Source organism: Devosia enhydra (assembly GCF_900119845.1).
GTDB lineage: Bacteria > Pseudomonadota > Alphaproteobacteria > Rhizobiales > Devosiaceae > FPKU01.
This window is the reverse complement of record NZ_FPKU01000002.1, coordinates 846,626-904,296: the sequence shown is the minus strand read 5'-3', so window position 1 is coordinate 904,296 and position 57,671 is coordinate 846,626. Positions and strand designations below refer to the sequence as shown.

General features: G+C 67.3%; 51 protein-coding genes (2 of these 51 running past the window's edge). 18 read left to right on the top strand and 33 right to left on the bottom strand.

Annotated elements, in window-relative coordinates; genetic code table 11:
- Positions 1-822 carry the 3' portion of a M28 family peptidase gene (locus BT183_RS13450; RefSeq protein WP_072343931.1) on the top strand. The gene continues 903 nt to the left of window position 1, outside the view, so only the last 822 of its 1,725 coding nucleotides appear in the window; the start codon falls outside the window, past its left edge; it ends in the stop codon at positions 820-822.
- A 57-nt stretch (positions 823-879) separates the two neighbouring features.
- On the opposite strand, the gene BT183_RS13445 is transcribed toward BT183_RS13450, so the two are convergent.
- The 5 genes from BT183_RS13445 to BT183_RS13425 are packed head-to-tail and all read right to left on the bottom strand — an operon-like array spanning position 880 to position 5,003.
- Positions 880-2,019 (bottom strand): mandelate racemase/muconate lactonizing enzyme family protein, encoded by a 1,140-nt coding sequence (locus BT183_RS13445; protein WP_072343928.1) that lies wholly within the window; start codon positions 2,017-2,019, stop codon positions 880-882.
- A 4-nt stretch (positions 2,020-2,023) separates the two neighbouring features.
- Complete coding sequence (locus tag BT183_RS13440; protein WP_244545331.1) at positions 2,024-2,356, bottom strand: hypothetical protein; 333 nt, start codon at positions 2,354-2,356, stop codon at positions 2,024-2,026.
- A complete protein-coding gene (locus tag BT183_RS13435) occupies positions 2,356-3,234 on the bottom strand; it encodes a DUF6772 family protein (protein ID WP_072343925.1) in 879 nt (292 codons plus the stop codon). The genes BT183_RS13440 and BT183_RS13435 overlap by 1 nt, the downstream gene beginning before the upstream one ends.
- A 46-nt stretch (positions 3,235-3,280) precedes the next feature.
- Positions 3,281-4,108 carry a carbohydrate ABC transporter permease gene (locus BT183_RS13430; protein ID WP_072343923.1) on the bottom strand — a complete coding sequence of 276 codons (828 nt, stop codon included), beginning with the start codon at positions 4,106-4,108 and terminating at the stop codon, positions 3,281-3,283.
- A complete protein-coding gene (locus BT183_RS13425; RefSeq protein WP_072344776.1) occupies positions 4,101-5,003 on the bottom strand; it encodes a carbohydrate ABC transporter permease in 903 nt (300 codons plus the stop codon). The genes BT183_RS13430 and BT183_RS13425 overlap by 8 nt, the downstream gene beginning before the upstream one ends.
- A gap of 231 nt (positions 5,004-5,234) precedes the next feature.
- On the opposite strand from BT183_RS13425, the gene BT183_RS13420 reads away from it, so the two are divergent.
- Positions 5,235-6,521 (top strand): ABC transporter substrate-binding protein, encoded by a 1,287-nt coding sequence (locus tag BT183_RS13420; protein ID WP_072343920.1) that lies wholly within the window; start codon positions 5,235-5,237, stop codon positions 6,519-6,521.
- Positions 6,522-6,587: 66 nt separating this feature from the next.
- On the opposite strand, the gene BT183_RS13415 is transcribed toward BT183_RS13420, so the two are convergent.
- Complete coding sequence (locus BT183_RS13415) at positions 6,588-7,604, bottom strand: succinylglutamate desuccinylase/aspartoacylase family protein (protein ID WP_072343917.1); 1,017 nt, start codon at positions 7,602-7,604, stop codon at positions 6,588-6,590.
- Positions 7,605-7,619: 15 nt separating this feature from the next.
- Positions 7,620-8,675, bottom strand: coding sequence for a pyridoxal-phosphate dependent enzyme (locus tag BT183_RS13410; protein WP_143145797.1), 1,056 nt, complete (start codon positions 8,673-8,675; stop codon positions 7,620-7,622).
- 217 nt (positions 8,676-8,892) lie between these two features.
- On the opposite strand from BT183_RS13410, the gene BT183_RS13405 reads away from it, so the two are divergent.
- Genes BT183_RS13405 through BT183_RS13395 form a run of 3 tightly spaced genes read left to right on the top strand, consistent with a single transcriptional unit; the run spans position 8,893 to position 11,764 of the window.
- Positions 8,893-9,378 (top strand): RidA family protein, encoded by a 486-nt coding sequence (locus tag BT183_RS13405; protein ID WP_072343911.1) that lies wholly within the window; start codon positions 8,893-8,895, stop codon positions 9,376-9,378.
- Entirely contained in the window at positions 9,375-10,301 is a 927-nt protein-coding gene (locus tag BT183_RS13400) for an SIS domain-containing protein (protein ID WP_084603520.1), read from the top strand. Before BT183_RS13405 ends, BT183_RS13400 begins: the two co-directional genes overlap by 4 nt.
- Complete coding sequence (locus BT183_RS13395; protein ID WP_072343909.1) at positions 10,298-11,764, top strand: M81 family metallopeptidase; 1,467 nt, start codon at positions 10,298-10,300, stop codon at positions 11,762-11,764. The genes BT183_RS13400 and BT183_RS13395 overlap by 4 nt, the downstream gene beginning before the upstream one ends.
- A gap of 9 nt (positions 11,765-11,773) precedes the next feature.
- Here BT183_RS13395 and trxC read toward each other — a convergent pair whose 3' ends face one another.
- The 19 genes from trxC to BT183_RS13300 form a co-directional block, all read right to left on the bottom strand.
- Complete coding sequence (gene trxC, locus BT183_RS13390) at positions 11,774-12,214, bottom strand: thioredoxin TrxC (RefSeq protein WP_072343906.1); 441 nt, start codon at positions 12,212-12,214, stop codon at positions 11,774-11,776.
- Between the two features lie 9 nt (positions 12,215-12,223).
- Entirely contained in the window at positions 12,224-13,966 is a 1,743-nt protein-coding gene (locus tag BT183_RS13385) for a SulP family inorganic anion transporter (RefSeq protein ID WP_072343905.1), read from the bottom strand.
- 66 nt (positions 13,967-14,032) lie between these two features.
- Entirely contained in the window at positions 14,033-14,356 is a 324-nt protein-coding gene (locus BT183_RS13380) for a protein tyrosine phosphatase family protein (RefSeq protein ID WP_072343902.1), read from the bottom strand.
- A gap of 112 nt (positions 14,357-14,468) precedes the next feature.
- Positions 14,469-15,362 carry an MBL fold metallo-hydrolase gene (locus BT183_RS13375; protein WP_072343900.1) on the bottom strand — a complete coding sequence of 298 codons (894 nt, stop codon included), beginning with the start codon at positions 15,360-15,362 and terminating at the stop codon, positions 14,469-14,471.
- A 19-nt stretch (positions 15,363-15,381) separates the two neighbouring features.
- Positions 15,382-15,819, bottom strand: a complete 438-nt coding sequence (locus BT183_RS13370; protein ID WP_072343897.1) for a DUF6691 family protein — start codon at positions 15,817-15,819, stop codon at positions 15,382-15,384.
- A complete protein-coding gene (locus BT183_RS13365; RefSeq protein WP_072343895.1) occupies positions 15,819-16,247 on the bottom strand; it encodes a YeeE/YedE family protein in 429 nt (142 codons plus the stop codon). The genes BT183_RS13370 and BT183_RS13365 overlap by 1 nt, the downstream gene beginning before the upstream one ends.
- A complete protein-coding gene (locus BT183_RS13360) occupies positions 16,244-16,462 on the bottom strand; it encodes a YgaP family membrane protein (protein ID WP_072343892.1) in 219 nt (72 codons plus the stop codon). The genes BT183_RS13365 and BT183_RS13360 overlap by 4 nt, the downstream gene beginning before the upstream one ends.
- Positions 16,463-16,624: 162 nt before the next feature.
- On the bottom strand, positions 16,625-20,113 hold the full coding sequence (locus tag BT183_RS13355; RefSeq protein ID WP_072343890.1) for an ATP-binding protein: 3,489 nt from the start codon (positions 20,111-20,113) through the stop codon (positions 16,625-16,627).
- The gene (locus BT183_RS13350; protein WP_072343887.1) at positions 20,113-21,393 is read right to left on the bottom strand and encodes a metallophosphoesterase family protein; all 1,281 of its coding nucleotides are present in this window, start codon (positions 21,391-21,393) and stop codon (positions 20,113-20,115) included. The genes BT183_RS13355 and BT183_RS13350 overlap by 1 nt, the downstream gene beginning before the upstream one ends.
- 63 nt (positions 21,394-21,456) lie before the next feature.
- Positions 21,457-22,494 (bottom strand): NAD/NADP octopine/nopaline dehydrogenase family protein, encoded by a 1,038-nt coding sequence (locus BT183_RS13345; protein WP_072343885.1) that lies wholly within the window; start codon positions 22,492-22,494, stop codon positions 21,457-21,459.
- Positions 22,491-23,624: an NAD(P)/FAD-dependent oxidoreductase gene (locus BT183_RS13340; protein WP_072343883.1), complete on the bottom strand. Its 1,134-nt coding sequence runs from the start codon at positions 23,622-23,624 to the stop codon at positions 22,491-22,493. Before BT183_RS13340 ends, BT183_RS13345 begins: the two co-directional genes overlap by 4 nt.
- 14 nt (positions 23,625-23,638) lie before the next feature.
- On the bottom strand, positions 23,639-25,024 hold the full coding sequence (locus BT183_RS13335; RefSeq protein WP_072343881.1) for a M20/M25/M40 family metallo-hydrolase: 1,386 nt from the start codon (positions 25,022-25,024) through the stop codon (positions 23,639-23,641).
- Positions 25,025-25,049: 25 nt separating this feature from the next.
- On the bottom strand, positions 25,050-25,940 hold the full coding sequence (locus BT183_RS13330) for an ABC transporter permease (protein ID WP_143145796.1): 891 nt from the start codon (positions 25,938-25,940) through the stop codon (positions 25,050-25,052).
- Positions 25,937-26,884 carry an ABC transporter permease gene (locus BT183_RS13325; protein WP_072343879.1) on the bottom strand — a complete coding sequence of 316 codons (948 nt, stop codon included), beginning with the start codon at positions 26,882-26,884 and terminating at the stop codon, positions 25,937-25,939. Before BT183_RS13325 ends, BT183_RS13330 begins: the two co-directional genes overlap by 4 nt.
- A gap of 68 nt (positions 26,885-26,952) precedes the next feature.
- Entirely contained in the window at positions 26,953-28,452 is a 1,500-nt protein-coding gene (locus BT183_RS13320; RefSeq protein ID WP_244545330.1) for an ABC transporter substrate-binding protein, read from the bottom strand.
- Complete coding sequence (locus BT183_RS13315) at positions 28,452-29,558, bottom strand: ABC transporter ATP-binding protein (RefSeq protein WP_143145828.1); 1,107 nt, start codon at positions 29,556-29,558, stop codon at positions 28,452-28,454. Before BT183_RS13315 ends, BT183_RS13320 begins: the two co-directional genes overlap by 1 nt.
- Positions 29,559-29,623: 65 nt before the next feature.
- Entirely contained in the window at positions 29,624-30,625 is a 1,002-nt protein-coding gene (locus tag BT183_RS13310; protein ID WP_072343872.1) for an ABC transporter ATP-binding protein, read from the bottom strand.
- Positions 30,622-31,761, bottom strand: a complete 1,140-nt coding sequence (locus tag BT183_RS13305) for an NAD(P)/FAD-dependent oxidoreductase (protein WP_072343869.1) — start codon at positions 31,759-31,761, stop codon at positions 30,622-30,624. The genes BT183_RS13310 and BT183_RS13305 overlap by 4 nt, the downstream gene beginning before the upstream one ends.
- Positions 31,762-31,913: 152 nt before the next feature.
- On the bottom strand, positions 31,914-32,648 hold the full coding sequence (locus BT183_RS13300; RefSeq protein ID WP_143145795.1) for a GntR family transcriptional regulator: 735 nt from the start codon (positions 32,646-32,648) through the stop codon (positions 31,914-31,916).
- Between the two features lie 140 nt (positions 32,649-32,788).
- Here BT183_RS13300 and BT183_RS13295 point away from each other — a divergent pair, with 140 nt between their 5' ends.
- Positions 32,789-33,958: a pyridoxal-phosphate-dependent aminotransferase family protein gene (locus BT183_RS13295; protein ID WP_072344764.1), complete on the top strand. Its 1,170-nt coding sequence runs from the start codon at positions 32,789-32,791 to the stop codon at positions 33,956-33,958.
- A 12-nt stretch (positions 33,959-33,970) separates the two neighbouring features.
- Here the strand turns inward: BT183_RS13295 and BT183_RS13290 are convergent, their stop codons facing one another.
- From BT183_RS13290 to BT183_RS13270, 5 genes are all read right to left on the bottom strand, one after another.
- A complete protein-coding gene (locus BT183_RS13290) occupies positions 33,971-35,668 on the bottom strand; it encodes an alpha/beta hydrolase (RefSeq protein WP_084603519.1) in 1,698 nt (565 codons plus the stop codon).
- 2 nt (positions 35,669-35,670) lie between these two features.
- A complete protein-coding gene (locus tag BT183_RS13285; RefSeq protein WP_072343868.1) occupies positions 35,671-36,297 on the bottom strand; it encodes an exopolysaccharide biosynthesis protein in 627 nt (208 codons plus the stop codon).
- A gap of 136 nt (positions 36,298-36,433) precedes the next feature.
- On the bottom strand, positions 36,434-37,789 hold the full coding sequence (locus BT183_RS13280; protein ID WP_177282531.1) for an MmgE/PrpD family protein: 1,356 nt from the start codon (positions 37,787-37,789) through the stop codon (positions 36,434-36,436).
- A 16-nt stretch (positions 37,790-37,805) separates the two neighbouring features.
- The gene (locus tag BT183_RS13275) at positions 37,806-38,804 is read right to left on the bottom strand and encodes an ABC transporter ATP-binding protein (protein WP_072343862.1); all 999 of its coding nucleotides are present in this window, start codon (positions 38,802-38,804) and stop codon (positions 37,806-37,808) included.
- On the bottom strand, positions 38,801-39,802 hold the full coding sequence (locus BT183_RS13270; RefSeq protein WP_072343860.1) for an ABC transporter ATP-binding protein: 1,002 nt from the start codon (positions 39,800-39,802) through the stop codon (positions 38,801-38,803). The genes BT183_RS13275 and BT183_RS13270 overlap by 4 nt, the downstream gene beginning before the upstream one ends.
- Before the next feature lie 223 nt (positions 39,803-40,025).
- Here BT183_RS13270 and BT183_RS13265 point away from each other — a divergent pair, with 223 nt between their 5' ends.
- From BT183_RS13265 to BT183_RS13225, 9 genes are all read left to right on the top strand, one after another.
- Positions 40,026-40,964 (top strand): ABC transporter permease, encoded by a 939-nt coding sequence (locus BT183_RS13265; RefSeq protein ID WP_244545329.1) that lies wholly within the window; start codon positions 40,026-40,028, stop codon positions 40,962-40,964.
- Positions 40,964-41,794, top strand: a complete 831-nt coding sequence (locus BT183_RS13260) for an ABC transporter permease (protein WP_072343857.1) — start codon at positions 40,964-40,966, stop codon at positions 41,792-41,794. The genes BT183_RS13265 and BT183_RS13260 overlap by 1 nt, the downstream gene beginning before the upstream one ends.
- Positions 41,795-42,134: 340 nt before the next feature.
- Positions 42,135-43,706, top strand: coding sequence for an ABC transporter substrate-binding protein (locus tag BT183_RS13255; protein WP_072343855.1), 1,572 nt, complete (start codon positions 42,135-42,137; stop codon positions 43,704-43,706).
- Between the two features lie 134 nt (positions 43,707-43,840).
- Positions 43,841-45,661, top strand: a complete 1,821-nt coding sequence (locus BT183_RS13250; protein WP_177282529.1) for a sensor histidine kinase — start codon at positions 43,841-43,843, stop codon at positions 45,659-45,661.
- Complete coding sequence (locus tag BT183_RS13245) at positions 45,658-46,992, top strand: sigma-54-dependent transcriptional regulator (protein ID WP_072343852.1); 1,335 nt, start codon at positions 45,658-45,660, stop codon at positions 46,990-46,992. Before BT183_RS13250 ends, BT183_RS13245 begins: the two co-directional genes overlap by 4 nt.
- A 200-nt stretch (positions 46,993-47,192) precedes the next feature.
- Entirely contained in the window at positions 47,193-48,155 is a 963-nt protein-coding gene (locus BT183_RS13240) for a TAXI family TRAP transporter solute-binding subunit (protein ID WP_072343849.1), read from the top strand.
- Between the two features lie 79 nt (positions 48,156-48,234).
- Complete coding sequence (locus BT183_RS13235) at positions 48,235-50,337, top strand: TRAP transporter permease (RefSeq protein WP_072343847.1); 2,103 nt, start codon at positions 48,235-48,237, stop codon at positions 50,335-50,337.
- A gap of 7 nt (positions 50,338-50,344) precedes the next feature.
- Positions 50,345-50,722: a DUF1850 domain-containing protein gene (locus BT183_RS13230; RefSeq protein WP_072343845.1), complete on the top strand. Its 378-nt coding sequence runs from the start codon at positions 50,345-50,347 to the stop codon at positions 50,720-50,722.
- A gap of 68 nt (positions 50,723-50,790) precedes the next feature.
- A complete protein-coding gene (locus BT183_RS13225) occupies positions 50,791-52,044 on the top strand; it encodes a hypothetical protein (RefSeq protein WP_072343843.1) in 1,254 nt (417 codons plus the stop codon).
- Here BT183_RS13225 and BT183_RS13220 read toward each other — a convergent pair.
- On the bottom strand, positions 52,021-53,334 hold the full coding sequence (locus BT183_RS13220; protein ID WP_072344752.1) for an ROK family protein: 1,314 nt from the start codon (positions 53,332-53,334) through the stop codon (positions 52,021-52,023). The two genes, BT183_RS13225 and BT183_RS13220, sit on opposite strands and share 24 nt — an antisense overlap.
- A gap of 114 nt (positions 53,335-53,448) precedes the next feature.
- On the opposite strand from BT183_RS13220, the gene BT183_RS13215 reads away from it, so the two are divergent.
- From BT183_RS13215 to BT183_RS13205, 3 genes are read left to right on the top strand one after another with little or no spacing between them, the layout of a single operon-like run.
- Positions 53,449-54,795: an ABC transporter substrate-binding protein gene (locus BT183_RS13215; RefSeq protein ID WP_143145793.1), complete on the top strand. Its 1,347-nt coding sequence runs from the start codon at positions 53,449-53,451 to the stop codon at positions 54,793-54,795.
- Entirely contained in the window at positions 54,792-55,748 is a 957-nt protein-coding gene (locus BT183_RS13210; RefSeq protein WP_072343838.1) for a carbohydrate ABC transporter permease, read from the top strand. Before BT183_RS13215 ends, BT183_RS13210 begins: the two co-directional genes overlap by 4 nt.
- Positions 55,745-56,602: a carbohydrate ABC transporter permease gene (locus BT183_RS13205; RefSeq protein WP_084603516.1), complete on the top strand. Its 858-nt coding sequence runs from the start codon at positions 55,745-55,747 to the stop codon at positions 56,600-56,602. The genes BT183_RS13210 and BT183_RS13205 overlap by 4 nt, the downstream gene beginning before the upstream one ends.
- Before the next feature lie 14 nt (positions 56,603-56,616).
- Here the strand turns inward: BT183_RS13205 and BT183_RS13200 are convergent, their stop codons facing one another.
- On the bottom strand, positions 56,617-57,671 hold the 3' portion of the coding sequence (locus BT183_RS13200) for an ABC transporter ATP-binding protein (RefSeq protein WP_072343836.1). It continues 34 nt past the right edge of the window; the window shows 1,055 of its 1,089 coding nt (coding positions 35-1,089); its start codon lies off the right edge, out of view; its stop codon occupies positions 56,617-56,619.

The following is a 57,671-nucleotide window of genomic DNA, read 5'->3' as shown; positions in this document are numbered from 1 at the left end:
TTCGCCATCGATCTCGACGAGAACTGCATCGCCCAGGTCAATTGCGACAGCCCCGGCTGCCGCTGGGCCGATGTCTACGAGAACGTCGCCTGGATGAGCGAGACCGAGGCTTTCTGCCAGACCGTGATTCGCGATGTCACCGGCATGGGCTCGCATGGCGAGCGTCCCCTGCGCGCCGGGGATTACTCGTTCAACAATATCGGGCTCTCGAGCTTTTTCATGCTCTCCTCCACCATGACGGTCGAGAAGCGCAAGGAGATGAACTACTATACCGTCGGCGGCTGCGGCGGAAACATCGCCTGGCACACTGAGAACGACCTGATGGAGATCGCCGACCGCGATATCCTCATCCGCGACATCAAGGTCTACCTCGCCGCCGTCATGGCGGTGGCCAACGCCCCCGTTCTCCCCTTCGACTGGCGGGCGACCTCTGCTGAATTCGAGGCGACGCTGGCCAAATATGTCAAGGCGGCGGGTGCCGATGCCGCGCTTCTCGAGCCGGTCTCGGCCGCTCTGGCCGAGCTCAAGGCGGCACTGTCGCGCTTTTATGCCGGCATCGAAGCGGGCAGCGTCACGGAAGCCAAGGCCAATGCGGCGATCCAGAAGCTCGCCCGCATCCTCGTGCCACTCAACTATACGCGCGGGCCGCGCTTCACCCATGATCCGGCCCTGCCCATCCCGGGCCTGCCGCAGCTGTCGGTGGCCACCGAGCTCAGCGCCCATGGCGACGCGACGAAGGGCTTTGCCCGCACCCAGCTGATGCGCGGCGCAAACCGCGTCGTCGCCGCCCTGCGGGAAGCGACCCGCACGGTCTCGGCGTAAGACCAAAACTGCGCCGCGCTGGTCAAAAGCTCGCGCGGCGCAGAAGCCTCTTGATGATCAGCCGATGCGGTGGTTATCCACCACGTCCCGGTCGAGGGTGACGCCGAGGCCCGGCCCCTGCGGCACCTCCAGCAGGCCATCGACGAGCTGTGTCCGGTCGCCCACCAGCGGCGTGCAGAGATCGGTGCGCAGCGGATTGTCGAACACCATGCATTCATAGGTGCGGAAGCTCTCGGCCGCCGCCGCCAGATGCAAGCTCGCCGCCGCGCAGATACCGCCCGACCAGCCCACATGCGGGGCATAGGCGACATTGTGGGCCGCCGCCAGTTCGGCGATGCGCCAGGTTTCGGTGATGCCGCCCGAGCGCGTCACGTCGGGCTGGATCATGCCCAGCACCCGGTCCTCGAGCGACATCAGCGCCTCGGCCGCGACATAGTCGCTCTCCCCCGCCGCCAGCCGGATCGGCAGATGATGGGCGAGCCGGCGATAACCGGCCCGGTCGTGCGGCACGATCGGCTCCTCGAAGAAGTCATAGCCGAGATCCCCGAGCGCCCGCCCGAGCTGGATGGCCTCGTCGACATCGAAGGCCCAGTTGCAGTCGACCCCGAGCAGCGCCTCGGGAGCAAGCTCGCGCACGAGCCGCGCCCGCGCGATCGCCTGCTGCACGCTCTGGCCGAGCTTCACCTTGATCTCGCGGAACCCCAGATCGAGGCACATCCGCACCTCGGCCTCGGCGGTCGCGTCATCGAGCCAGTTGATCGAGGACGCGTAGGCCCTGACCCGCTTGCGCCCCATGCCGCCCAGAAGCTGGTGGATCGGCACGCCCAGATGCTGGCCCACAAGGTCCCAGAGCGCGATGTCGATGGCCGAGATCGCCTCGACCAGCTGGCCGCCGGGCCGCCCCGTCAGCACCGAGCGCATCGCCTTCCACAGCCTGCGGCGGTCGAACGCGTCCTGCCCGATGAGCCGCGGCACGAGCGCATCCTCCATCAGCCGCGCATAGCCGGCCGATCCCACCCGCGCCAGCGCCTCGCCGATGCCGACAAGCCCGTTCTCGGCCTTGACCTCGACCACCACGATCTCGAGCGCTTCGAACACTGCCTGGCCGGTCTTTTGCGCCTTGGGCAGTTTGACCCTCAAAGGATGGAGGGTGATGGCCCTGATGGCGAGCGGGGAACCCGATGCGGCACTGGTCATGGCGTCAGCTCTTGAAATGGAGGGTAACGAGCACAGTAAGGCTCGCGCCCTCGGGGAATTCGGCGGCGATGCGCAGCCAGTTGCCAAAATGGCTGACCCTGCCGAAGGTCACTTCATTTTCGCTCGTGGGCAGGGGAAAGCTCGTGCCCTCGCGGGCCCAGTTCATGCCATCGGCCGACATTTCGACATGGGCGATGCCGGCCCCGCCGATGCCCGGCTTCAAGGCCCGCACGAAGATCACTGCCTCGCCGGCCCAGCCGGCCTCATAGGGCTCGGAATGGGCCAGCCCCGACCAGGTGATGTTGCGGGTAACGACCGCCGAATTGCTCATCCGCATCAGAAGTCTCCCGAAAGGCAGACGCTGTCGATATAGACGAAGGCGCGCTTGCCGCTGTCGGTCTCGGCAAAGAACGCCAGGTTCAGCATGCACCAGAGGTTCTTCATTGCCGGAAGGCGCAGGCTGTCAAAGCCCGACATGTCGAACACCCGGTCGTTGCAGCGAAAGCCGGTGCACTGCATGCTCGAAAGGTCGAAATCAAAGCAGATATAGTGCCAGTTCACCTTGGTCGGGATCTCGTTGTAGCAGAGCCGCTGCGCGCCCCCCGGCAGGTCCTCCCAGCCATCGGGCGAAAGATGGTAGTGCGAGATCGTCTTGTTCTCGGTGCCGATGGGCACGATGGGCACGGACTGGCGCTTGAACTGCCATTTCTGCACATGCTCGCCACTGCTGGCATTGAGAAAGCGCAGATGCGGCATCACCCGCTCGCCCGGCGTCGTGTCGCCCACCTGCAGGTCGAAGAGGAAGCCGAAGGAGCGCACGTCGGTTTCCGAGAGCTTGAGCGCATTGGCCTCGGGCTTGAAGGTCACATAGGCCTCGAGCCGGATCGGCCCGGCGCGCCGATAGGTCAGCCGCTTGATGGTGACGTTCTGCGCCCCGGGCCGCGGCCCCGTGGCGATCTTGAGCGCATAATCGCCATCCACCCCGCCATGCGAGCCGATATCCCAGTGGCTGAGGGTCGAGAGCATGGGCGATGAATGCTGGGCATAGCCGGGCAGCATGGCATCGAGGCTGTCCTCGTAATTGCCCACCAGCTGGGTCCAGCCGCAGAAGCCGCGATCGAAATCATCGAGGCAGATGATGCGCGGCAGGGGGTCGAACCGGCTCAGCGCCGCGTCGCTCGGCTGCCGGGCCTGGGCGTGGGAAAGGGAGGGCATTGCAATCTCCTGAATCAATGATTGGGCCAACTGCATGACGACGGCGTCAGCCCTTGGTGCCGCCGGCGGTGAGGCCCGCGACGAGGTGTTTTTGCGCCAGCATGACGAAGATCAGCACCGGCAGGAGCTGGGTGGTCGAGGCGGCAAACAGCACGCCCCATTCGACGCCTTCGACGGCGCCGAACATTTCGGAGATCACCAGCGGCGCGGTCTTGGCGCGGGTGGTGGTGAAGATGAAGGCGAAGAGGAACTCGTTCCAGGCATAGACCACCACGAACACCGCCACCGCCACCATGCCCTGGGCCGAGAGCGGGAAGATGATCTTCCACAGGATCTGCAGCCGCGAGGCCCCGTCGATATGGGCTGCCTCGTCGATCTCGCGCGGGATCTGGTCGATGAAGGTGCGCATCACCAGCGTGCCCAGCGACACAAAGAAGGTGGCATAGAGCACGATCATCAGGATGTGCGTGTCGCTCAGCCGCAGCGCGTTGACCACCGGAAAGAGCGGCAGGGTGATGACGATGGGCGGAATGAGCCGGATGAAGATGAGGAAGAAGGCGCTGAAGGCCAGCCCCGGATGGCGGAAGCGCGAATAGGCATAGCCCGCCATGGCACTGGTGATCACGGCAAGGATCGTTGCCCCCGCCGTGATGATGAAGCTGTTGCCCAGCCCCTGGAAGAAATCGCCCCAGCGCGTCCAGAGCCCGACATAATTGTTGAGCGTGGGTTCGAACAGCCAGCGCGGCGGGGCCGCGAAGATGTCGCGATCCGGCTTCAGCGATGATACCGCGATCAGGAGGATCGGCAGCAGCGACCAGACCAGCACGGCGGTGAGTGCGAGCGCCTTGAGCGCCCTGACAAGGAGCTTAGGCATAATCTGCAAACATCTCCTTGTAGAGCCGGCGCAGGTACCAGAAGGCACACACCAGCGAGGCGATCAGCAGCAGCCAGCCCGTGGCCGCTGCTTCCCCGAAGGCGTTGTAGCGGAAGGCCTCGAGATAGAGGTAGACGGCCAGAACCTCGGTCTGCCGGGCCGGCCCGCCGCCCGTCATCAGCCACACTTCCGAAAACAGCCGGAAGGCGAAGATGTACCGGAACAGCATGGCGATCAGCATGGCCGGCGCCAGAAGCGGCAGGGTGATGCGCAGGAAGCGCTGCCAGGGCGTCGCCCCATCCACCTGCGCGGCCTCGTAGAGATCCTGCGGAATGGCGAGCCGGGCGGCATAGAGAATGACGAAGGTGAAGGGCAGGTGCAGCCAGATGCTCAACAGCGCGATCAGCACCAGCCCATGGGTCGGGTTGATCGACCATTCGAGCGCCGGCAGCCCGATCAGTTGCAGGAACTGCGTCATGATGCCGATATCGAGATCGAACATGTAGCGCCACATGACGACGGCGCTGATCTCGCTCACTGCATAGGGCGCGAGCACCGCCGCGAGCATGAGGGGCCGCAGCGGCACGCCGCTGGCAAACAGCAGCCCCACGGCCAGCCCCAGCAGCAGTTCCACATGGACCACGATCAATACGACGATGACGGTGTTGAGCAGCGAGCGCCAGAAATAGGGGTCGCTCAGAACCTTCACGTAATTGGCCAGACCCACGAATTCGGGGTTCTGCCCGAAGGAGGACTGGTTGACGCTGAGCCAGGCGACATAGAGCACCGGCAGGAAGATCGTCACCAGCACCATCAGCTGTACGGGCGCGATCAGAAGGAAGGGCGGCACGAGCTGGCGCCAGCCGGCGCGGCCGGCAGTGGGGGAGGCGGACATGGCCATTCCTCTTGAGGTCCTCAGGAACCACCGGCTCGCACGGCATGCGCGGATCGCGACGGTGGCTATGTAGTAAAATTTCAAAATACGGCCTGTCAATGCCATTTCGGCTTGCGTTATGGCGCGATTTCGTAGTTATCCTACATTCCAGTGAACCCCCGGGGGAGAGGGCCGCGGCCGGCTGGTCGGCCATGCGGAGCCTCCGGGTCCGGACATTCAATGGAGGATAGGATGGGCCTGACGAGACGACATTTCATCGCCACCGCCACGGCGAGCGCGGCATTGCCCTGGTTCGGCGGGGTAAGCTTCGCCCAGTCCAAGGAACTCAACATCTTCGCGCATCGCGTGATGGAGAACGTATCGAACGGCACGGCCGGCGGCGACGTGACCGCGCCCTTCAAGCAGGCGACCGGCGCCACCCTCAACTGGGCCACCTTCGAGACCGGCCCGCTGCATGACCGCGTCTTCCGCGAGGCCTCGTTGGGCGAGACCACGGTCGACATCGCCTTCATCCTCAACACCTACGCCACCCCGCGCGTGGCGACGCTCTTCGAGCCGCTCGGCCCCCACCAGGCCGCCGACCCGATCGAGAACATGGACGACATCTTCCCCGGCCTGCGCGAGGCCATGACCTTCGGGGGCGAGATGTATGGGGTGCCCTTCCGGCATGCTTCCACCGGCCTGCACTACAATGAGGAAATCCTCGCCGAGCGCGGCTTTACCGCCCCGCCCCAGACGATCGAGGAATTCATCGAGATCGCCAAGGCCTGCACCTATACCCGCGCCGATGGCACCCCGGTGGTCGGCTATATCCTGCCGGGCGTTTCCTACCCCGAAGTCATCGCCTTCGCCCGCGCCTGGGATGCCGATTTCATCACGCCCGACTTCAAGGTCGTGGCCGATTCCGAGGCGATGATCACCGCGCTCAAGGCCATCCGCGAGCTCTATGAGGCCGGCGCCGTGCCGCGCAATCTCGTGGGCATGAAGGCCGAGGACGCCAATACCTGGATGCAGACCGGCCGCGCCGCCATGACCATGAGTTCGATGAGCCGCAATGGTCTTTATAACGACCCGGAAAAGTCCCAGGTCGCCGGCAAGATCAAGACCACGACCTTCCCCGTCGCGGCCGCCCTCAAGAGCAAATACGAAGTGGCGCCGGCCAAGGTCGAGTTCTGGAGCATGGCGATCCCGAAGAACTCCAAGAACAAGGACCTCGCCTGGCAGTTCATCAAGGCGATGTCGGCGCCCGAGGCGACGCTGGCCGCCGCGCTCAACGGCAACGGCCCGATCCGCAACTCGACCTATGATGATCCGCGCATCATCGAGCGCCTGTCCTATGCGCAGGATGAGCGGCGCGTGCTGCAGGTGGCCCGCGTGCCGCTGCCGGCCTTCGACGAATCGGCGCGTGCCGCCGACTTCTTCCGCGAGGAAGCCGAGGCCTCGCTTCTGGGCATGAAGACGCCCGAACAGGCCATGGCCGATCTCGTCGCCCGCGTCGAGCCGCTGATGCCGTCCTGATCGCCCAATAAGCAAGCCCCGGCCGGAGTGATCCGGCCGGGGCTGTCCTGCAATCTTGATGCGGCGTCAGCCGGGCAGCATGTCGGCTTCGCTGGCGTCCCGTGCGAGGTGAAGGAGCACATCCCCCGCCACGGCGATGGCCGGCACCCGGCGGCAGACGACGAGCCCCATTGCGGGCATGGCAAGCTCGACCGGCGGCAGGTCGGGCCGGTTGAAATCCCAGAGCCGCCCCGCCACATCGCCTTCCGCGACCGTCTCCCCGAGCGCCACGATCGGCTCGAACACCCCGGCATGAGGCGCCCGCAGATAGCCCTCGGGCGGCACCAGCATCAGCCTTGGCCGAGCATCGCTCAGCCTCGCCGCCGCGATGCCCAGATGCGCCATCATCCGGGCAATGCCGTCGCGCGCGATGGCCATCGTGGTCGGGCTCAGCCCGCCCGCGCCACCCAGTTCGGTGGCAAAGGCGGGAATGCCGCGCGCGAGCGCCGCCGCCACCAGCGTGCCGCGCGATTCCGATTTCAGCGCAGCCAGCGCCAGAGGCGCGCCGAAGGCCTGCATGGCGGCGATGACCTTGCCCGCAAGGACGTGATCCTCGGGAATGCGGGCGAGGGTCGCCGGCATGTAATCCAGCGTCTTGCCGCCTGCATGCAGGTCCACCACGCAATCGGCGAGCGGCAGCAGCAGCCGGTCGATGCCCTCGGCGATGAGCGCGGTGATCCCGCCCGCCGGATCGCCCGGAAAGAGCCGCGCCAGATTGCCGCCATCCTCGGGCGAAGTCCGCGCCCCCGCCGCAAAGGCCAGCGGATTGGCGACCGGCACGATGATCACCCGGCCGGTGAGCCCCTCCGGCCTCAGGTTTCGCGCAAGCTCGAGCAGCGCCACCGGCCCCTCATACTCGTCCCCATGCACGCCGCCCGTCAGCAGCAGCGTGGGGCCCGGCCGGCCATTGACCACGATGACCGGCACCTCGATCCGCCCATAGGCCGATCCGTCATGGGAATGGGGCACCACCAGCGCCCCGCGCGAAACGCCCTGCGCCTCGGGGTCGATCGTCAGCCGCGCCGGCCCGATGGCCTTGTCCATGAAGGACACTCCGGTTCAGGTCGTCGCAAAGCGCGCGGCGTGGGTGAAGAGGCCCGGCGTTCCGCCCGAATGCACGAACACCACCGATGCCCCGGGCGCGATGCGCCCGTCGCCCGCAGCAGCAACCAGCGCCGCCATGCCCTTGCCGGTATAGACCGGGTCGAGCACCAGCCCTTCGGTCTCGCCCGCGAGCCGCACCGCCGCGACGCTGGCTTCAGACGGAATGCCATAGCCGGGCCCGATCTCGGTATCGATGATGTCGAAATCCTCCGCCGCAAGCCGCGTCGCGTAGCCCAGCCGCTCGGCCGCGACATTGGCGGCTTCGGTGATCCACGCCTTGAGCCGCGCCTCGGGCTGCTGCGCGCTCACCCCCACCACCCGCACCGGCGAGCCCAGATGCTTGAACCCCAGCGCCAGCCCGGCCAGCGACAGGCCCGAGCCACACACCGCCATCACCAGATCGGGCGTATGGCCCGCCGTCTTGAAATCGGCCACGAGTTCGGCCGCCCCCGCCACCCAGCCGGCAACGCCGGTTGCGGCGCTGGTGCCGGTCAGTTGCACCACATGCGGAGTGCGCCCTCTGGCGCGATAGTCATCCGCAATGGCATCGAGTTCGGCCCGGATCGCCGGGTCCCACGGATCGCTCTGCTGGGTAAAGGTGACCCGCGCACCGAAGATATGGTCGAGCATGAGGTTGCCGACCACCTCCGTGCCCATCTTGGCCCGCAGATGCAGATGGCATCCGAGCCCGACCTTGGCCGCCGCGCCCGCCAACGAGCGGCAGAAATTGGATTGGCTGCCGGCCGTGGTGATCAGCATGTCGGCGCCCGCCGCCAGGGCCTCGGCAATGAGAAAATCGAGTTGCCGCAGCTTGTTGCCGCCCAGCGCATAGCCCGCCATGTCCTCGCGCTTGATAGCGAGCCGCGCCACCCCGATGGCTTCGGCCAGCCGGGGCGCCCGTTCATAAGGGGTCGGCAGCCGCGCCAGCCTCACCCGTTCGAGCCCGGTGACGCTCTCGATTTCGAGGGGCAGATCGTCGCGCATGGCGCGGGCGGCAGCTTGAAGGGTCACGATGAGGTCCGTTTCGCCAGATGCTGGGAGGCCGGAAGGAACGGGGGACGCATCACCGGCCGCCGACCCTTTGCAAGTCGATGTAGATAAGTTACAGAATTGGACACGTCAATCGCCTCTCGGCCGGAAGAAACGGCCGAAGGGCCGCCCGCCCAGCCCATCCACCTACCGTTTCACGGGCGCGGGATGGATCTTCGAACCACAAGGACGACCCCGCATGAGCATTGAGGCCCGCATCGCAGAACTTGGGCTTGCCCTCCTGCAAGCATCTGAACCCAAAGGCAATTACATTCCCTTCAAGCGCACGGGAAACCTGCTCTACATCTCCGGCCAGCTGCCGCTCGGCCCCGATGGCAAGGTGCCCGAGCGCTGGACCGGCAAGATAGGGAGTAAAGTTACGGAAGCCGAGGGCAATGCCGCCGCGCGGGCCTGCCTCCTCACCATTCTGTCGCAGGCGCGGCTGGCGCTGGGCTCGCTCGACCGGCTGCACGCCTGCGTCCGCCTCGGCGGCTTCGTCAATGCCGAACCCGACTATACAACCCCCGGCGCCGTGGTGAATGGCGCGTCCGATGCAATCGTGGACATCATGGGCGAGGCCGGCCGCCACAGCCGCACCACCATCGGCGTGGCGACACTGCCCCTCGAGGCCTGTGTCGAGGTAGAAGCGGTCTTCGAGATTTCCGAGCGTCCGGAGCACATGTGACAGACATCCCCCTCAATGGCAGCGAGCCCGCCCAGCGCGACGGTCATTTTCTCGACGAACTGGCCTACCGGCGCGACGGGCTGTCGCCGTCCGAACGCCGCGTCGCCGACTATGTGCTGGGCAATCCCCAGACGGTGATGCGCATGTCGATCGCCGCGCTCGCCGAAACCGTGGGGGTCAGCCAGCCCACCGTGCTGCGTTTCGTCCGCGCGGTCGGCCTGCGGAACTATCCTGAACTCAAGCTCCAGACCGGGCAGAGCCTCGCCTCGGGCACCCCCTATATTCATTCCGACGTGCTCTCGAGCGATACCCTCGACAGGGTCAGCGAAAAGATCATCGATTCCAGCATCTATGCGCTCACCATGCTCAAGCGCTCGATCGATCTCGATGCGCTGGGCCGCGCCATCGATATCCTGGCCGATGCCCCGCGCATCGACTGCTACGGCACCGGCGCCGCGCGCATGCTGGCGCTCGAGGCCCAGCAGAAGCTCATGCGCTTCGGCAATCCCGTCGTCGCCTATGACGACACCCATCTGCAACGGCTCGCCGCCGCCACCTTGCGCGAGGGCGATGTGGCGCTGTGCTTTTCCCATACCGGCATGGTGCGCGACACGGTGATCATGGCGCAGAAGGCGCGCGAATGCGGCGCCCGGGTCGTCACCATCACCAAGCCCGACACGGCGCTGGCACGGGCCGGCGACATCAACCTTGCCATCGATACCCATGAAAACACCGAGATCTACGCGCCCATGACCTCGCGCGTCGCGCATGCGACCTTGATCGACATCATCGCCACCGCGATTGCCCTGCGCGGCGGGCCGGCACTGTTCGCGCGCCTGCGCAGCGCCAAGGATAGCCTCAGCGATCTGCGCATCCTGCCCGAGCCGCCGCAATCGCAGCGCAGCCGGAAGCCGCGCGCATGAGGGTGTTCGTCGCCTCGCTCGCCACCGAGACCAACACGTTTTCGCCCATCCGCATCGACCGGCGCGCCTTCCACGACGCCTTCTATGCCGCCCCGGGCGAACATCCGCCCACCCCGACGCTCTGCTCGGCGCCCTTTATCGCGGCGCGACGGCGGGCGAAGACGGATGGCTTTACCCTCATCGAGGGCACCGCGACCTGGGCCGAGCCGGCCGGCATCGTCTCGCGAGAGGCCTATGAGAGCCTGCGCGACGAAATCCTCGACCAGCTCAGCGCCGCCCTGCCGCTCGATATCGCGCTTTTCGGCCTCCATGGCGCCATGATCGCCGAGGGCTATGAGGATTGCGAAGGCGACCTCCTCGCCCGCGCCCGCGCCATCGTCGGCCCCGATACCGTCATCGGCGTCGAGCTCGATCCCCACTGCCACCTGACGCAGGCGATGATCGAATCCAGCACGCTCATCGTCGCCTTCAAGGAGGTGCCGCACAGCGATTTTTCCGAACGCGCCGAAGACCTTGTCGATCTCTGCCTGCGCACCGCGCGCAAGCAGATCGTCCCGCACATGGCCGTGCTCGATTGCCGCGCCATCGCCAATTTCCTCACGAGCCGCGAGCCCGGCCGCTTGCTCGTCGACGACATCATGGCGCGCGAGGGCCAGGGCAGCGTGCTCGGCATCTCCATCATCCACGGCTTTCCGGCCGCCGACATGCCTGATGTGGGCACCAAGATCCTCGTCATAACCGACGCCGATCCCGCAACGGGCCGGGCGCTGGCGAGCGAATTGTCTGACCGCGTGCTGGGCTTTGGCGCCAACCGCATGCCAGAAATGCCGGGCCCGGAAGAGGCCGTGGCCCGCGCCGTCGCGGCCCCGCGCGGCCCGGTGATCCTCGTGGATCGGTGGGACAATCCGGGCGGCGGGGTTGCGGGCGACAGCACCTTCCTCCTCCACGCGCTGATGACGCACAAGCATGTCCCAACGGCTGCCGGTGCGCTGTGGGACCCGGTGGCGGTGGAATTCTGCCGCGCCGCCGGCCCCGGCGCCCGCCTGCGGCTGCGCTTTGGCGGCAAGGCGGCAGAAACCTCGGGCATCCCCATCGACGCCGATGTCGAGGTGATCGCCGTCACCGACGATCTCGTCATCCCCTTCCAGCAAAGCCTCGTCTCGCTGGGTGCCGCCGCATCGCTGCGCATCGGGGAATTCGAAGTGGTTCTCGCCAGCAAGAGAGCGCAGACTTTCCACCCCGATGTCTTTACCCGGATGGGCATAGACCTTCGGGCCCGCAAGGCCGTGGCGATCAAGTCGGCGAGCCATTTCTACCCAGCCTTCGCGCCCATCGCCGCCGAGATCATCTATGTCAATTGCGGCGGACCCTATCCGCCCGATCCGCGCGCCATTCCCTACACCCGCCTGCGCCGGCCGATGGCGCCGATGGAGCCAAGCACCCCGGTCTGGATGACCGAGTAGACATAGGCCTCAGCCGCGCGCCTGCTCCTCGGCCCATTTGAGGATCTGCCCGCTCGGCATGGCGCCCGAAACCCGCGCCACTTCCTTGCCGCCCCTGAACAGGATCATGGTGGGAATGCCGCGAATGCCGAGCCGGCCCGCCAGCTCCTGATTGTCGTCGGAGTTGAGCTTCACGAAGCGCAGGCCGGGCTCGGCCATCTTGGCCGCCGCCGCAAATTGCGGCCCCATCACCTGGCACGGCCCGCACCAGGGCGCCCAGACATCTACCAGAACAGGGATGTCGGACTTGCCGATATGCTTTTCGAGGATGGCCGCCGGCACGTCGGCGGGTACGCCCGAAAACAGCGCCACCCCGCACTTGCCGCATTTGCCGTCCCTGGCCGCCGCGCCCACCGGCACCCGGTTGGTCGCGCCGCAGGCCGAACACACCACATGCTGGGTCTGAGCCATAATCACCTCCTATGTCGCCGCCAGCAGCGCGGCATCCGCACGCCGCCGCTCGGCGATCGACAGCATCGCCTGATGATGGGACAGATGCACGCTGCCCGTCAGATGCCTGAGGAAATCCGAGCGTTCGAGCCTGTCCATCACCGGCCCCTTGACTTCCGAAAGATGGAGACGCACGCCCAGATCATCAAGCCTCTGGGCAATGGCCTCGAGGCTTTCGAGCGCCGAAAGATCGATGGCGTTGACCGCCGAGCACAGCAGCACCACGTCGGAAAGCCCCGGATTGGCGGCGACCTGGTTGATCACCAGATCTTCGAGAAACCGCGCATTGGCGAAGTAAAGGCTCTCATCCACCCGGATCGAGAGGATGGCTGGGTCGGTCACCACCGTGTGGCGCTTGACGTTGCGATAATGCTCGGTGCCCGGCACCAGCCCCACCACCGCCGCGTGCGGCCGCGAGGAGCGGTAGAGGAAAACGAGGATGGAGGCGCCCACCCCCAGCGAAATGCCCACTTCCACCCCCAGCAGCAGCGTGCCCACAAGGGTGATCGCCACCGCCGCGAAATCGGCGCGCGAATAGGCCCAGGCGCGCTTGAGGATCGAAAAATCCACGAGCGTCAGAACCGCGAGGATGATCGTTGCCGACAGCGTCGCCTTGGGCAGCACGGCCAGCACGGGGGTGAGCAGCAGCGTCGCCCCGGCAATGCCGATGGCAGTGAAGGCGCCTGCCGCCGGCGTCGCCGCCCCGGCATCGAAATTGACCACCGAGCGGGCAAAGCCGCCCGTCACCGGATAGCCCCCGCCCACCGCGGCGGCGAGATTGGCGGCGCCCAGCCCCACCAGTTCCTGGTCGGGGTCGATGCGCTCGCGCCTCTTGGCCGCCAGCGTCTGGGCCACCGAGATCGATTCCACGAACCCCACGATCGAGATGATCAGCGCCGGCAGGGCCAGCTGCTCGATGATGCCGAAATCGAGCTGCGGCACCGCCAGCATCGGCAGGCCCTGCGGCACCGCGCCCACGACCGCCACGCCCTTTGCGCCGAGGTCCATCACCACCGACCACGCCATGGTGAGCGCGATCACCAGCACCGGCCCGGCCCGCACGATGAGCGTTGCGGGCCCCTTGGGCACGCCGAAGCGCTTGAGCCAGGTCTTGAGATCGAGCCGGATCCACAGGAGCAGCCCCAGCGCCACCACGCCCACCGCCACCGTATGCCAGTTGATCGCCCCGATATTGGCGAGGATCGAGCCCACCAGTTCGGGCATCGCATGGCCTTCGGTGCGGATGCCGAGCAGCCCGCCCACCTGGCTCGTGGCGATGATCAGCCCCGAAGCGGTGATGAAGCCCGAAATCACCGGATGGGAGAGGAAATTGGCGACAAAGCCGAGCCGGAAGAGCCCCATCGCCACCAGCATCAGCCCCGACAGCGCCGCCAGCATGATGGCGGCGGCGCCATAGCCCACCGAGCCTTCCGCCGCGATGCGCCCCACGGCGCTCGCCGTCATCAGCGACACCACCGCCACCGGCCCCACCGCGAGCGCCGTGGAGGTGCCAAAGATCGCATAGGCGACGAGCGGCAGGATCGAGGCATAGAGCCCCACCTCCGGCGGCAGCCCGGCGAGCAGCGCATAGGCCAGCGATTGCGGGATCAGCATGATGGTGACGATCAGCGCCGCGACGAGGTCGCTGGTCAGCGTCTGCCGGTCATAGCGCCGACCCCAGTCGAGGATGGGAAAATAGGAGCGCAGGGACATCGCGATCACGCACGCAGTTTAGGGCGGAATTGCCCGGCATCCGCCGCCGGCCGGGCGCGGGGCGCTTTACCCCAGCGTGGCGTAGAGGCTGCCGGCCCGGGCGCCCGAGCGGCAATAGCCCAGAACCGGCTTGGGCAGGTTCGGCCAGGCCTCGGCAAACCGCATCACCTGCCCCTGCCCCAGAGGGCCGGAGACGGGGATATGCACGATGCTGAGGCCGGCCTCCTGGGCTGCCTTTTCCACCTCGGCAAAGGCGGGCTGGCCGGGCTCCTCATTATCGGGGCGGGCGCAGACGATGGCGCGATAGCCGGCATCGGCAATCGCCTTCACCTGTTGCGGCGTGATCTGCCCGGTCACCGAGAACTGGTCGTCGAGCTTGCGGATGGTCATGTCGAAATCCTTTCGCGATGCCCCGGCCGGGGGCTGGTGCGGTAATTGGCAAAGGGGTCCGTCCCCCGCGCCGGGGGCGTGGCACGGGGGACGGGAACGGGATCTGCTGCTGTCAGAGCCCGTTGACTGGAACCTTGAGGAAGGTCTTGCCGCTCTCGTCCCTGGGCGGCAGCCTGCCGCCGCGCATATTGACCTGCAGCGACGGGATGATCAGCTTGGGCATGGCGAGGGTCGCATCGCGCGCCTCGCGCATCTTGACGAATGTGTCCTCGTCGGTGCCGTGCCCGACATGGATGTTGTGGTCGATCTCCTCGCCCACCGTCGTTTCCCACTGGATGTCGCGCCCGTTGGGGCCGTAATCGTGGCACATGAACAGGCGCGTCTCGCGCGGCAGGCTCAGCACGCGCTGGATCGAGCGATAGAGCGTGCGGGCATCGCCGCCGGGAAAGTCGGCCCGCGCCGATCCGCCATCGGGCATGAACAGCGTGTCGCCTACGAATGCGGCGTCCCCGATGACGTGGGTCATGCAGGCCGGCGTATGGCCGGGCGTGTGCATCACATGGGCGGTGAGCCCGCCGATCTGGTAGCTATCGCCATCCTTGAACAGCCGGTCGAACTGGCTGCCGTCGCGCTGGAATTCGGTGCCTTCGTTGAAGATCTTGCCGAACGTCTCCTGCACGATGGTGATGTTTTCGCCGATGCCGAGCCTGCCCCCGAGCTTGCCCTGGATATAGGGCGCCGCTGAGAGGTGGTCGGCATGCACATGCGTCTCGATCAGCCATTCGAGCTTGAGCTGGTGCTGCTCGATATGGGCGATGATGGCATCGGCCCCGTCATAGGTGATGCGGCCGGCGGCATAATCGATGTCCATGACGCTGTCGATGACGGCGCAGGCATTCGAGTGCGGGTCCTTGACCACATAGGAAATGGTGTTGGTCGGCGCATCGAAGAAGGCGGTGACCTCGGGATGGGTATCGAGGTCGGGCGTGAAGGGAACGGCGCTCATTTATCGGTCCTTCCGTTCGTCAGGCGTTTTGCGGGCGCGCGGCCATCGCCGTGCGCAGGGCGCGGGCGGCGAAAATGCCCGCCATCATCGCGCCCACGAAAATGAAGGCGGAGGCTTCGCCCAGCCCCAGCGCCGGAATGGCGCCACCCGGGCAGAAGCCGGCAATGCCCCAGCCAATGCCGAACACGGCCGATCCACCGATGAGCGGCATGTCGATCCGCCGGCTGCCGGGCAGGTGGAAGCGGGCTTCGAACATCGGCGCCGGGCGCTTCAAAACGAAACGGTAGCCGATGGCCGTCACCAGCAGCGCCCCGCCCATCACGAAGGCCAGCGAGGGGTCCCAGGTGCCGAAGAGATCGAAGAAATTCAGCACCTTGGCCGGATTGGCCATGCCCGAGACGGCAATGCCGGTGCCAAAGACGAGGCCGATGAGCCCGGCCATGAGGATGCGCCGCATCAGAAGCCTCCCAGCACGTGGCGGATGACGAACACGGTGGCGATGGCGGTTGCCATGAAGGTCAGCGTTGCGGCGATCGAGCGCGGCGAGAGCCGTGCGATGCCGCAGACGCCATGTCCGGAGGTGCAGCCCGAGCCGAAATAGACCCCCACCCCCACGATCAGCCCGCCCACGATCAGCCACGGCGTCGGTACCGGGCTCTCGAACCCGATGGGGGTCCCCGTGAGCAGCGTCACCGCCAGGGGCGCAGCGACGGCACCGGCAAGGAACGCCGCCCGCCAGCCCCAGTCGGCCGAAACCGGCGGCAGGAGCCCGGTGATTATGCCCGTCATGCCGGCGATGCGACCATGGAAGGCCATCAGCAGCACTGCGGCCAGCCCGATCATCGTGCCACCGACGAATGAGGCAAGGGGTGTAAACGCAGTCATCGATCCGTCCTGAGCGTCGAAATGTTGAAGGGGATGTAGGCGGGGCAGATTTTCGCCACGCTGGTCATCACCAGAACCGCCCCGACCCCGATGGCCGCCCAGAAGGCGAAGGGCGATGCGAGGATCGGCAGGTGGAAAAACAGCGCCAGGACGAGGATCGACCCGCCGACGACGAACCGCAGAATACGATCGAGCCTTCCGATATTGCGCGTCATGGCATCCTCATCGTCCGGAGCTGTGTGTATCGGACAATGATCTGCGCAATCTCCGCCCGACACGCTCTCATATATAAGAATAATCTAATATGCGCAATAGGGCAGCACGCAGATTCGTCACGCCCTGGCGCCCGACGGCGAAGCCCCGCTCGGAAGCCCTTCTCAGGCGCCCGCGTCGATCTCGTGGATGGTGACGCCGGGCACCACGGCCCGGGCGATGGCGCAGAGGTGGCGGTGGTGGGTGAGGTAGATCACCTGCCCCATCCCTGCCATGCGCCCCAGGAGCCGGAACACTTCTTCCGAGCGCGGCTCGTCGAAGGTTTCCATGATGTCGTCGGCGATGAAGGGCACCGGCGGCCGGGCCGTGGCGAATTCCTCGTAGCCGGCCAGTCTCAGCGCCAGATAGAGCTGGAAGCGCGTGCCCTTGGACATGTCGACCGCGAGCTTGGAGCCCCCGCCCTCCACCAGTCCGATCAGCGCCTCGCGCTCCTTTTCGGGCCGCGTCGCCAGCCCCGCATAAGCCCCCCGCGTCATCTGGCGGAAGGCTTCCGAGGCCCGGTTCATCATGGCGCTGCGATGGCGCTCGCGATAGGCGCGCAGCGCCTGCTCGGCGAGCAAAGCCCCACTTCGGAGCCGCAGATAGCGCAGCGCCAGGTCTTCCATTTCCAGCACCAGCGTGCGCCGCCGCCCCTCGATGCGCGCCACCGCATCGTCCCCGCCGATGGCGGCGAGGCGATCCTCGGCGATGGCCCGCTCGGCCACTCGCGCCCGAACCTGCGCCTCCAGCCCTTCGACGCGTGGGGACAGCTCGGCCAGCTCGGCTTCGAGCGCCTCACCATCGGCGCCCTCCATCTTCGCGAGCGCCTCGTCCAGCGCGGGCGCCTCCATCTCGGCCGCGATGCGGCGCGACAGTTCTGCGCTTGCTGCGGCGATCTGGTCGCGGCGTTGGCAGAGATCGAGGGCGGAGCGCACCGCCTCCGGCGTCTCGAAGCCAAAAAAACGCTTCATCGCCTCGAGGCGGCTCTCGAGCCCGCGCAACTGCGCCGCAATCGCTGCCCGCCTGTCGCCAAGCGCTTCGAGATCGGTCGCGAGCCGTTCGGCCTGCGCCTCCACGGTCCGCGCCGCATCGAGCCGCGCCCTGAGGCCGCGTGCGGCCACAAGCGCCGCATCGGGCTCGACCCCCTCGCCAAGCCCATCCGCGATCTCGGCGACAGCCCGCACGAACCGCTCCTGGTCGGCCGTCATCGCCTCGACGCGATGGGCCAGCTCCTGCCCCTCGGCAAGCAGCGGCGAGAGCCCGGCCAGCGATCCGAGCAGCGCCTCGACGGCGGTCGGATCGTCCGCACGGTCAGCAAACCAGCTCGACCCGATCGCCGCCTGCCAGCGCGCCTGCCAGTCGGCACGCCCGGCTTTCGCGGCCGCAAAGGCGCGCGCCCGCACAGTCGCTGCCGCCATCACCTCGGCCCGATGCTTTTCGGCCAGCCGCGTCCGCGCCCGCGCCGCTGTCGCCTCACTCAGCAGCGCATCGGCCGCCGCAAGCAGCGCATCGAGCGGCAACCGGGCCATGGCCGGGTCGCGGCTCGACAGCGCGGCGGCCAGCCCCTCCTGCACCTCGGCGAGGCCGGCATCGGCTGCCTCGCGCTCGCTTTCGGCCCGGCGCAGGGCGATGAGCGCCTCACGCGCCGCGCCATGGGCAAGGCTCCAGCGCGCCAGTTCGCCGAGGCGGCTCGCCGGATCGGCAAGACCTTCGATCAGAACGCCCGCGGGCACCGCCGCCGCGATCTCGTCGGCAAGCGCGGCCTCTGCCGCCCGGTTCGCCTCGAGGGCTGCCGCAAACCCCGTCTCGCGCGCCTGCGCCGCTGCCAGGTCGGACGACAGAACCCGCAGCTCCGCCAATTCCGCCGCTCCCAGAAGTCGCGCCTCGGCGATGGCGTCGGTGTGCCTCAGCCTTTCGGCAAAGGCCTCCGCGCTCGGCCGGTCGAGCTGCGCCATATGCTCGGTCCAGGCCGCATCCCGACGCGCACGCGCGTCCTGCGCCTCCTCGTCCGAAATCAGCCGCGCGCCCTGCCGCAGCACCGTCCGACGCGCCTCGGTCTCGGCCATGAGCGCGCGAACGCTCGCGATCTCCCCGGCCAGCTGTTTTTTGTCGCGCACGAGCATGTCGAGCCGATCCTGCCAGCGCGACAGGCGCTCGGCCGGCAGCGGCGCGATGCGGGCCAGCGTTTCGGCATCGGCCGGCCAGGGCGACAGCGCCCGCACCGCATCGGCAAGGGCGCGCTTGCGCTCCTCGATCATGCGCCGAGCCTGGCGCTGGTCGCCCACGAGATCGCCGCTCCGCAGCCGGCCTAGAAGCGCCGTGATCGTCGCGATCAGCGCCGGCCCCACCGGCTCTCGCCCGGCAGCGTCGTCGTCGCCGCGTTCGAGCGCGGCCACCGCCTCGCTTGCGGCCCGATGCTCGGCCTCGGCCTTTTCCAGCCGCACCTCGACACCCGATCGTTCCGCGATCAGCCCGCGCAGCGCCCCGAGCGTTGCCGCCGGCACCACCAGCGCCTGCGGTTCGGCATGGCCGGCTTCGCCGAGATCGGCGAGCAGCAGCCCGAGCCGCTCCTGCCACTGGGCAAGGCGGGGCCGCAGCTTGGGCAGATCCTTGTCGGCCGTCACGAACCGGGCCTCGCCATCGGCCAGCCCTGAGATGGCATCGGCAAACGTCAGCACCGCCTCGTCGCGCCAAAGCCCGTCGCGACGGGCTTCGAGCCGGGCCTCGTGATCGGCCTCGGCCGCGTCCCGGGCGATGAGGGCCGCGCGTTCAGTCTCGAGCCCCGTGAGTGCCGCCGGCCAGTCTGGGGGCGGATGCGGCAGGCCCGCCAGCGGCTTCGCCTCGGCGCCGAGCCGGCTGAGTTCGCCCCTCAGCGGCAGGGCACGCAACAGCCGCGTGATCTGTCGCTGGCGCGCCTGCGCCTCGGCCAGCCCGCGCGCCGCCCCCTCATAGGCCGTGTCCGCCTGCTGCAGCGCCCCCGTCAGCTGTCTGAACGTCGAGGCCTGCACGTCGATGGCGTCGCGCCGGGTCTTGAGTTCGGCCATTTCGCGCTTGAGCTCGGCCATGCGCGTCGAGCTCGCCCGCTTGCGGAAGATGCCGTCCGCCTCCTTGGCCACCCCTTCGAGAATGCCGCTGATGCCGGCGAGCCCCGCGCTGGCCGAAAACAGCAATTCCCCCAGATCGCCCTTGCTTTCGAGGATGGCATTGCCGCCCTCCTCCAGCGTCTGGTCGTCGAGCGAGAACATCATGCGATAGGCCTCGCGCGAAAGCCCGGCCAGCGGCACGCTCAGCAGCGCCTCGTTGACCGGCTGGCCCTGCGCATCGAGCAGCGAATTGGCCCGCTGCTTGATCCGGCGCAGCGCATGCGTGCGGCCCGAAAACTCCAGCGCCCCGCCCACTTCCATGGTCTTGGGCTGGTGCAGAAAGCCGTAGCGCGTCCGCTCCTCGATGCCGAACAGCAGGTCGAGATAGGCCGACAGCGCCGTCGATTTCCCCGCCTCATTGAGCCCGTAGACGATGTGCAGGTCCGGCGTGCCCGGCCGCGCCGCGCCGAAATCGATGCTGTGATCGGTGAACTTGCCGTAGCGGTTGAGATCGAGCCGGCGGAGCCGCATCAGCCCCTCCCGCCCTGCGTGTCGGCGCCGTCAGGCTTGAGCCGCGCCAGCACCTCCTCGCCGCCCTCGGCGATGAGGCTGTCGAGAAAATCCTCAAACGCGGCCTCGTCCTCCCCGGCAAAGCGCCGCGCCTCGGGCGGCAGGTCGCCCTGCATCTCGATCACCAGCGCCCGCAGCGCTTCGCGCACGCCATGCTGGCCGGCGATCTCGCCGCGCATCAGCAGCCCCAGTTCCTCCACCGGGTCGGCGCTGGGCCCGGAGAGCCCCGCCTCGGGCGCCCGCGTCTCGAGCTTCAACGCCTCGATCCAGCTGCGTCCCACGCCCATGGCCCGCTGCTCGATTTCGGCCAGCAGCAGGTCGCGATCGCGCCGCAGGGCGAAATTGAGCCCGGTCGTGCCCTCAAGGGTGAGCCGCGCCACGAGATGATCCGCCCCCACCCGGTCCCGCAGGGCCCCGAGCGCGCGTTCGATCACCGCGATTGCCCCGCGCCAGTCCTCGGCCGGCGAAAGATCGACGCTCAGCCGCTCGAACTGAGCGATGCCTACCGCGCGCTGCTCGAGCGTGATCCGACGATCGTCTCCGATGGTCACGAGCGCCACCGATTTCTCGCCGGCCTCGTTGATGTCGCGGCCCTGCGGCATGCCCGGCATCACCACATGGCGCGCCCCCTCGTGCCGGGCGCCGGCATGGATATGCCCCAGCGCCCAATAGTCGAAGCCCCAGTCATGCAGGTCGCTCGCCCGGCTCGGCGCATAGGGGTCGTGGCCGGGGGCCCCGGCGAGGCTCGTATGCATGATGCCGATATTGACCGCATCGGGCAGCGGCCGGCGATATTTCTCGAGCAGGCTTTCGGGCGCCTGCGGCCGCGCAAAGGAGAGCCCGTGGATATGCACCGGCACGGCGCCTGTTCCCGCCGCCATCGCCTCGGCCCGCCCGCCAAACACCGTCACCGAGGGCGGCAGGATCAGCTCCTTGGTGATGTTGGAGAGCGCGTCGTGATTGCCGCGGATGATGAAGGTGCCGATCCCCGCCTCATCGAGCCGCTGCATCTGGGTGGCGAGGAACCGCGCCGTCTTCATCGATGTCTGTTCGCCGTCATAGAGGTCGCCGGCGATGACGAGCGCATCCACCTGTTCCTCGAGCGCCAGATCGACGATGCGCACCAGCGCCTGGCGCGTCGCATCGCCCACCAGTTCGGCAAGCTCGGCATTGCGCAGCGCCAGCGAGCGCAGCGGCGAATCGAGATGGAGGTCGGCGGTGTGGATGAAGCGAAAAACCATCGCTCCACTCCTACGCAACCCGGGACAAAAAGGGAACCCGCCCTTTTCGCCGCCACTTCGGCTTTATCGTCCGGCGAGCAGTGCCGCGATATCGAGATCGCCCACAAGGTCGTTCTCGGCGGCAAAATCCCGCCCGTAAAGCGCCGAAAGCAGCGCCAGCCCCGAGCGGTGCAGCACCGGGTCGAGCCCCAGCGCCTCCCCCAGCCGCACCAGCGGCACGAGGCCGAAAGGCGCATCCTCGAGCACATAGCGCGTCTCGATGCCGGTCGGCCCCAGCTGCCCGGGCCCTTCGGCGCGGATCGCCTCGGCCATGGTTTCGAGCCTGTCGATGGGGATGCCGTAGGAGAGATGATAATGCTCGGGCGCGGTGCGCACCGAAAGCCCGAGCCGCGCCGCCATGGCGAGCCGTTCGGCATCGAGCCCCGCCATCAGTCGCGCCACCGATGCGGTCAGATTTTCGCTCTGCCCCCAGGCCTCGCCCCGTTCCATGCGGGTGAAATTGGTCAGCGCCAGCGCCAGATGCGCCTGCGGATTGAGGTTGGAGAGCGAAATCGCGAGCAGGTCCGCGCGCGCGGTGAAATGGTCCCCGAAAATCTCGGCGCAAAGCCCGAGCGCAGCATCATCGCCGGCCGGCAGGCTCGCCGCGTCGATGCGCTTGCGCAGCGTGTTGATGCGCACCGCGGCCGGCCCCGTCCGTCGCGCCCGCAACAGCGTCGTGCCCCAGGCGATGATCGGCGTGCGCCTGCCCGCCGCCGCAAGCCGCTGCGCCAGCGCAAACCCACCCAGCGCCGGATGGGCGTTGATGATCACCAGCTGCCCGGGCACGAGGCTCTCGGCCAGACGGTCATAGACCATCCGGTGCCCATTGGCCGGCAGCGCCACCAGCACCGCATCGGCGCCCGCGACGGCGTCCGCAAGGCGATCGGCCACCGCCACGCGATAGGCACCGGCAAACAGCCCCTCGACCACGAGTTCGCCCGCGCGCAGGGGCTCCGTGCTCTTGCCCGAGGGCGACCACAGCACCGGCGCGTGCCCGCGTGTCACAAGATGGGCGGCGCTGGCAAGGCCGATGGCGCCCGCCCCCAGAATGGCGACCTTCATACCGCCGGGCCGAAGAACCGCGCTGGCCGGAATTCGGCCAGTTCGGGCACCTGCCGGCCATGCACCAGCTCGGCCGTCACCGCCTCGCCGATAAAGGCGCCCATCGTCACCCCGCTATGGGTCACGGTGACATAATAGTTCTTGAGCGCCGGGTGCGGGCCGATGGCAGACAGCCCGTCGGCCGGGATCGGGCGGATGGCGATGCGCACCGCCTCAACCGCGACGCCCTTGAGCGCCGGCATCAGCTTGATGGTGCGTTCGAGCAACTTCTGGGCCGCCGGATTCGCGGGCACGGGGTCGGAATCCGCCGGCACCGTCTTGTCGATGTCGTTGGCCCGCAGCAGCAGGCGGCCCGCACCATCGGGCCGGCAATTGACCAGAGGCGTCCGCATGCCGTGCCTGAGGCTCGTGTCGCTGCTCGTCGTATAGGCGATGAGCCCCACCGTCGGGGCCAGCGGCAATTCGAAATCGGGGGCGCCCACCACCTCATTGGCCCAGCGCCCGCCGCTGTTGACCACCACATCGGCTTCGATGGTCTCGCCGTTTTGGAGCACCACGCCACAGGCGGCGCCGTTGCGCACGAGCAGCGCCGTCACCTTGTGGCCGAGCAGCAGTTTGAGCCCATGCCGCGCGATGGCGGTGCGCACCATGGTGCCGGCATAGACCGGCGCATCGAGCCAGCCATCCTCGGGATAATAGATCGCGCCCTCTTGCTCGAAGGTCGCGGGGTCGACGTCGGGCTCGAGTTCGGCCAGCTGCTTGGCATCGATGCGCTCGGCCGGATAACCCCAGCTCCGCAGCACATCCACCTTGTCGCCTTCAGCGTCCCCGAAGCCTTCGGCCTCGGCCCCGGCGCTCTGCCACTGGATGACGCCGGGCCGATGCAGCCAGTTGGAGCCCTTGAACTCCTCTTCCGCGACGCGGCGATGCGTGCGCACCCCGGCCATGTTGAGGGTGTAATAGGCGCGCGGATTGATCTTTTCGCAGGCATTGACCCAGGCATAGCTGGTCGCGGAGGTGCCGGCCCCGACGCGGTTGGCGTCGATCAGCGTCACCTCGGCGCCGGCCTCGGCAATGCGATAGGCGATGGACGAGCCGATGACCCCGGCTCCGACGACGATGGCTTTCATCGCTGCATTCCCTCTTATTGGCTCTGGTTCCAGATGCGGCCGAGTTCGGTCAGCATCAGCGGCCAGCAGGTAACGCCTTCCCTGATGCTGGTGATGGCGTAGGATTCATTGGGCGCATGCACGCCATCGGCCGGCAGGCTGAACCCGAACATCAGCGTGTCGATGCCCAGATGGTCCCGGATGGTCGCGGTGATGGGCGAGGTGCCGCCCGAACGCACCCGCACCGGCGTCTTGCCGGTGATCTCGCGCAACACGCGATCGGCGGCAACCACCAGCGGGCTCTCTTCGCCGAGGCTATAGGCCGGCGCCCCGCCCCGGTCGGAGCGGATCTCGAGCCGCGTGCCCTCGGGCGCATGCGCCTCGAGATGGCGGATCACGGCGGCAGCCGTCTCCCTGGGATCCTGCCCGGCGATGAGCCGGATGGTGATCTTGGCATGGGCGGCATTGGGGATGACGGTCTTGGACCCCGGCCCGGTATAGCCGCCCCACATGCCGTTGATTTCGAGCGTCGGCATCAGCGTCAGCCGCTCGATCGCGGTGTAATCGGGATAGCCATGCGCCACCCCGCCAAAGCTGGCAAAGAACGCATCCTCGTCCATCGCGAGTTCGGCGGAATGCCGGCGCTGCTGTTCGGTCGGCCGCGCCGCCTCGGGCAGGAACCCCTCGACCATCACCCGGCCTTCGGCGTCATGCAGGCTGGCCAGCAGATGCGCCATGTCGTGCAGCGCATTGCGGGTCGTGCCGCCATAGCGGCCCGAATGCAGGTCGCGCACCGCCGAGGTCCTGAGCGTCACTTCGAGCGCATTGACGCCCCGGCACCCCACATTGATCGCCGGCCAGAACCCGTTGCGCCCGCCATCGGCCGAGAGCACCAGATCGCCCTTGATGAGGTCGGCATAGCGTTCGAAGATCGCCGGCAGGCTCGGGGCGCCCACCTCCTCCTCGCCTTCGAAGAGGCAGCGGACATTGAAGGGAAACCCGCCTTCGATTTGCAGATAGGCGGCGAGGCTTTCGAGCGCGATGGTCGAGGAGCCCTTGTTGTCCGAGGCCCCGCGCCCATAGAGCCGGTCGCCCCGCTGGGTCAGAACGAAGGGCTCGCTCTCCCACGCATCGAGCGGATCGGGCGGCTGCACGTCGTAATGGCCATAGACGATGAGCGTCGGCTTGCCCGGCGCATGCATCCAGTCGGCATAGACCGCCTTGTGCCCGCCGCCATCGAGCAGCTGCACATTCTCCATCCCCATGCCCGCGAGCCGGGCCATGAGAAAGTCGCGCGCCGCCGCCATCCCGTTTTCGAAGGCCGGATCGGCGCTGACGCTGGCGCAGGCCACATACTGCCCCAGCCGGCCGATGATGGCCTCGATCTGGGTTGCGAGATGATCGGCCACGCGTTGGCTCATGGTCGGTTGGCTCCGTTCAAAAATGTCAGCTGTCGCGCGGGTCGAGCGCGTCGCGCAGCCCGTCCCCGAAAAGGTTGAAGCCCAGCACCACTAGGAAGATCGCCCCGCCCGGGAAGATCGACATCCACGGCGCCTGGGTCATGAAGTTCTTGGCGGTGTTCAGCATCGAGCCCCAGGAGGGGTTGGGCGGCTGCTGCCCGAGCCCGAGAAACGAGAGGCTGGCTTCCGCGATGATCGCGGTCGCCACCGTGATGGTCGCCTGCACCACCACCGGGGGCAGGATGTTGGGCAGGATGTAGCGCAATATGATCAGCCCATGCGGCAGCCCGATGGCATGGGCGCCCTCGACATAATCCTCGGTCTTGACCGCCAGCACCTGCCCGCGGGTAAGGCGCACGAAGATCGGGGTGGCGGCGATGCCGATCGCCAGCATGGCATTGACGAGGCTCGGCCCCAGCGTCGCGGCCAGCGCGATGGCGAGGATCAGCGACGGAATGGCCAGCAGCGCCTCGATGACGCGCGAGATCGCCCCATCCACGAGCCCGCCGAAATAGCCCGAGATCAGCCCAAGCGGCACCCCGATGGCGAGCGCGATGGCCACCGAGACCACCCCCGCCATCAGCGAGGCGCGCGCGCCATAAAGCAGCCGGCTGTAGATATCGCGCCCGATCTCGTCGGTCCCGAGCCAGAATTCCGCCGAAGGCGGCTTCCTGATGCTGGTGAAAGCCGTCGCGAACGGATCGTGGGTCGCCAGCAGCGGCGCAAAGATCGCGAGCAGCGCGAAGAGGATGACGATGCCCGCGCCCACCAGCGCACCGCGATTGCGCGCCAGCTTGGCCAGCCCGCGAAAGCCCTTCCGTTTCGCGATCGGTTGCGCCGCCGTCGTGCCTGCTGCCCCTTGCGCCATCTGCGTCATTGCGGGTGCCTCAGGCGCGGGTTGATGAGGATATAGAGCATGTCGGCAACAAGGTTCATGAAGATGAAGCCGATGGCGGTAAAGAGCACCACGCCCTGCACCACGGCATAGTCGCGGGTAAAGACCGCATCGACGATGAGCTTGCCAAAGCCGGGGATGACGAAGATCTGCTCGGTCAGCACCGCCCCGGCCAGCAGGTCGCCAAAGAGCAGCGTCGAGAGCGTCACGATCGGCATCAGCGCATTGCCCAGCGCGTGCTTCAAGATCACCGTCTTGCTCAGGAGCCCCTTGGCGCGGGCGGTGCGGATATAGTCGGAATTGAGCACGCCCAGCATGGCGCTGCGGGTATGGCGCATCAGATAGGCCGCTACCGCCGTCGAGAGCACGAAGGCCGGCATCAGCATCGAGCGGATCGAGAGCCAGGCATCCTGCGTCAGCGGCACATAGCCCGAGGCCGGCAGCAGTTTCCACTGCACCGCCACCACCATGATCAGCATGATGCCGAGCCAGAAATTGGGGATCGACATGCCCGACAGCGCCACAGTGTTGGCGACATAGTCGGTTGCCGTATTTTTGCGCACCGCCGCGATGATGCCGGCCGGAATGCCGATCAGCATCGCCATGATCATCGCCATGGTGGCCAGCTGCACGGTGATTGGCAGCTTCTGCAAAATCATCTCGGTCACTGGCAGGCCGGTGCGGATCGAGCTGCCGAAATCACCCCGCAGCACATTGCCGATCCACGCCAGGTACTGCACCGGCATCGGGTCATCGAGCCGGTATTTCTCGCGCAGGAAGGCCACGACTTCGGGGTTGGATTCCTCGGCCGTCATGGTGAGGATCGGGTCGCCGGGCAGCATCCGCTGCAACCCGAAGATCAGCATCGACACGATGATCAGCGTCGGTATGGCAACCACGACGCGTCTGATGATGAGCTGGAGCACCGGCGGCGAGACCTTTGAGCAATGGGGCGGCAGTCATGCCGCCGCCCCCTGGGAGCGTTCGGGACGGATCAGTCGGCCATCTTCACGCCGGCGAGCCGCAGCACGCCGTCGGCATAGGAGGTGAAGCCCTCGATATTGGCGCGATAGGCCCAGGTGCGCGGGGTGTAGTAGAAATAGAGCGCCGGCAGGTCCTCGGCGGCGATCGTCTGCGCCTCGTCGTAAAGCGCCTTGCGTTCGGCCTGGTCGTTGATGGTGCGGGCCTTGTCGAGCAGCGCGGTCAGCTCGTCATTGCAGTAATTGCCCACATTGCCGGCGCTGCCGCAGGCGAGGTAGCGGTGGAAATTGCCATCGGGATCGATGCGGCCCGAGGCGCCGAACTGGCTGACCTCGAAATTGCCCGCCTCGCGCTCGGCGACATAGGCGGCGAATTCCATCGGGCGCAGCGCGATCTGGAAGCCCGCTTCGCTCGCCATCGCCTGCACCAGCTCGAACAGCGACTGCATGGCGCTGTTGTTGGCATAAAGGATCTCGAATTCCACCGTCTCATGGCCGGCTTCGGCCATCAGCGCCTTGGCCTGCTCGATGTCGCGGCCGCCCCCGTCGAATTCCGGGTTATAGGCCCAGGAGGCCGAGGAGAAGGGCTGGTAGGCCGGCGGATAGGTGCCCGCGCCCAGCACGTCGTTGATCACGTTGCGGTCGATGGTCAGCTCCAGCGCCTTGCGCAGCCGCGGGTCCTGGTTGATGGGCGACTGCGAGCGCTCGCCATTGCCCATGTTGAAGTTGACGCCGTAAAAGCCGAGGCCGGTCACGAGGTCGAAGACGAGATTGGAATCGCCCTCGATGGTGGCCATGTCATTGGGCGCTGGGCGCTCGATGATCTGCACGTCGCCCGACTGCAGGTTGGCGAGCCGCACCGTCGCATCGGGGATCGGCCGGAACGTCACCGTGTCGAAATGATAGTTGTCGGCATCCCAGTGGTCGGCGAACTTTTCGAGCACGATGCGGTCGTTCTGCACGCGCTCGGCGAACTTGTAGGGGCCCGAGCACACGACGCCGCCGGCCGGCGGGGTATCGAAGGCGGCCGGCGAGATCAGCATGCCGGCACGATCGGTGAGGTTGGCGAGGAAGGCGGCATCGGGCGCCTCGAGCGTCAGCGCGATTTCGTGCTCGCCCAGAACCTCGATGCCGGAAACCGACGCCAGCTCGGCCTTGCGGTTGCTCTCGGGCAGCGTCATGGCGCGCTCGAGATTGGCCTTCACCGCCTCGGCGGTGATCGGGGTGCCGTCATGGAACACCGCGTCATCGCGCAGCGTCATGGTCAGCACGGTGTCGCCTTCCGACCAGGTCCATTCGCTCACGATGCGCGGCACGATGGCAAGGCTGGTATCGATCTCGAACAGCGTGTCGCAGAGCGAGGCGAAGACCAGCCGGCCCACGAAGGTGTTGGCGCGATGCGGATCGAGGATATCCGGATCGTCCTGCATGGCGACGGTCAGGTCGGCGGCGCTCACCGCCGTTGCACCCATAAGGCCGGCCAGCACGGCCGACAGCACGAGTTTCTTCATCATCAAATCTCCCGGTTGATGGCTTGGTTCGCAGCGGCCGCCGTGGCGGTCGATGCGGTCAATGAAGGGCCCGGCACCGTGCCGGGCGAAAGGGATGGGTCGGCGGCGAGCTTGCGCGCCTGCCGGCCGCGATAGAGCGCGAGGCGCTCGCTGAGCTTGCCCTGGCGTTCGCCCGCAACCGGGGCGCTGACGCCCGCCGACTGGATTTCGCGCCAGAAATGGCACGCGACCTGCCGTCCGCCCTCCACCGTTTCGAGCACCGGATGGTCGCTGGTGCAGCGGGGCCGCGCATGCGGGCAGCGCGTGTGGAAGCGGCAGCCCGAAGGCGGCGCGGTCGGGCTCGGCACATCGCCCTGGAGCAGCGCGCGCTCGCCGCGCCGCGCCGGATCGGAGACGGGAATGGCCTCGAGCAGCGCCGCCGTATAGGGATGGAGCGGCGCTTCATAAAGCGCATCGGCCTCGGCGAGCTCGACGATCTCGCCCAGATACATCACCGCCACCCGATCGCTCATGTGGCGGATGACGGCGAGGTCATGGGCGACGATCACGAGTGTCAGCCCGAAATCGCCCTTGAGCCCTTCGAGCAGGTTGATCACCTGCGCCTGGATCGACACATCGAGCGCCGAGACCGGCTCGTCGCCCACGATCAGCTTCGGGCCACCGGCCAGCGCCCGCGCAATGCCGATGCGCTGGCGCTGGCCGCCCGAAAACTCGTGCGGATAGCGATCGGCCCAGTCGGCCCTGAGCCCGACGCGGCGCATCAGCTCGTCGACCCGGTCATTGACGGCGCTGCCGGTTTCGATCCGGTGGAGGCGGATGGGTTCGGCAAGGATCTGCCGCACGCTCATGCGCGGATTGAGCGAGGCGAACGGGTCCTGGAAGATGATCTGCAGGCGGCTACGCAACGCCCGCATCTGCGCCGGCGGCAGGGCGGTGATCTCCTCGCCCTCGAAGAACACCTGCCCCTCTGTGGGGTTGAGCAGCCGCAGCAGCAGCCGTCCGAGGGTGGACTTGCCGCAGCCCGATTCCCCCACGATGGCGAGGGTTTCCCCGCGCGCCACCGCGAGCGAGACATCGGACACCGCATGCACGAGGCTCGAGCGCCGCATCCAGTTGGCCGGATGGCCGAAGCGCTTGACGAGGTTGCGGGCCTCGAGAATGGGTTGGTCCGTGGTCACGCCGCCTCCACATTGAGTTCGAGCGGCGCATACCAGCAGGCGGCGGTGTGGCCCTCGGCAAAGCCACGCTGGGGCGGCACCTCCCCATGGCAGCGGGCATCCGCGAAGGGGCAGCGCGTGGCGAAGCGGCAGCCTTGCGGCATCTGGTCGAGCGGGGGCACCGAGCCCTCGATGGTCGCAAGCGTCCCCTCTCGGCGCCCCAACGATGGCACCGAGCCGAAGAGCCCGATCGTGTAGGGGTGCTGGGGATCGGCAAAGATCTGCGCGACCGTGCCGGTCTCGACGATGCGGCCGGCATACATCACCGCCACATGGTCGGCGACCTCGGCGACGACGCTGAGATCGTGGGTGATGAGGATCATCGCCGTGCCGGTCTCGCGCTGCAGTTTCTTGATGAGCGAGAGGATCTGCGCCTGGATCGTCACGTCGAGCGCCGTGGTCGGCTCGTCGGCGATCAGGAGGCGCGGCGCATTGGCCAGCGCCATGGCGATCATCGCGCGCTGCCGCATGCCGCCCGACATCTGGTGCGGATAGGCGTGGAAGCGCTTTTCGGGCGCCGGAATGCGCACCAGCCGCATCATCTCGATCGCCTTGGCGTTGGCGGCGGCCCGCCCGATGCCGGTATGGCGCAGCAGCCCCTCGGCGATCTGGTGCCCCACCGTCAGCGAGGGGTTGAGAGAGGTCATCGGCTCCTGGAAGATCATCGACAGCCGGTTGCCGCGCAGGTCGGCCAGCCGCCGGTCCGAGAGCGCAAACAGATCCTCGCCCTCGAAGAGCGCCTGTCCGCCGGTGATACGGGCCGGCGGCGTCGGCAGAAGCCCCATCAGCGCCAGCGAGGTCACGCTCTTGCCGCAGCCGCTTTCGCCCACGAGGCAGAGCGTCTCGCCCGGCTTGACCACAAACGAGATGCCATCAATCAGGCTCGGCCCCTCGCCCTTGGCGAAAGACAGCGAGAAATCCGTGACCGAAAGCAGCGGCGCGTCGGCGTGTGCGCTCATGCCGCCGCCTTGATGAAACGGTCCGGCCGATAGGGCGCGAGCAGGCCATCGACCCTGCCCTCGACGATTTCGGCGGTCAGCAGGCGCCCCACCAGCGCCGAAATATTGATCCCGCCATGGCTCACCGCCAGCCAGTAGCCGTCGACGCCCCGCACCGGCCCGATGGCGGGCAGCCCGTCACCGGGGATCGGGCGGATGCCGATGCGCACCGCTTCGACCGGAAGGCCCGAAAGCCCCGGCACCAGCCGCCAGAGCCGCTCCGCCAGCATCTGCGCTGCCGGATGGTCGGGGCGCGGCAGGTCCTCTGCACCCACCATCATGTCGATGTCGTTGGCGCGCAACAGCAGCCGTCCGCCCCCATCGCTGCGCACATTGAGCCCCGGGGTGCGCAGCACCTTCAAGACCGGCAGGGGCGCAGGGCGGGTGTAGGCGATAAGGCCCACCGTCGGGGCCTGCGGCACGCCGAGCCCGGCTTCGCCCGCCACTTCATTGGCCCAGCGCCCGGCGCAATTGACCACCACATCCGCCGCGATCACGTCACCCTGGTCCGTCTGGACGCCCGCGACCCGGCCGGAACGCACCAGCACCTCGGCAACGCTGGTATGGCTCAGAAGCTGCGCGCCATATCGGTCCCGCGCTGCGGCCACGAGGCTGCCGACATAAAGCGGCGCATCGAGATAGCCGTCCTCGGGATAATGAATGGCGAGCCCGTCTTCAGCCATGGCATCGGCAGAAAGCTGCGGCACGAGGCGCGCGAGATCGGCGCGGGCCAGCGTCTCGGCCGGATAATTGCGCGCCGCCAGCTGCCGCAGCTTGTGGGCGATCGGCATTTCACCCAAATCGAGCCCCTCGGCTCCGGCGCCCTGCCACTGGATCACGCCCGGCCTCGGATACCACTGGCCTTCGGGCCCGAACGCCTCGGCAAGGCGGCGATGCTCCTCCACCGCCGCGAGGCTCAGGGCGAAATAGGGGTCGGAGGCGAGTTTTTCCGCCGCACTGACCCAGGCAAAGCTCACCTGCGAGGTGCCGCCGCATGGCAGGCCGGCATCGATGAGCGTTACGGCGACGCCGGCTTCGGCGAGGCGGAATGCCACCGAGGCCCCTATCACCCCCGCTCCGATCACCAGCGCCTTCATCTTCGCCCTCACGCGAATGCAACGAAGACCTAGAATGCGCAGTTCTGAATGCAATTCAAGCAGAATTTGCGCGCAATATGACAGCGCCACGACGGCGCGACGCCACCTGGCGCCGGCGCGGCGCGTCAAAAGTACGGGTCTTTGAGGAGAATTCAGTCGGCGGCTTGGGCCGGATGGTCGTGGCGATAGCGCAGGGCGGCGGCCTGCTTGTTCATCAGGTGCCGGTAGAGGATGTCGTTGAGCTCGACACCCGAGCGCCGCTGCAGCGCATCGAGGATCTGCTCGTGCTCGCGCATCGCCTCGCCCCAGCGATCCTTGTGGTTTTCGCGATTGGCGTTGTAGCGCACCCTTTGCAGGCGCGTGGCGAAATTGTCATAGGTCACAGCCAGCGTCGCGTTGCGCGCCGCATCGACGATCGCCTTGTGGATCAGCTGGTTGAGCTTGAAATAGCTCGGCAGATCGCGCCGCATGTAGCTCGCATACATCTCATAATGCAGCTTTTCGACCGCCGCGATCTCGGCATCGGTGATGTTCTCGCAGGCCAGCCGGCCGGCCAGCGCCTCGAGCCCGCCCATCACCTCGAACAATTCGCGGATGTCGGTTTCGGTATAGGATCGCACCCGGGCTCCGCGATTGGGCAGCAATTCCACCAGCCCCTCGGCGGCCAGAACCTTCAGCGCCTCGCGCAGGGGGGTGCGCGAGATGCCGAAGCTCTCGCACAGCGTCCGCTCGGGGATGCGCGCGCCATCGGGCAGGCTGCCCTCGACGAGAAAGCGCCGCAGCTTGCCCAGGATCTCTTCATGCAACGACCCGGCTCCGGCGGGGTCGACCGCCTCCACCGCGATCTCCGCCCCCAGCGCCGCGACGGCGCCCCCCATCTCGGTCATGTCATTGCCCTTGCGCTCGGATTGGCCGGGATCGTTCGTGGATATCATTCGCCCGGAAAGAATACAAACCGATTGTGCCCAGCCAAAAATAAATGCAAAATGCCATCCAGCATTTCAGTCCATACGCGGCAAGGCATCAGATGAGTCACTCGTTCGGCCCCCATTTCCTCCACATCCCCGGCCCGAGCCCGATTCCGGAGCGCGTCCTGCGCGCCATCAGCCTGCCGATCATCGATCATCGCGGCCCCGAATTCGCCGAGCTGGCGCGCACCGTGCTCGCCGGCATGCAGCGCGTCTTCAACACCGCCCATCCGGTGCTGATCTTCCCCGCCTCGGGCACCGGCGCCTGGGAGTCCGCCATCGTCAACACCCTCGTCCCCGGCGATCGGGTGCTGATGGTCGAGACCGGCCATTTCGCCACCCAGTGGCGCAAGCTGGCCGAAAAGCACGGCATCGCAACCGATTTCATCCCCGGCGACTGGCGCGACTGGGCCGATCCCGCGGCCATCGCCGAGCGCCTCCGCGCCGACACCGACCACGCCATCAAGGCGGTGATGGTGGTGCATAACGAGACCTCCACCGGCGTCGCCAGCCCTATCGCCGCCATCCGCAAGGCCATCGATGCCGAGGGCCATCCCGCCCTGCTGATGGTCGATGCCATCTCCTCTTTGGGCTCCCTGCCTTACCTTCACGATGACTGGGGCGTCGATGTCACCGTCACCTGCTCGCAAAAGGGCCTGATGCTCCCCCCCGGCCTCAGCTTCGTGGCGCTGTCGCCAAAATCGATCGCCGCAGCCAAGGCCGGCGGCGCCCGCCGCTCCTATTGGGACTGGGCCGAGATGATCGCCTTCAATCGCGACGGCTTTTTCCCCTACACCCCCGCCACCAACCTGCTCTACGGCCTGCGCGAATCGATCGCGCTCATCGAGGCCGAGGGCTATGACGCCGTCTTTGCCCGCCACGACCGGCTCGCCGCCGCCACCCGCGCCGCCGTGCAGGCCTGGGGGCTCGAGGTGCTCTGCCGCAACGAGCAGGCCCATTCCTCGGTGCTCACCGCCGTGCTGATGCCCGAGGGTCAGGATTCCGATGCGCTGCGCGAGCACATCCTCGCCCGCTACAATCTTTCGCTCGGGCAGGGGCTGAGCAAGCTCAAGGGCCGCGTCTTCCGCATCGGGCATCTGGGCCAGTGCAACGAGCTGACGCTGCTCGCCGCGCTCTCAGGCATCGAGATGGGCCTTGCCGATACCGGCGTCCCGCACCAGCGCGGCGGCGTCAATGCCGCCATGGAGGCCCTGCGCCAGGCGGCCTGAGGCCGAGCGCCGTCAGCGCCGGAACCAGCCCGCCTCGATCAGCGTACGGTCGCCCTCGCGTGCAAAGCCCTGCCGCAGCCGGGCCAGCGCCTCGGGCGTCCAGCCGGGCGGATCGGTCAGCGCCACCCAGGCATCGAGATAATCGGTCGGGGCATAGACATGCCCGAAGCCGATGGGCGAGGTCTGGGCCAGCGCCATGTCGAGCGCGAGCTGGAAGAACGTCACAACCGGATACCAGTTGAGCCGCGCCGCCACGTCGGGCGCGCGCGGCCCCCGCAGCCATTCGGGCTGGCGATAGAGCAGTGCCGGCTCGAAGAACACGATGGGGTCGCTGGGATATTGCAGGTAGAGGATGCGCACCGGCCCCCAGCCCGTCGCGTCGGCATCCCTCAGCGTATCATGGTTGGCAAAGCGCACCGCCGACCCGTCCCCGATGCGCGGCAGCCAGCGCGGGCTGTCGGGGTTGCGCGTCGTCACGAGGTTGCGCCAGTTCGGGCTGGCAAAGGGCGGCCCCACCCAGAGCGCGCCGTGGAACGGGTCCCCGAGGATTTCGTAGAGCGTCGCCGAGGCCTGCGAGCTATAGGCCCCGAGGCTGAGCCCATGCAGATAGAGCTTGGGCCGGGCCTCGGGCGGCATGGCCGTCCAGCGCGCATAGACCGCCGAAAACAGCGCCTGCGCCGTCGCCACGCCCACATCGGGCTCGCTCACCAGCGACAGCCAGCTGGTGAGGTAGGAATATTGCACCGCAACGCTCGCGACATCGCCGCGATGCAGCACTTCGAGCGTATCGATGGCCGGCGGATCGACCCATCCGGTCCCCACCGGCATGATCAGCACCAGCACCGAGCGCTCGAAGGCGCCCACCCGGTCCATCTCCGCCAGCGCCAGCGCCGCGCGGCCCTCGACGGTCTCTGCCGACCGTAACCCCACATAGATCCGGAGCGGCGCCATCGCGCTGCCGGCCAGCGCCGCGATCTCGTCGCGCGTCGGGCCCGATTGCACATAAACCCGCGCGTCGCGCCCGATCGTGTCCCAGTCAATGAGCGAGGCGGCGCTGCCCGAGCGCGCCGGGTCGGCAGGCGGCGCCTCGTAGATGCCCGAGAGCCGGTCGAGATCGGCATAGAACCGGTCGGCCGCCGCCAGCGTCCAGCGCAACAGAACGCCATCGACAGCCGTCGCGAACAGCGCGCCCACCACGATCATGCCGCCCACCATGGCCGCCCGCTTGGGCACGAGGCGCATCAGCCAGCGTGAAACCACCCTCACGCCGGCGACGATCAGCGTGCCGAGCGCGATGAGCAGGCTTGCCGGCAGCACTGCGATGGCCGCGACCCATAAAGGTTGCTGGCTTTCCACCGGCGGCATGTCCATCACCGCGCGCGTCACGTTCTGCCAGCCGGTCGAATGCCACAAAAACACGCTGGCAAGGATCACCCCGCCCGCCACCAGCACAAGCCGCGCAAGGCGCGTCACGCGCGTCTGGGTGATGGAAAACCCCAGATAGGCCCAGAGCCATTCGATGAAGACCCCGATGCCATAGCCCGCGGCAAACACACAGCCGCTCAGCAGCCCCTGCAGCACATAATGGCGGGGCAGCAGCGACGGGGTCAGCGACAGGGAAAAGAGCACGAGCCCCAGCAGCAGCCCCGTGGTCGGCTGCCGGTCGAGCGCCCTCAGCAACCGGCTCGAAAACGGGGCCCCGGCCGCCATCGTCAGCCCGCCATCAGCATTTGAACGAGATGCAGCACGCCCCAGATCGCTCCGCCGGCCAGCGCCAGCCCGAGGCAGGCGATCGCCATGCCGATCACGACACCCAGCCCGTCGCGATTGATGCGAGAGACGCAGATCACCGCGATGCCAACATTGGGCACGGCGTTGATGAAGGGGATCGGCAGCACCATCGGCAGGCTCACCGCGATGATGAAGAGCGCCAGAAACCGCCGTGCTCCGTCACCGGCCAGCAGCCCGAGCCGGGGCCGCGAGAAGCGGCCGATGAGCCGGGCAACCAAGGTCAGCCGCTCGAACATGCGGGCGACGAAACCGGAGGAGATGCGCCGCCTGCCGATCCAGCCCGAAACCCGCAGCGGCCGGTCGATCAGCATGGCGATGGCCACCGCGATGATGGCAAAGCCGATGGTGCCGCCATAGCCGGGCGGGCCGGGGATCATGTTGAGCCCGCTGAGCACCAGGATGACCAGCATATGGGCCCGCGCGCCAAGCAGCGTCACGAGGCTGCCCAGCGCCAGCCGTCCGCCTTCCGCCTCGGCCTCCCCCGCGATCCGGGCCGCGATCGCCGCGACCTGCGCTTCGATGGGGGAGCGGTGGGCGTGGTCATCCATGAGCGGGGGCGTCCGGCAGTCGGGTCTGGTCGCGCGACCTTAAAGCGTTTGCAGGCGAAGTGGAAACCGCTTCCCCGTCCGGAAATGCGAGAGACCCCGGCCATGTCCCGCCGGTTCAGGGAAACCGCGCACGCCTTTAGCCGAACAGCCGCGACATCCCGGCAAGCGGGTCGCGCGCGAATGCCAGCAGATCCCGGGCCAGGGCGGGCGGCACGAGGCTTTCGAGCTTGCCGGCAAAGAGCGCCTCGGCCCCCGCCTGATCGACCCCGTCAAACGGGCCGTCATAGGCCCGTTCGCCCAGCGCGGCGTCACCCGCATAGGCGGTGACGATGGCGGGAAAGATACCCTTTTCCAGATGCCGCGCCTCGAGTGCGTCATCGCCCTCGACGCTGAGCCTGTCCATGAACCCGAGCACGGCCCGGTCATGGACGGCATCGCCCTCGAAATCGGCGAGCACCGAGCGGCCCCGCACGCAGGCGCTGGCAGCCGCGAACGGCAGGCTGAAGCGCGCCGCGAGGTGATTGTCGATCCGCCGGGTCGAGAGCGACTGCGAGCTCGATGTCTTGACCCTCACCACCAGCCGCTCGATGCGCTCGGCCCCGATCTCGCGCCCGAGTTCCATGGCGCCGCGAATGGCGGCCTGGCAGCCGAAATTGGCGGGAAAGAGCTTGATCGAATAGGCCGCCAGATCGCGGTCGGACGCAGGGGTTTCGAGATAGACGGTGTCGGCCGACCCGGCCCCGAAGCTTGCAAGCCAGCCCTTGTCCCCGGTGATCGGCGCCTCGGGCCCCGTCGCTCCGGCTTCCGCCAGAAGCGCGCAATGAAGCGCATGGCGGGCCGAGAACCCCACCGAAAAATCCTTGTCGGGGCTGTAGCTGCCCACCTTGGGCGACATCGCCGAGAGCAGCCCCGCCGGCAGCGTCCCGGCGCAGATGCCGGTGGCGGCAAGCGCCATCTCGGTGTCGGCCGCAAGCAGCAGCGCACAGGCGAGCGCAGCCGCCGGCGCGGCGGTCAGCGACGTGGTCCGGAAGCCCAGGCCGTTGGCGCGATGGGCCCGCCCCAGCGCCTCGCCGAGCCCGATATTGGCGGCAAAGCCGGCCCAGAGGGCCTTGAGCACCGCCTCGGGCGAAGAGCCCCGCATCTGGGCCAGCGCCAGCACGGCGGGCACGATGACCACCGCCGCATGGCCGTTGTTGCGCCCGTTGATCAGCACTTCCTGATAATCGAGCGCCTCGGCGGCCGTGCCGTTGAGAAAGGCCGCATCGAGCCCGGCCGCCTTCTGTTGACTGCCCCAGACGGCGCAGCCCTCGGTTCCGAGCACGAGCCCGGCTTCGTCGAGCCCGGCGCCACCGATCCGGTGCGCCCGCGCATAGGCGGCGATCGCGATGGTGTCGGCCACCAATTGCCCGAGCACGGGGAGAAAGGGCTCGGGGAGGTCGTCTTGCATAAGGGCGACATGGCCGGCGATCCAGTCGCGGTCGGAAATGGGCATGAGGATGTTCCCGTGTTCAGGCGGCGGCTGGGCGCTCGCGGTTTGCGACATGGCAGGCGACGCGCCCGCCATCGGGCCAGGTTTCGAGCCCCGGCATCGCCTGCGCGCAGATCGGTTCAGCCAGCGGGCAGCGCGTATGGAAGGGGCAGCCGGGTGGCGGGTCGATCGGCGAGGGCAGGTCGCCCCCGATGGGCGGGCTCTGATGGGCCTTCTCGATGCGCGGATCGGCCGAAAGCACCGAGCCGATCAGCGCCTGCGTATAGGGATGGCGCGGGGTGGCAAAGAGCACGTCGCGGGGCGCCTGCTCCACCACCCGCCCCAGATAGAGCACGAGAATGTCGTGGGCGATCTGCCGGACCACCGAGAGGTCGTGGCTGATGAACAGGATCGAGAGCCCCATCTCGCGCTGCAGCTTTTCGAGCAGCACCAGCACCTGCGCGCGGATCGAAACGTCGAGCGCCGACACCGCCTCGTCGCAGATCAGCAGCCCAGGCTCGAGCACGATGGCGCGCGCGATCCCGATGCGCTGCGCCTGCCCGCCCGAAAATTCATGCGGAAACCGGTCGGCCATCTCGGGGCGCAGCCCGACCCGCTCCATCGCCTCGAGCACCTTCTGCCGCCTCTGCGCGCCCGAGAGTTCGGGGCGGTGGGTCGCGAGGGGTTCGGCGATGATGTCGAGCACCCGCATGCGCGGATTGAGCGAGGCGACGGGGTCCTGGAACACCATCTGCATCTGCGGCCGCACCCGGCGGAATGCGGGCTCCGAGAGCGCCGAGATCGCCTCGCCGTTCCAGCGCACCACCCCGCCCTTGAGGCTTTGGAGGCGCAGTATGGCGCGGGCGAGGGTCGATTTCCCGCATCCCGATTCCCCCACCACGCCCAGCGTACGGCCGGGCGCGATCGTGAGGTCGACATCGCGCAGCGCCGGCAACTCGTCGGCGCGGCGGAAGGGCCCGCGCGAAATCGCGTAGCTCACCGAAAGATTTTCGACCACAAGGCCAGCCTCGGGGCTCATGAGGCCACCGCCCGGGCGAGGGGCGCCTCGCCCTCGGCGACGGGAAAATGGCACGCCTGACGCTGCCGCCCGGTCCGCGCCGCAAGCGCCGGCGTCTCGGCCCGGCACACGGGCTCGGCCTTGAAGCAGCGCGGCGCAAACATGCAGCCCACCCGCTCCTGCCGCCCATCGGGCGGATGGCCGGGGATCGGGGTAATGGCGCGGATCGGCCGCCTGATATCGGGCATGCTGGCGAGCAGGCCGGTGGTATAGGGATGGGTGGGGGCCAGCAGCACCTCCTCGACGCTGCCTTCCTCGACGATGGTTCCGGCATAGACCACCATCACCTTGTGGGCGAGCCGCGCCACCACACCCATGTCATGGGTGATGAGCACCACGGCGAGCCCCTGCTCGCGCCGCAACTCCTCGAGAATGTCGAGCACCTGGATCTGCACGGTCACATCGAGCGCCGTGGTCGGCTCGTCGGCGACCAGCAGTTTGGGATTGTTCGAGAGCGCCATGGCGATGGTCACGCGCTGCCGCATGCCGCCGGAAAACTCGTGCGGAAACATATCGAGCCGGCGCCGCGCCTCGGGAATGCGCACCCGCTCGAGCAGCCGCAGCGCCTCGGCCCGCGCCGCCTGCCCATCCATCCCCCGATTGAAGCGCAGCAGCTCGGTGATCTGGGCCGAAATCGTGCGATAGGGGTTGAGAGCCGTCATCGGGTCCTGGAACACATAGGCGAGTTCCCGCCCGCGCACCCGGTTGAGCTCGGCCTCCGTCAGCCCCAGCAGGTTGCGCCCCCCGAGCCAGGCTTCGCCCGTCGCCCGTCCATTGCCCGCGAGCAGCCCGCCCAGCGCCATGAACATCTGGCTCTTGCCCGATCCGGATTCGCCAACCACGCCGAGCACCTCGCCCGCCGCGAGCGAAAAGCCGACATCGTTCACCGCCAGCACCGGGCCGGAGGGCGAGGAGAACCGCACGCAAAGATGCTTGACCCCAAGCAGGGGCTCGGTCATGGCAGGACCCCGGAACGACGTGGAAGCGTCCGGACGGACGCGCGACCGGGCTCAGCAATACCAATCGGGCCGGCTTGTCAATTCGCCTTGGACCAATTGCTTATTCCAGGAATGACGTCGCCAGGAGAAAAGCTTTGCGCATGATAACGAAATCGTGGAATGTGCGCCTCGCCTGCGCCCGCAATCCGGTGTCTCGTTCCAAACTGCCTCATGAGCCGCGCCCGTGTCGCTGAGTTTCGTCCTCTCCAAGCTCCTGCGCCTCGTTCTGACCGTCTGGGCGGCGGCGACGCTCGTGTTCATCATGCTGAGACTCGCCGGCGATCCGGTGGCCGCCATGGTGCCCTCCGATGCCCCGCAGATCGTCATCGATCGCTACCGCGAGCGCTTCGGGCTCGATCAGCCCTTCATCATCCAGTATTTCGCCTATCTGCGCGGCATCCTCTCGGGTGATTTCGGCATCTCGTTCCGCACCGGCGGCCCGGCCTGGGACATGGTGGCCCCCCGCATCCTGCCCACCCTCATCCTCACCGGCACCGCGACACTGGTCGCCATCGTCCTGGGCGTTCCGGCCGGCATGCTGGCTGCCGCCAACCACAACAGCCCCTTCGACCGGCTGGTGATGAGCTTTTCGGTCTTCGGCTTCGCGATGCCGAACTTCTTCCTCGGCATCCTCCTGATCCTGCTCTTCACGCTCAACTGGCGGCTCTTGCCCTCGGGCGGCTTCGAGCATCCGCAGAGCCTCATCATGCCCGCCATCACCTTGGGGCTCGCGTCGGCCGGCGCCTATGCCCGCCTCACCCGCTCGGCCGTGCTCGAGGTGCTCGCCTCGCCCTTCATGCGCACCGCCCGAGCCAATGGCGTGCCGCCTTTGCGCCGCATGACGCACCATGTGCTGCGCGCCGTGCTCGTGCCGCTCGTCACGCTGGCCGGCTTCAGCATCGGCGCGCTCATCGCCGGCGCGGTGGTGACCGAGACGGTGTTCGCCTGGCCCGGCATCGGCCGGCTGCTCGTCACCTCGGTCACCGAGCGCGATTTGGCGGTGGTGCAGCTCATCGTCATCCTCGCCGCCCTCACCATGGCGATTTCCAACATGATGGTGGACCTGCTCTATGGCTGGCTCGATCCGCGCATCGGCACGCGCCGCCGCTCGGGAGCCGGCTGATGGCTCGCTGGCGCCTCGGCTTCGTCATCCCCGCCTTTCTGCTGGGACTCGTCATCGCCTTCGCGATCTTCGGGGATTTTCTCACCCCGCATGATTACGGCACATCGAGCCTCCTCAACCGCAACAAGCCGCCGGTCTTTGCCGGGGGCAGCTGGGCCTATCCGCTGGGCACCGACGGGCTGGGGCGAGACCTGCTCGCCCGGCTGGTCTTCGGCACCCGCATCAGCATCGGGCTCGCGCTCGTCGGCACGCTGATCGGGGCGGTGCTGGGCACCGTGCTGGGGCTGATCGCGGCGCGCAGCAACAATCTCATCGGCGCCCTCATCGTTGCCGGCATCGACCTGCAGGCGGCGGTGCCCTTCATGATCATCGCGCTCGCGACCCTCGCGATCTTCGGCAATTCGCTCACCCTCTTCGTGGTGATCCTCGGGCTTTACGGCTGGGAGAATTACGCCCGGCTGGTGCGCGGCTCGGCCATGTCGGCCCATACCCTGCCCTTCGTCGAGGCGGCGCGCAGCATCGGGGTGGGCGCCATGACCATCGATCGCCGCCACATCCTGCCCACCGTCTTCAACGTCGTGATCGTGCAGGCCACCCTCAATTTCCCCCAGACCATCCTGCTCGAAAGCGGGCTGAGCTTTCTGGGGCTCGGCATCCAGCCGCCCTTCACCAGCCTCGGCCAGCTTCTGGGCGAGGGCCGCGACAGCCTGGGGCGCGCCTGGTGGCTGGCGGTGGTGCCGGGCACGCTGATCTTTGTCACCACGCTTTCGGTCAGCCTCTTGGGCGATGCCCTGCGCGACCGGCTCGACCCCACGATGCGCCGGGGCTGACTTCGGGAGCATGGAATTCGCCGCCCCGGCGGCAAGTCGAACGGCCATGCCTTTTCGCACCGGAGGCGCGGCTGCTATCACCACCCTCGGTGCACAAGCGCTTCCAGGCGAACTGGATACCGGTTCGCCGTTCGGAAGCGCGACAAAACGAAGACTGAGAGCTTTTCACCGGTTCAACGAAACGGTGAAAAGCTGAAGAGGCGCGGTTGGGCGCAAGGCCTTGACCGCATCGAACGTGCCTTGGGGGAGGGAGGACCCTTGCTGCCCCTAGGTCACAGCAAGCCGCGCGGCGCACCACTCTTTCGAGCCACGGCGCCCCGGAAACGAGAGGACTATTAAGATGAAACTGCTCAGGGCCGCGGTTGCGGCCGCCGCCATCGGCCTTCTGGCCGGTCCGGCACTGGCTCAGGACAGCCGCCCGGATTTCGTCGTCGCCGTGAACGGGCTCTATCGCAGCATCGAGCCCATCGATGGCAATTCCACCAATGCCCAGCGCATCATGGATTCGATCTACGATCCGCTGGTCACCCGCAACTGGACCGAGGACCCCGAGGGCGGCGAACTGCGCCCCTCGCTTGCCACCGCCTGGGAGCAGGTCGATGACCTGACCTGGCGCTTCACCATCCGCGAGGGCGTGAAGTTCCACAATGGCGAGACGATGACCGCCGAAGACGTGGCCTTCACCCTGTCGGCCGAGCGCATCTGGGGCGACAACGCGCTGGTGCCTGCCGGCACGCGCTACACCACCTCCTTTGCCTCGGTCGAGGCCATCGATGCCACGACCGTCGAGGTCAAGACCGACATTCCCGATCCCAACCTGCCCTACCGCTTCGTGACCCCGCTGGGCTTCGTCGTGCCCAAGGCCCATTACCTCGAAGTCGGCGTCGAGGCCTTCGGGCAGAAGCCCATCGGCACCGGCCCCTACAAAGTGGTCGAGTTCGACCAGGCGAGCCACGTCAAGCTCGAGGCCTTCGAGGATTATTGGGGCGGCACCCCGCCGCTCAAGACCATCGAATTCCGCATCGTGCCGGAATTCTCGGCCCGTCTCGCCGGCATGGTGGCGGGCGAGTTCGACATCATGGTCAACGTCCCCATCGACGAGGTCGAGACCGTCGAGACCTATCCCGAGATCACCTATGTGAGCCGGCCGGGCGACAACTACATCATGTTCGCCTACAACACCCTCGATCTGCCCGAATTCGGGCCGAACCCGGTGTCCGACGTCAACCTGCGCTACGCCATGAGCGCCGCGATCGACCGCGATGCGCTGGTCGAGGCCCTGTGGGGCGATGCGACCTTCGCCCCGGCTCCGTTCAACTTCCCCGACTCGCCGGCCTTCTACGACCCCGAGGTCAAGCCGCTCATCGGCTACGACCCCGAGGCCGCCAAGGCCTGGCTCGAAAAGTCGAGCTATAATGGCGAAGAGGTGGTGGTGAACGTCGTGCGCGGCGCCTATCCCAATTTCGACCTGGCGGTGGAATTCCTCGCCGAGCAGTGGCGCAATCTGGGCATCAATATCCGCCTCAACATCGTCGACAGCTGGCCCTTGGCGCTCAAGCACCCCTTCGGCCTCCTGAACATGTCGATGTCGACCACCTTCGATGGCACCCCGACCCGCTCGATCTGGGGCTTCTGGGGCCCGGATTCGGCCCGCGCCACGCGCGCCGACGATCGGAGCTGGGCCCCGCCGGCCGAGTTCGTCGCGCTGGGCGAGCAGTATCTGGCCGAGCCCGACGTCGCCAAGAAGGTCGCGCTCTTCCGCGAGATGGTCGCCATCTGGGAGCGCGAGCAGCCGGCCCTCATGCTGTGGCGCTCGATCGTCAACTGGGTCGTCTCGAACGACTATGAGTGGACCTCGGTCAACGGCAACGCCATGCTGCTCGGCCCCGGCTATATCAGCGTCAAGAACTGACCTCCGGCTTGGCTGCGGCGGGCTCCTGCCGCAGCCTCTCCTGCCTCCACCATTGTAACTTCGAGCCAACTGGGCTCAACTCGCCCCGCATGGGCATGGCCGGACGAACCGGCCGGCCCCGCGGAGGATCTGCGTTGCTGCCCCGAGCCATAGAGCGCCGCCACGGGCTGGCGAGCCTTGTCATCTTCGCCCTCGTCGTCATGGCGGCGCTGGGCAGCTGGCAGCTGGCCTTTTCGGCGCGCCTCAACGAGGTCGGCCGCCAGGTCGAGGACCGGCTGACGCTCAATCTGCGTACCGTCGAAAGCGAGATCGCGCGCTTTGGCTACCTGCCCGGCGTCATCGGCAAGGACAACCGGGTCACGACCCTTCTGGCCGCCACCGGCAGTGACCCCGCCATCGCTTCGGCCAACGCCTATCTTCAGTCCGTGCGCGCCATGTCTGGAGCCGACGAGCTCTATGTCCTCGATCTTGGCGGAGAGACGCTTGCGGCCAGCAACTGGAACGAGCCGGGCAGCTTCGTGGGCCACAATTACGGCTTCCGCCCCTATTTCACCGATGCCATCGCCACCGGTAGCGGCCGGTTCTATGCTGTGGGCGTCACCACCGGAAAGCCCGGCTATTTCCTTGCCATCCGCGTCGATGGTGCCTCGGGGCCCATCGGGGTCGTCGTCGCCAAGGTCGACATGGCGCCCCTTGCCGCCAACTGGGCCGCCGCCGGCGAGCGCAGCGCGATTGCCGATCATGACGGGGTGGTGTTCCTTTCGGGCGATCCCTCCTGGATCTACCGGCCGCTCCAGCCGCTGCCCGATACCGCACTCGGCCCCATCCGCACCGAGCGCCGTTATGATGGCGTCGATATCGCCGCCAACCTGCCACTGGCCGAGGCGACCGGCGCCCGCCATGGCAGCCTCGTCATCGAGCTGGGCGAAGAGACCTATCTCCTGGGCTCGCGGCCGATCGATCCCGATGGCTGGCGGCTGATCTCGGCCCTGCCCCTCGAGCCGGCCGAGCGCGAAGCCACTCTCATTGGCGTTCTGGGCGCATTGGCGACGCTTCTGGGCGTCGGCGCGCTGCTGCTCGCCCGGCAGCGCCGGCAGATCGTCCGCCTCAAGCTCGATCAGACCGCGCTGCTCGAAAAACGGGTTGCCGAACGCACGAGCGAACTCGCCCATGAGGTCGAGGAGCGCCGCCGCGCCGAAGCCGAACTGCGCTCGACCCAGGAAAACCTCATCCACACCGCCAAGCTTGCCGCGCTGGGCCGCATGTCGGCTGCCATCGTCCACGAGGTCAGCCAGCCGCTCTCGGCCCTCGACACCACCCTTGCCGCCGCCGACCGTCACGCCGAGCGGCAGGCCACCCACGATGTCAGGCACAATCTGGGCAATGCCCGCGCCCTGCTCAGGCGCATGCAGCGCACCGTCAAGCATCTGCGCAGCTTCTCCTCCCGCCGCGATCCCGGCCCGCCCGAAGCCGTCGGCATTGCCGGTGTGCTGGAAGCGGCCATCGAGATCGTCGCACCGCAGGCGCGCGATACCGGCATCGACATCGCCCTTGCCATCCCCGAGCCCCTGCCTCGCGTCCGCGGCAACGCCCTGCGGCTCGAGCAGGTGTTCATCAATCTCCTCCTCAACGCCATCGACGCCACCCGCGCCGCTGGCGAGACGGGCATCCGCATCACCGCTGAAGCCGACCCGGAGGGCCTGTGCGTCACCATCGCCGATCCGGGCCCCGGCATTCCCGATGCGGTGCGCGATCGTCTCTTCGAGCCCTTCTTCACCACCAAGACGACCGGCGAGAGCCTCGGGCTCGGGCTCTCCATCTCGCGCTCGCTGCTCGAGGAGTTCGGCGGATCGCTCAGCCTCGATCCGGGTCCGGGCGGCGGCACGCGCGCCACCGTCCGGCTTCCCCTCGCCCCCGTTCCCGCCCGCCCCGTCCGCGCCGAGGAGCCGGCATGACTTCGCCCGAAAGCAATTCGCGCGGCGCCATCGTCTTCATCGACGACGAAGCCGATCTCTGCACCGCCGCCGAGGCCTGGCTCGGCGTCTCCGGATTTTCGGTGAGGAGCTTCACTTCGGCTCGCCGGGCCATCGCCGAGACCGATCCCGATACCGTCGACTGTCTCGTCACCGACCTGCGCATGCCCGATATCGACGGCATGGGTGTGCTGACGCATTTTCGCCGCATTGCGCCCGACCTCCCGGTGGTTCTCCTCACCGGCCATGGCGATGTGTCCCTCGCGGTCGCGGCGATGCGTGAAGGCGCGCATGATTTCATCGAAAAACCATATGACGCGGACCTGCTTGTCGCGGTTCTTGACAGGGCTGCAGAGCGCAGAAACGTGGGTCGCGAGCTTTTCCGCCTGCGCCAGCGCGCCGGCGACGACGCTCTCGAGAGCCGGCTCGTCGGCCTCTCTCCGGCCATGACTGCCCTCCGCCGCGCCGTCCTCCAGCTGGCAAATATCGATGTCGATGTACTGGTTACCGGAGAAACCGGCACCGGCAAGGAGGTCCTCGCCCGCGCCCTGCACGATTTCAGCCGCCGCGCCGCCCGCCCCTTCGTCGCCATAAACTGCGCCGCCATCCCCGAAGCGATCTTCGAAAGCGAAATGTTCGGCCACGTCAAGGGCGCCTTCACCGGCGCCGCCGGCGAGCGGATCGGCAAGTTCGAATACGCCTCGGGTGGTACCGTCTTTCTCGACGAAATCGAGTCGATGCCTCTTGCCCTTCAGGCCAAGGTCTTGAGAATATTGCAGGAACGAGTTGTCGAACCTCTGGGCTCGAACGCCGCCCGACCCATCGATGTCCGCGTCATCGCCGCCAGCAAGGTCGACCTCAAGGCCGAAAGCGAAGCCGGCCGCTTCCGTCCCGACCTCTATTTCCGCCTCGCCACCGTCGACCTCGCCATACCGCCCCTGAGGGACCGCCGCGAGGATATCCCCCTCCTCTTCTCGCTCTTTGCCGCCGCCGCCGCCCGGCGCTTCGGGCTCGGTGACGGCGCCCCGCTCGTGCCGCCCGCAGACCTTCACGCACAAAGCTGGCCCGGCAATGTTCGCGAGCTCAAGGCCCTGGCCGAACGCACGATACTCGGCTTCGGGCGTCCCGGGGACAAGGCGGGCAAGGCCCTGCCGCCGCTCGCCGATCGGGTCGCACGCTTCGAGGCTGCCGCCATCGAGGCGGCGCTCCGCGAAGCCAAAGGCTCGACCGCCGAAGCCGCCGAACGCCTCGGCCTGCCGCGCCGCACCCTCAACGAAAAAATCGCCCGCTACGGCCTGCGCGTCCCCGGATGAGCCCCGCCCGGCTCTGGCGGAAATTTGCCAGCACCGCGGCCTTCCCGGGCGGAAACTTGCCGCATTTCCAGCCGTCAGGCGAAAAGATCAAGCAATTTCAATGGCCGCCGGGCTGGCACGTGCCTTGCTCCCTATCGTGCGCAATCGGCAGTCCGTCGCGAGGAGGCGGGGACAGTCGAAAGAACATTGGGAGGACCATCATGACGTTTATCTCGACCCGCCGCGTCGCAGGCCTGTTCGCCGGCGCCCTGCTCCTGACCGGCGGCACCGTCGCCGCGCAGGCCCAGCAGTTCATCAACGTCCTGACCGGCGGCACCTCGGGCGTCTATTACCCGCTCGGCGTCGCCCTGTCGGAAATCTACGCCGAGGGCATCGAAGGCAGCCGCACCCAGGTGCAGGCGACCAAGGCCTCGGTCGAAAACCTCAACCTTCTCCAGCAGCGCAAGGGCGAACTGGCCTTCTCGCTGGGCGATTCGGTCAAGGCCGGCTGGGAAGGCGTGACGGAGGCGGGCTTCCCGGCTCCCCTCACCGATCTGCGTGCAATCGCAGCGATTTACCCCAATTACGTGCAGATCGTCGCCAGCGCAGAAAGCGGCATCACCACCCTCGAGCAGCTCAAGGGCCGCTCGATCTCGGTAGGCGCCCCCGCCTCGGGCACCGAACTCAACGCCCGCGCCATCTTCGCGGCGGCCGGCATGAAATATGAGGACATGGGCAAGGTCGAATACCTGCCCTTCGCCGAATCGGGCGAGCTCATCAAGAACCGCCAGCTCGATTCCACCCTGCAGTCGGCCGGCCTCGGCGTTGCCTTCATAAAGGACCTCTCGGCAACCATGGACATCAATGTCGTGGCCATTCCTGCCGAAGTCGTCGAGAGCATCGGCGCGCCCTACGTGCCCTCGGTCATCCCCGCCGGTACCTATGACGGGCAGGACGCGGATGTCGCAACCGCAGCCATCGGCAACATCCTCGTCACCCATTCGGGGGTGAGCGACGATCTCGCCTACCAGATGACCAAGCTCTTGTTCGACAATCTCGACCGCCTGCGTTCGGCTCATTCGGCGGCCAATGCCATCGATCCGGCCACCGCGCTTGAAGGCCTCAGCATTCCCCTTCATCCGGGCGCCGAGCGCTATTATCGCGAGATGGGCCTGATCCAGTAAGGGGCAGCTTCGCTCAATCCGCGGCGCCCGGGGCAAGCCTCCGGGCGCATCATCGCCAAGCGTTCGGGGAGGAAACGCGATGACCACCGCTCAAGCGGCGACGCAGCCGCATGTCGAAAGTGCCGAGGAAGCCGTCGAAGGCCTGCCGCCGGGCTTCGGGCCCGGCCTCATGGGCCGCATCGCCTTCGGCATCGCCATCGCCTTCGCCCTCTTCCAGCTCTGGACGGCCGCCTATGGCACGCTGCCGAGCCAGGTGGTGCGGGCCATGCATGTGGGGTTCCTGCTGCTGCTGGGCTTTGCGCTCGTGGGCAATCTCGTGGCCAGAACGACGCTCGGGCGCGTGTGGTTCTGGAGCCTGGGCATACTGGGCTTCCTGACCGGCCTTTATAACTGGGTGTTTTACGCCGACCTCCTGCGCCGCAGCAGCTTTCTGACGACGCTCGATCTCGTCATGGGCACCATCGTCATCGTTCTGGTGTTCGAGGCGGCGCGGCGCCTGATGGGCTGGCCGCTCGCCATCATTTCGGGCCTTTTCCTCGCCTACTGCTTTTTCGGCCAGTACATGCCGGGCCCTTTCATTCATCGGGGCTATGATTATGCCCAGATCATCGAGCATTTCGGCTTCGGCACCGAGGGCATTTACGGCACGCCGATCTATGTCTCGGCCGCCTATATCTTCATCTTCGTGGTTTTTGCCGCCTTCCTCGAGAAGGCCGGAATGATCCGCCTCTTCAACGATTTCGCCCTCGGGCTCGTGGGAGGCTGGCGCGGCGGACCGGCGCAGGTCTGCACCCTTTCCTCGGCGCTGATGGGTACGATTTCGGGCTCGGGCGTCGCCAATGTTGTGGCGAGCGGGCAGTTCACCATTCCCCTGATGAAGCGCTTCGGCTTCCGCTCCGCCTTTGCCGGCGGGGTCGAAGCCACCTCCTCGATGGGCGGGCAGATCATGCCGCCGATCATGGGGGCCGTGGCCTTCATCATGGCCGAAACGCTCGATGTGCCCTACAGCACCATCGTCATCGCGGCCCTGATCCCGGCAATCCTCTATTTCGCCACCTGCTTCTGGGTGGTGCATCTGGAGGCGGGCAAGGCCGGGCTCAGCGGCATGGACAAGGCCGAACTGCCCAATCCCTGGCACGCGGTACGCGATCACTGGCCGCTGGTTCTGCCGCTTGCCGCGCTCGTCTACCTGCTCTTTGCCGGCTACACGCCGATCTTTGCCGGCACCATGGGTCTCGCCCTCGTCGTGGTGCTGATCCTCGGAACTCCTCTGGCGGCAGCCATAGGCCCGCGCGTTTTCCGCTATGTCTTCTGGATCGCGCTGGGCCTGGCCTCGGCCGCCTTTTTGCGCTTCGGGGTCAATTTCCTCGCCCTCGTCATCGGCGCGCTGGTGCTTGCCTGCGTCTTTGTCAAAGGCGGATGGGAGACCCTCGCCATCGTCCGCGATTCGCTGGCCGAGGGGGCGCGCAACGCCCTGCCGGTGGGCATCGCCTGCGCCATTGTCGGCATCGTCATCGGCACGCTGACGCTGACCGGCATCGCCTCGACCTTCATCGGCGCCATCATCGCGATCGGGGAGAGCAACCTCTTCCTGTCGCTGGTTCTGACCATGCTCACCTGCCTCGTTCTGGGCATGGGCATCCCTACCATCCCCAACTACATCATTACCTCATCGCTGGCCGGCCCGGCACTGCTCGAACTGGGCGTGCCGCTGCTCGTGAGCCACATGTTCGTCTTCTATTTTGGCATCATGGCAGACCTGACCCCGCCCGTCGCGCTGGCCTGCTTCGCCGCGGCGCCCATGGCCAAGACCTCCGGGCTCAAGATCTCGCTCCAGGCGACCAAGCTCGCCGCGGCCGGCTTCATCGTGCCGTTCATGGCGGTCTATACGCCCTCGCTGATGCTGCAGGATGGTGGGGCGATCGCCGCGCAGTTCGGCTATCCGGTCGAGGTGGCCTATATCCTCTTCAAGACGGTGCTCGCCATCGGGCTCTGGGGCGTGGCCGTGGTGGGCTATCTCTTGGGCAAGGCCAACTGGCTCGAACGCATCGCAGCCTTTGGCATCGGCATCCTGCTGATGCTGGCTCTCCCGCTCACCGACGAACTGGGCTTTGCCCTTGCCGCCCTGTTCATCGGGCAGCATTGGTGGCGCACGCGCCGGCTCAAGGCCAGCCTGGCGTGACCTTGTCATGCTCTGCATAGCATCGGCAGGTGCGATAACTGCGCTTGTTGCATCCAGCTTCACCCTGAGCTGGACGCATTCGGTGGAGCACACGCTCTGGCAGGAAAACTGGAGCATCGAGGGCGAGCGCCTCGTGCTGAGCGAGGCCAGCGTCGCGGGCTCGGGGGCGGGCATTGCGCCGCCACCCGATGCGGTGCTGCGCGAGGGACGCTGGCATTACCACCCAGGCCTTCCGCCGCTGAAATCCCTCAACCTCGCCGCGTCCGGCGCCACGGCCAGCCCGTGGAGCCTCTGCGTTGCCGAGGGGCGATGCCTGACCCTGGGCGAGACGGCCGGCGAACCGATCACCATCTGGTCAGGTCCCGCATGCGAGGCCCCTCCATGACGTAATTTTTGGTTGGCAGAAGCATATATATGTATGGTACGCACCTAAAGACTTGAGGTGAGGACCCAATGACCGCTCTGCTGCCCGATGCCATCGCCACATCCGTCGCGGCCGCGCGCTCGGAAATCTGGGGCCGGTTCATGAATGCCGAAACCGGCATCCTTTATGACCACACCGATGCTGCAGGGACGGTGCACCTGCCCACAGAAGCCGATATCGCGGAGCGTCGCCCCAACGCCCTGAGCTATCAGGTCCCCATCGAAGACGGCGCGTTCTACAACGCCTTGCTGCTGCTCGGCCAATGCGCCCGCTGGCAGGCGACAGGCGATGCCGACGCAGCCGAGCGTGCCGTAAGGATCGCCCGGACCCTGACGCGGCTGGGTACGGTGAGCGCAGTGCCGGGCTTCGTTGCGCGCAACCTGCTGATGCCGTCGGGGGCGCACTACCCTTGCAGTTCGGACGATCAGGTCTTTCCGTGGATCCTCGCCCTCTGGACCTTCCACCAGAGCGGCATTCCCGATCCGGCGCTGCGCGATGCCGTGGGCGCCCTGCTCGTGGACAAGATCACGGCGCTTGAAAAGCGGGCGTGGAAAATCCCCTCGGACCCCGAGGATTTCCAGCATTATGGCGCCTTCCTCGCCACGCGGAACGCCCATGTGGTGCGCATTCCGTTCGTTACCCGCATCGCCCATGTCCTGACAGGGGATGCCATCTGGCTCGAGCGCTATCGGGACGCTCTGGCCATGACGCAGCCGGGAAAGGCGGCCCCGACCCTTGCTCTGCTCGAACGCGGCGCCCCCTATGGCCCACCGGGCGCCAACTCCCACCGGTTCTGGCTCAGCGGCTCGTCCCAACCCGCCCTTCACTGGCTCGCCCGGCTCGAGGATGACCTCGAGATCAGGGCTGCCTTCGAACGCGGCCTTGCCGCCAATGCGCGCGCCGCCGTGCCCCATGCCGAGCGCTACGGCCTCTTCGACAACGGGGACACGCGGCATTTCGAGCTCGACTGGCGCTATCTCAACGCCATCTGGCGGCCCCAGACCGATGCCTGGGATGCGCGGCAGCTGGCCATGCAGCAGGTGGAATGGGGCTATGAGGTCTCCCCGCGCGGCCCCTATGAATTCGGCCTCGTGACCGAGCCGATCTTTGCCGCCTGGGTGATCGTGGCCAGCGGCGACCGCGCGTTCATCAAGTCACAGCGCAGGCTGATCGAGGCGGTGCTGCTGCACTACGACTGGTCGCGGCTCTATACCGTGCCGTTCGTCATCGTTGAAACGATCGCCCACACCGCGGCGCTGTCAGGCCTCTGGACTGAGGGCTGAGGACCCCTCGCCCGCGAGGACCCGGGGGCTGCCGGCTTCGATCCAGCGCTCGAGCAGGCCGGGGCTCAGCAATTCGTCCACCACCATGGCAGCGGCACCGACAAGGCCGGCCCGATCGCCCAGCGGCGACACCTCGATCCTGAGGTCGCGGGTGGCCAGCGGCAGGGCCTTGCGCAGAACCGTGCCGCGCACGGTGGCGAGATAGGCCTGCGAAAGCCCCACCACCGGCCCCCCGAGCAGGACCAGCGCGGGATTGTGAAAATTGACGGCCGTGGCGATGGCCGTGCCGAGATAGGCTGCCGAGCGTTCAAGCGCGGCGCTGGCTTCGGCGTCGCCCTCAAGCGCTGCGGCTGCAAGATCCTCGAGTTCGACCTCGCCTTTGGCCGCGAGCCGGTGCGCCAGATAGGGGCTTTGCCCGCTCTGCGCCAGGGCCATGGCCTCGGCAACGAGCGCGCCGCCGCTGGCCACGGTCTGAAGGCACCCCGTGCTGCCGCAGCGGCAGACGATCCTCGAGCCTTCCACTACCTTGATGTGGCCCAGCGCTCCGGCCGCCCCTTGCGCCCCGCGATGCAGCCGCCCGCCGCTGACGACGCCGCCACCCACGCCACGCCCGACACGCACATAGACGAAATCGCCGACCCCTCGCGCCACGCCCGAACGCAGTTCGCCAAGGGCCATCAGGTTGACGTCGTTGTCGGCCCAGGTCGGCGCCCCGAAGCGCTGTTCGAGATGCGCCCTGAGGCCATAGCCGTCCCAGGCATTCCAGCCGGAGGTGGCGATGGGGCGGGCGGTCGCGTAGTCGACGGGAAACGGCACGCCGAGCCCGATCCCCCAGACCTTCTGGGCCGAAACGCCGGCTTCGGCGAGGGCCGCGCCGAAGGCCTCGTCGAGCACCGCCATCACCACCTCGACATCGGGGGTAAGCACATGCGGCACATCCCGGGTGACGAGGATGCGCCCATCGAGATCGGTGACCCCGACGGTCAGCGCATTGGCCTCGATTTCGGCGGTGAGGATCACCCCCGCATCGGGCAGGAAGCTCAGGAGCCGCGGCGCACGACCGCGCGGGATAACCCCCTTTTCCCCTTCCTCGACGAGCCCGGCGCCGATCAGCTGCCCCAGCCTCTCGGTCACCACGGTGCGCCCATAGCCCGAGACGCGCGCCACATCGGGGCGCGTCACCGCAAGGCGGCTGCGCACCAAAGCCAGGACATGGGCCAGCGAAAGCGCCAGTTCCGTAGGGGGAGCGGCAAGGGAGCGGGGGCCATCAGGCGCGGGGATGGTGGTCATCATCTCTCTGACAATTCGCCGTCAATAAATTCTCTTTTGTTTGCGGCAAACCTAATGTAGGTTTCCATAAACACAAAGCGTGAAGCTCTGTGACTTTAGGAGGAGGATCTGCACGTGTCACCATCTGCCCTGTCACGACCCGGACAAAGCCGGCGCCTTACCCGTCGCGCCGCCATCATGCGCTTGCTTGCCACCACCACGGCCCTGACCCTCGCAGGGCAGTTGGCCATGGGCACGGCAGCCATGGCCCAGGAGGTCGCGCCCGCCGATCTGCGCATGGCCTGGTGGGGCGGGGAGCCCCGCGCCGTCGCCACGCGCGCCGCACTCGACCTGATCTCCGCCAAATATCCGGGCGTCACCTTCACCACCGAGTGGAGCGGCTTTGCGGGCTATTTCGATAAGTTCGCAACCCAGGTCGCGGGCGGCAACGCTCCGGACATCATCCAGATGAACTTTGCGCCCGAGCTCGCCGATTATGGCAGCCGCGGCGTTCTGCTCGACCTCGGGCCCTATGTCGCTTCCGGCAAGCTCGATGTTTCGGGCTTCAACGAAGCGGCTCTCGCCAGCGGTTCGGTCGACGGCGTGCTCTATGCGCTGCCGCTGTCGGGCACGACGCCGGCTACCATCATCAACCAGACCAAATTCGCCGCGCTCGGCATTGCCGAACCGGCGGGCGACTGGAGCTGGGAGGATTTCGCCGCCCTCGCCGCCGAGATCACCAAGGCCGCCAATGGCGCCTATGTCGGGGCCGACGATGCCTCGGCGCGCCAGGAGGTCTATGAGGTCTGGTATCTGGGCCGTACCGGCCGCCAGCTCTACACTGAAGCGGGCGAACGCACCGACACCGTCGAGGATCTCAGCGCCTGGTTCCAGATGTGGGCCGACATGCGCGCGGCCGGCTCGATCGTTCAGCCCGACGTGCAGGCCGCCCATACGCAGGGCGACAATGCCACGATGCCCTTCGTGCTCGGCCGCTCGGCCATGACCTTCCAGTGGTCGCAGGGCCAGACGACCCTTGCGAGCCTCCAGCCCGACGATCTGGGCCTTGCTCTCCAGCCCTCGGCAGGCGAGCATGCCCATCAATATGTCCGCCCGGGCAACCTCATCTCGGTGACCGCGAGAAGCCGCAATGTCGATACGGCCGTGGCCGCGGTCAGCGCCTTTGTCAGCGACCCCGAAGTGCTCAAGGTGCTGGGCATGACGCGAGGCGTGCCGTCATCGTCGCAAGCCCGCGCTCTGCTCGAACCGACCCTGACCCCGATCGACCAGGAGCAGGTGGCCTTTATCGACACGGTCTCAAGCGGTCCGCTCACGGCCCCGCCCTCCGCCTCGTTCAGCGGCATGCTCGATGTCGACCAGCTCTTTACCCGCACAGGTCAGGACATCGCCTTCGGCCGCGTCTCGATCGCCGAAGGCGCCCAGCGCTTCCTCGACCAGGCCGCGGACCTTCTGTCGCGATGAGCATGCCGAGTGCCGCTGGCGCCCATTCCGCCGCGTCGGGTCCCTCCGCCCAGGCCCGGCGATGGCGCCAGCGGCATTCGGCCTCTGCCTTCCTGATGCTGTCGCCCTGGCTTATCGGGCTTGTGGTGCTCACCATCGGGCCCATGGCGATGAGCCTCTGGCTGTCCTTCACCAATTTCGACCTGCTGACGACGCCCGATTTCGTCGGCACGCGCAACTATGCCTACATGCTGCGCGATCCGCGCTTTGCCCAGAGCCTCTGGGTCACCTTCATCTATGTCGCCGTGTCCGTGCCGCTGAAACTCGTCGTGGCGCTCGCTCTCGCACTCCTGCTCGCCAAGGCCAGCTTCGGCATCGGTCCATATCGCGCCATCTTCTACCTGCCCTCCCTCTTGGGCGGCAGCGTCGCGACGGCCATCGTCTGGCGCATCGTGTTTGGCGCCGACGGCATCTTCAACGTCGCGCTCGGATGGTTCGGGATCGAGGGGCGCAGCTGGATCTCGACGCCGGACACCGCGCTTTCCACCCTCATCGCGCTCTCGATCTGGCAGTTTGGCGCGCCGATGGTGATCTTCCTGGCTGCCCTCAAGCAGATCCCGGCCGATCTTTACGAAGCGGCCGCCATTGATGGCGCCGGGCCGGCGCGGATGTTCTTTTCCATCACCCTGCCGCTCCTCACTCCGATCGTCTTCTTCAATCTGGTGCTGCAGGTGATCAATGCCTTCCAGACCTTCACGCCTTCCTATGTGATCTCGGGCGGAACGGGCGGGCCATCGGACACGACCCTGCTCTATTCGCTCTACCTCTATCTCGAAGCCTTCACCAAGCTGCGCATGGGCTATGCCTCGGCCATGGCCTGGGTGCTCCTGGCCATTATCGGGATCATCACGGCGGCGCTGTTTATAACCTCGGGGCGCTGGGTGTTTTATGCCGACAAGGGAGACCGGACGTGAGCGTCGCCGCGCCCCATCATCGCCGGCCGGCCCGCCCGGAGACCGTGCGACAGGTCGTGCTGTTCGTCCTTGCGCTCGCGCTGATCTACCCGCTGCTCTGGCTGGTCTTTGCCAGCCTCAGGCCCGAGGCGCTGATCTTTTCCGATCCGACCGGCCTGCCGCTGCCACCCACGGGCGAGAATTACATCAAGGGGTGGACAGGCACGGGACAATCCTTCGGCCTTTATATCGTCAACTCCATCATCCTGTGCGGGGTCAGCGTCATCGGCAACGTCCTGGCCTGCTCGATGGTGGGGTATGTCTTTGCGCGCCTCGATTTCCCGTTCCGGAAGACGCTCTTCGCCCTGATGCTGGCCACCATCATGCTGCCGCATCAGGTGACGCTCATCCCGCAATACACGCTTTTCCGCGAACTGGGCTGGGTCGACACCTATCTGCCCATGATCGTGCCCAAATTCCTTGCCGTCGATGCCTTCTTCGTCTTCCTCATCGTCCAGTTCGTCCGCAGCATTCCGCGTGAACTCGACGAGGCGGCCCTGATCGATGGCTGCGGGCCCTTTGCCACCTATTGGCGCATCATCTTCCCGCTGCTGCTGCCGGCACTGGTCACCACGGCGATCTTCACCTTCTTGTGGACCTATGACGATTTCTTCTCGCAGCTGATCTACATCACCTCGCCCGAAAAATTCACCGTGCCGCTGGGGCTGCGGGTCTTTCTCGATACCACGGGGGAATCCGCCTACGGCGCCATGCTGGCCATGTCGGTTGTGGCGCTCGTGCCGGCAGTGGCCTTTTTCCTCATCTTCCAGAAGCGCATAGTCGATGGCGTGGCAACCTCCGGCCTCAAAGGCTGAGACCGGACGCCTCGCTATCGCCCCATGCCGGCATGGTTGCCATCGGCATCAAAGAGCCTCAGGCTGGCAGGCGCCGCGAAAAGGCCTATGGGCCGGCCCTGCGCGAAATCATGCTGGCCGGGCAGCCTTGCGGTCAGGTAAGCGGCGCCGTCCTGGCCTTCCATAGCCACATCGATCAGCGTTTCGGCGCCCAGCGCCTCGACGAAGCGCACCCGGCCTTCGAGGCGGATATCCTCGCCCGATTGCTGCGAGAGGCTGAAACTTTCCGGCCTGATGCCGAGGGTTCCGCGCCCCGGACGGGCGCCTGAAGGAAGCGGCACGGACAGTGCCGGCGCAACGAAGCGGGCGGCGCCATCGCTCACCGTCACCTCGCCGTCGATACAGTTGGTGGGCGGTGCCCCCAGGAAGGAGGCGACGAAGACGCTGTTGGGGTTGCGATAGACATCCATGGGCGTGCCGACCTGGCGGATTGCCCCGCCATCCATCACCACGATGCGGTCGGCCATTGTCATGGCCTCAACCTGGTCGTGGGTAACATAGAGCGTCGTGATGCCCAGCTGACGCTGGAGCGTGCGGATTTCCACCCGCGCGCTGTGGCGCAGCTTGGCGTCGAGATTGGAGAGCGGCTCGTCAAAGAGGAAGGCACGCGGCTCGCGGACGATGGAGCGGGCCACCGCAACGCGCTGGCGCTGCCCGCCCGAGAGTTCGCGCGGCTTGCGCGACAGCAGGTGCCCGATATCGAGGCGGTCTGCGGCGGCGGCAACGCGCTGCTCGATCTCGGCCTTGGGCAGCCTTTGCAGCGAGAGCGCGAAGCCGATGTTTTCGGCCACGCTCATATGCGGATAGAGCGCATAGGACTGGAACACCATGGCGAGGCCCCGCTCCTTGGAGGGGACCTGCGTAACATCCACCCCATCGATCAGGATGCGGCCGCTTGTCGGCTGTTCAAGCCCGGCCAGCATGCGCAGCGAGGTGGTCTTGCCGCAGCCCGAGGGCCCGACCAGCACGACGAACTCGCCTTCGGCGATCTCGAGCGAGAAATCGAGCACCACGCGGGTTGCCCCGAAGC

Bases quoted from the DNA above. Each gene is read 5' to 3' on its own strand.
- BT183_RS13445 (WP_072343928.1), bottom strand. From the start codon at position 2,019: ATGACCAGTGCCGCATCGGGTTCCCCGCTCGCCATCAGGGCCATCACC.
- BT183_RS13440 (WP_244545331.1), bottom strand. From the start codon at position 2,356: ATGCGGATGAGCAATTCGGCGGTCGTTACCCGCAACATCACCTGGTCG.
- BT183_RS13435 (WP_072343925.1), bottom strand. From the start codon at position 3,234: ATGCCCTCCCTTTCCCACGCCCAGGCCCGGCAGCCGAGCGACGCGGCG.
- BT183_RS13430 (WP_072343923.1), bottom strand. From the start codon at position 4,108: ATGCCTAAGCTCCTTGTCAGGGCGCTCAAGGCGCTCGCACTCACCGCC.
- BT183_RS13425 (WP_072344776.1), bottom strand. From the start codon at position 5,003: ATGTCCGCCTCCCCCACTGCCGGCCGCGCCGGCTGGCGCCAGCTCGTG.
- BT183_RS13420 (WP_072343920.1), top strand. From the start codon at position 5,235: ATGGGCCTGACGAGACGACATTTCATCGCCACCGCCACGGCGAGCGCG.
- BT183_RS13415 (WP_072343917.1), bottom strand. From the start codon at position 7,604: ATGGACAAGGCCATCGGGCCGGCGCGGCTGACGATCGACCCCGAGGCG.
- BT183_RS13405 (WP_072343911.1), top strand. From the start codon at position 8,893: ATGAGCATTGAGGCCCGCATCGCAGAACTTGGGCTTGCCCTCCTGCAA.
- BT183_RS13395 (WP_072343909.1), top strand. From the start codon at position 10,298: ATGAGGGTGTTCGTCGCCTCGCTCGCCACCGAGACCAACACGTTTTCG.
- trxC (WP_072343906.1), bottom strand. From the start codon at position 12,214: ATGGCTCAGACCCAGCATGTGGTGTGTTCGGCCTGCGGCGCGACCAAC.
- BT183_RS13385 (WP_072343905.1), bottom strand. From the start codon at position 13,966: ATGTCCCTGCGCTCCTATTTTCCCATCCTCGACTGGGGTCGGCGCTAT.
- BT183_RS13380 (WP_072343902.1), bottom strand. From the start codon at position 14,356: ATGACCATCCGCAAGCTCGACGACCAGTTCTCGGTGACCGGGCAGATC.
- BT183_RS13375 (WP_072343900.1), bottom strand. From the start codon at position 15,362: ATGAGCGCCGTTCCCTTCACGCCCGACCTCGATACCCATCCCGAGGTC.
- BT183_RS13370 (WP_072343897.1), bottom strand. From the start codon at position 15,819: ATGCGGCGCATCCTCATGGCCGGGCTCATCGGCCTCGTCTTTGGCACC.
- BT183_RS13365 (WP_072343895.1), bottom strand. From the start codon at position 16,247: ATGACTGCGTTTACACCCCTTGCCTCATTCGTCGGTGGCACGATGATC.
- BT183_RS13360 (WP_072343892.1), bottom strand. From the start codon at position 16,462: ATGACGCGCAATATCGGAAGGCTCGATCGTATTCTGCGGTTCGTCGTC.
- BT183_RS13355 (WP_072343890.1), bottom strand. From the start codon at position 20,113: ATGCGGCTCCGCCGGCTCGATCTCAACCGCTACGGCAAGTTCACCGAT.
- BT183_RS13350 (WP_072343887.1), bottom strand. From the start codon at position 21,393: ATGGTTTTTCGCTTCATCCACACCGCCGACCTCCATCTCGATTCGCCG.
- BT183_RS13345 (WP_072343885.1), bottom strand. From the start codon at position 22,494: ATGAAGGTCGCCATTCTGGGGGCGGGCGCCATCGGCCTTGCCAGCGCC.
- BT183_RS13340 (WP_072343883.1), bottom strand. From the start codon at position 23,624: ATGAAAGCCATCGTCGTCGGAGCCGGGGTCATCGGCTCGTCCATCGCC.
- BT183_RS13335 (WP_072343881.1), bottom strand. From the start codon at position 25,024: ATGAGCCAACGCGTGGCCGATCATCTCGCAACCCAGATCGAGGCCATC.
- BT183_RS13330 (WP_143145796.1), bottom strand. From the start codon at position 25,940: ATGACGCAGATGGCGCAAGGGGCAGCAGGCACGACGGCGGCGCAACCG.
- BT183_RS13320 (WP_244545330.1), bottom strand. From the start codon at position 28,452: ATGATGAAGAAACTCGTGCTGTCGGCCGTGCTGGCCGGCCTTATGGGT.
- BT183_RS13315 (WP_143145828.1), bottom strand. From the start codon at position 29,558: ATGCGGCGCTCGAGCCTCGTGCATGCGGTGTCCGATGTCTCGCTCGCG.
- BT183_RS13310 (WP_072343872.1), bottom strand. From the start codon at position 30,625: ATGAGCGCACACGCCGACGCGCCGCTGCTTTCGGTCACGGATTTCTCG.
- BT183_RS13305 (WP_072343869.1), bottom strand. From the start codon at position 31,761: ATGAAGGCGCTGGTGATCGGAGCGGGGGTGATAGGGGCCTCGGTGGCA.
- BT183_RS13300 (WP_143145795.1), bottom strand. From the start codon at position 32,648: ATGACCGAGATGGGGGGCGCCGTCGCGGCGCTGGGGGCGGAGATCGCG.
- BT183_RS13295 (WP_072344764.1), top strand. From the start codon at position 32,789: ATGAGTCACTCGTTCGGCCCCCATTTCCTCCACATCCCCGGCCCGAGC.
- BT183_RS13290 (WP_084603519.1), bottom strand. From the start codon at position 35,668: ATGGCGGCCGGGGCCCCGTTTTCGAGCCGGTTGCTGAGGGCGCTCGAC.
- BT183_RS13285 (WP_072343868.1), bottom strand. From the start codon at position 36,297: ATGGATGACCACGCCCACCGCTCCCCCATCGAAGCGCAGGTCGCGGCG.
- BT183_RS13280 (WP_177282531.1), bottom strand. From the start codon at position 37,789: ATGCCCATTTCCGACCGCGACTGGATCGCCGGCCATGTCGCCCTTATG.
- BT183_RS13275 (WP_072343862.1), bottom strand. From the start codon at position 38,804: ATGAGCCCCGAGGCTGGCCTTGTGGTCGAAAATCTTTCGGTGAGCTAC.
- BT183_RS13270 (WP_072343860.1), bottom strand. From the start codon at position 39,802: ATGACCGAGCCCCTGCTTGGGGTCAAGCATCTTTGCGTGCGGTTCTCC.
- BT183_RS13260 (WP_072343857.1), top strand. From the start codon at position 40,964: ATGGCTCGCTGGCGCCTCGGCTTCGTCATCCCCGCCTTTCTGCTGGGA.
- BT183_RS13255 (WP_072343855.1), top strand. From the start codon at position 42,135: ATGAAACTGCTCAGGGCCGCGGTTGCGGCCGCCGCCATCGGCCTTCTG.
- BT183_RS13245 (WP_072343852.1), top strand. From the start codon at position 45,658: ATGACTTCGCCCGAAAGCAATTCGCGCGGCGCCATCGTCTTCATCGAC.
- BT183_RS13240 (WP_072343849.1), top strand. From the start codon at position 47,193: ATGACGTTTATCTCGACCCGCCGCGTCGCAGGCCTGTTCGCCGGCGCC.
- BT183_RS13235 (WP_072343847.1), top strand. From the start codon at position 48,235: ATGACCACCGCTCAAGCGGCGACGCAGCCGCATGTCGAAAGTGCCGAG.
- BT183_RS13230 (WP_072343845.1), top strand. From the start codon at position 50,345: ATGCTCTGCATAGCATCGGCAGGTGCGATAACTGCGCTTGTTGCATCC.
- BT183_RS13225 (WP_072343843.1), top strand. From the start codon at position 50,791: ATGACCGCTCTGCTGCCCGATGCCATCGCCACATCCGTCGCGGCCGCG.
- BT183_RS13220 (WP_072344752.1), bottom strand. From the start codon at position 53,334: ATGACCACCATCCCCGCGCCTGATGGCCCCCGCTCCCTTGCCGCTCCC.
- BT183_RS13210 (WP_072343838.1), top strand. From the start codon at position 54,792: ATGAGCATGCCGAGTGCCGCTGGCGCCCATTCCGCCGCGTCGGGTCCC.